Source organism: Geitlerinema sp. CS-897, assembly GCF_028368005.1.
GTDB lineage: Bacteria > Cyanobacteriota > Cyanobacteriia > Cyanobacteriales > Geitlerinemataceae > Baaleninema > Baaleninema simplex.
On record NZ_JAQNCQ010000324.1, the window covers coordinates 1 to 47,374 of the forward strand.

Here is a 47,374-nt window from a genome sequence, read left to right on the forward strand (position 1 = left end):
GAGTCCGACATCCAACCCCACGGTATTTCCTGACGGTTCGAGTGTTTCTCGAACCTCGACACTAACGCAGAACTGAGCGTAATAGCCATCGGCTCTGCGAACCAGCCGAACCCGCTTGATTTGTTCTGTGCCGTAAAACGCCAAATCCCAGGTTCCAACCAGTTTTAGTCGTCCTATATTTTTCTTATCCGTAAAGAGAATATGTTTGGGGTCGAGTAACTTCCAACCTGAAGTTTTATACTCAACGGAACGACTGTTTTTCTTAAACTTGGGATATCCTTCTCTTGGTGCGCGTTCCCTAGCGCCGTGCGACGGCGCGGGATCGCACCGCTTTTTGCCAGGAACAGACTTGCGACAGTTCTCGAAAAAACGAGAAATTGCCGACCAAGCGCGTTCGGCTGAGGCTTGACGAGCCGTGCTGTTGAGTTCTCGGGCAAAGCCATACTCTCGAGCCAGGACTCGACAGTATTTGTTGAGGTCGTATTTGTTAACACCTCGGTTATCTATCCAATAGCGCAGTGCCTTGTTGCGAACGAACTGTGCGGTTCGGATTGCTTCGTCAATCGCTGCGTATTGGTGGGGTTTACCTTTGACTTTGAACTCGAGAACAAGCATCGTCGTTTGACTTGATTGTTCTGAATATTTTAGAACAAAAAACAGGATTTTCAAAAGCCTAGAAGGGCGGCTTTTGACCCAATTTTTTTGATAACGCTCGCGTGGCGTTGGCGATCGCGATTAAGGCGACCCCGACATCGGCAAAGACGGCTTCCCAGAGGGTTGCAAACCCCAACGCGCCGAAGAGAATCACGATACCTTTGACCCCCAGAGCGATCGCGATGTTCTGCCAGACGATGCGGCGGGTGCGACGGCCGAAACGCACGGCATCGACCAGTTTTGAGGGCGCGTCGGACATCAACACGACATCGGCGGTTTCGATGGCAGCGTCCGACCCCAATCCGCCCATGGCCACGCCCACGTCCGCTCGGGCAATTGCTGGGGCGTCGTTGATACCGTCGCCGACAAAGGCCACGGTTCCTGTTTCCGTCGAGGCTAAGTCGCGAAACACCTCGTCGAGCGCGTTGGCTTTATCTTCAGGTAGCAGTTCGGCTCGCACGTCGTCGATGCCGATCGCTTTGGCGATCGATTCTGCGACCGATCGCCTGTCCCCCGTCAGCATCACCATCCGATCGACCCCCAACTGTTTTAACTGCGATACGGTGGCTGCTGCGTCTTCCCGCAGGCGATCGGACACGACGATGTCGCCGATATAGCGACCGTCGATCGCCACGCGCACGCCCGTTCCGGCCGACCCGAAGGGGGGAAAGTTCGCCGACTCGAACAGGCGATCGCTTCCAACGGCGATCGCTCTTTCGATCCCTTCACTGTCTGCGGCCGTCACGCGTACCCCACAACCGGGAATTTCCTGATAGTCGCTCAACGTCATCTCAGAAGTGCGATCGGAGATGGCGCGACAGATGGATCGGGCGATCGGATGGGTCGAGTGAGATTCTGCCAGCGCCGCCCATTGCAATACCTCCTCGGCGTTCCAACCGTCGGCAGGCCGCACCTGCGTTACCTCGAAGGAGCCTTCGGTGAGGGTTCCGGTTTTGTCGAAAACGACGGTGTGTAACTCGGCGAGGCGATCGAGAAATACCGATCCTTTGACCAACACCCCCTGTTTCGCCGCACCGCCGACGCCGCCGAAGTATCCCAAGGGAATGCTAATCACCAACCCGCAAGGACAAGATATGACGAGCAGAATTAACGCCCGATAGCCCCATTCGATAAAGGTGGCGTCGGGTAAAAATAACGGTGGAAGCGTCGCGATCGCCAGGGCTAATCCCACGACGAAGGGAGTGTAACGACGGGCGAACCGTCTCATAAAGGTTTCGGTGGGGGCTTTCTGGTGGCGGGCGTTTTCGACGAGTTCTAAAATTCGCACGATGGAGGATTCGCCGAAGGGTTGGGTGACGCGCACGGTTAACGCCCCGCTTTGGTTGATGGTTCCGGCGAGGACGCGATCGCCTGCTTCGACGGATCGCGGTACGGACTCCCCAGTTAAGGCAGACGTGTCGAGATAGCTGTTTCCAGACAACACTTCGCCGTCGAGGGGAATTCGTTCGCCGGGTTTGATGAAGATTTCGGTGCCGACTTCGACGACTTCTGGTGAGACTGATTGAAATCCTTCTGGTGTTTTGACACGGGCGACGTCTGGACGCACTTCTAAGAGCGATCGAATCGAGTTTCGAGAGCGATCGACGGCGAACTCTTGGACGGCTTCGCCAATTCGGTAAAACAGCATTACGCCTACGGCTTCTGGGGCGGCGTCGATAGCGATCGCTCCGAGGGTCGCCACGCTCATCAAGAAGGTTTCGTCGAACGCTCGACCGCGCACGATCTGGCGTCCGGCAGTTTTCAAAACGTCCCAGCCGACGATGAAATACGCTGGGAGAAACCACGCAGGCGTCCAGATTCCCGTTAAGACCTCGTTTCCGGTGAGTGCTAGTCCCACGGCAAACCACAGGCTAACCCCCGCGAGAAGCCAGATTTCTCGCCGTTTTTTGCGCTGATGCGATGCGGGGTTGGTGTCGGTTGTGCCGTGACAGCTACAGCAGTCTGTGGTGGGTTTCGCGGACGTCTTCATCAAAATTTGCCTCAAAAACAACAATTGAACAGTTATTCAGATTTTAAGAGAAAGAGTCCGAAACGTTAAGCGTCGCTCTGCGAGGTTCTGGCATCTTCTCAACGGGAGACGGGGAGAATCACTGTAAACTGCGTACCTTCGCCGATCGCGCTTTGAGCGAAAATTTCTCCGCCGTGGCGTTCGACGGCTTGTTTGACGACGTACAAGCCCACACCCACCCCTTTCACGTTACCGACGTTGGAGGCACGCTCGAAAGGTTGAAAGAGTTTGTCGAGGAAGTCTGACGGCATTCCGATGCCGCGATCGCTCACTGTCACCACGAGGCGATCGCTGTGGCTGTTCAGGTTAATTTCGATGGGATTGTTAGGTGGAGAATATTTAATGGCGTTGGAAATTAAATTAGACAAAATATGTTCGATCAGTGTTGTATCGACAGCAACTGACGAGCAATCACCTTCGGATGTCAAGTAAATGGGATTTCGCCCGTCCGTACTCTGTTGAAAGTTATCGATCGCCTCGTTCGATAACGCGAATACGTCGGTCGGTTGAGGATTGAAGGGAAGCCGCCCGGACTCGGCACGATTGACGGTTAGTAGTTCTTCGAGTTGGTTTCGCATCGAATCGATCGCGTTTTTGATACGACCGAAATGTTTGGCTTTTTTCGCTTCATCGAGTTTGCGATCGTAATATTGAATAATTTCGAGCGATCCTAAAATTTGTGTAAGGGGAATGCGGAGATCGTGTGCGACAGTCGATAGGAATATTGATTTAAGTTGGTTGACTTGAGTTTGCTCTTGTAGTAAACCTTCTATTTCTTGAGCCTCTATTTGTTTTTTTATTGCTATAGCAATCGTCGTTTTAATATCTTCTATTTTGGCAGGTTTTGTCAGATATCCATACGCTCCTGTCTCGAGAACGCGATCGAGAGTGTTATTATCGCTAAACGCTGTTAAGAAAATAATGGGAATTCCTGTTTTTTGGAGGAGTTCGGCTGCCTCGATTCCCGTGAGATCTCCTTTCAGTTTGATATCCATTAAGACTAAATCTGGCGGATCGCAACGAACGCGATCGATTGCTTCCTCCGCAGTTTTAAAAATACCGACCACTCTATAGCCGAGAGATTCGACATCTTCTGCGAGATTATGGGCGGCAATCAGTTCGTCTTCAACAATTAATATCTTTTGATATTTCGTCATTTTTTCGATCCCTCAAAATGTTGACTTGCAGTTGTTGTTGAGTTCTATGTTCGATTTTTCGAGTTTATATTTTAGGTATTTTCGCTCGAGAGCTTTGTTTTTTCGATCGCGATCGACAGAAAACAAAGTCTTATTTTTTAAGCAATGAGTCTTGGAGTCTCAACAAGATGAAGAGAGTCTAGATCTCTACAAAAAACGAGTTTTAAACAGTCCGTCAGTTGCGCGAATCTAGATTACTTTTGAGAAAAGAACGTTTTCTGAGAAATGTACTGAAATCGAGTATACATAGCGATCGAATTGCAATCCCAGTAAATTCATCTCCGATCACGTTCGATATTAAAGTGAAACTGTCAAGTAAGTTTTATGGATTCAAAATTTTGGTGGGTCACTCAATCTTACCATACCTCAAAAAGCGACAACTTTCGACAAAAAACAGGAAATAGACCGTCAATCAATTATATGGTCGTGTTTTAGAGGCGATCGCCGATCGATTTTCGTTTTTTCTCGAGATCTCTGTAGCATATTTGCAGATCTTGTTTGTGGAAAGTAGCGAACATGAGATAAAAATAGGAAAGTTAGCGAGACAAAAAACGGTAGATTTGGGAAAAACTGCCGAAACCGAACAGTTGAAAGCGGCGATCGCACTGGGTGAGACGCTACGGCGAGGGAACTCGAAACTGCAACTGAAAGCGAGTTCCAGTGTTGGAATCGATCTCGAGCGCAGCATCAATTTGATCGGCGAGAATGGTAACTAAACGCATTCCGAGCGATCGCGTCGTCCGAGACAGGGCGTCGTCCGGTAAGCCGATTCCATCGTCTTCAACCGTCAATCTCAAAAGCCGTTCCTCCTCCCGACGAAGTTCGACTCGAACCCTGCCCGATCGCGCCTCGGGAAACGCGTGTTTGAAGGCGTTGGCGAGCAGTTCGTTGACAATTAAGCCGCAGGGAACAGCCGTATCGATGTCGAGTTCGATGGGTTCGGTTTCCATCTCCACCGAAATCCTCTGTGGGTCTAGCGTCGAAGCTTGCGATAGCGTGGTGACGAGATGTTGCAGGTACTCAGCAAAATCGACCTGTGCCAAACTTTCCGACCGATAGAGTTTCTCGTGAATCAAGGCCATCGCTTGCAGGCGACGTTGACTGTCGAACAACGCCTCGCGAACCGTGGGATCTTCGACACGCCGCGCCTGCATATTGAGCAAGCTGTGGACGACGTTGAGATTGTTTTTGACCCGGTGGTGAATTTCTCGTAACAAGACCTCCTTCTCCGCCAGCGAGTTTTGCAGGCGCGATTCGGCGAGCTTGCGTTCGGTAATGTCCTGGGCGGTTCCGATAATCTGTCGGACGCGAGAGTCCGAACCTCGCAGAAACGGCGTTTCTCGGGCGAGAAACCAACGCCACAGGCCGTTTTTATGCTGTAACCGATACTCGAAATCAAATACGGTCGAGTCCGGCGTGGCCGCGATCTGTTGGAGGCGATCGAAATACGCCCCGAGGTCGTCGGGATGGATGAGGGCTTCGAGGAGGCGATCGCCCAAAGCTTGCACTTCGTTGGGAGTATAGCCGAGATAGCGTTCGATCGCGTGGTTGACGTAAACGTTGCGCCGCTGTTCGAGATCGAAAATATAGAGAACGTTCGGGGAGGTATCGGCGATGCGTTCGATAAAGTGGCGACTGTCTTCGAGCGCTTGTTGGGCGAGTTTGCGATCGCTAATGTCGAAGGAAATCCCGTCCCAGACCACATCGCCGTTATCCTGCAATTGAGGACTCGAAATCGAATGAATCCAGCGCAGGTGACCGGTGGGCGTGATGATGCGATACTCGAACTGCCAGGGGGTCAGGTTTTCGAGCGACTCCCAGACCGAGGCGGTGAAGCCTTCGAGATCGTCGGGGTGGATGAGAGACCAAAACAAGCTAGAATCGCGCAACACCGCCTCGGGATCGATCTCGAACAGCGTGCGATAGTCGTCACATAAATAGGTCAGTTCGTCGTTCAACCGACCGTCAGCGTTCAAGAAAGGTTGACGGACGACGTACTGGTAAATCGCTCCCGGAACGTTGGCCACCAGCGACTGAAAGCGGTGTTCGCTCTGACGGAGGGCAATTTCAGCGGTTTTCCGCGCGGTGATATCCATCGTAATTCCCAACAGGCGATCGCCGCGATCGTCGTCGCGAACGAATCGCCCGAGACTGTGAATCCAGCGCAACGCACCATCGGCGTGAAATATTCGCATTTGCTCGTCGAATTCCACGTGTTCCCGCATGGTACGCTCGACCGCTCGACCCACGCGATCGCAGTCGTCCGGGTGAACCCACTGATAGAATTGCGCCTCTGTGGTCGGGGCGCAGTCCTGGGTCGTCCCGAAAATATCGCAAGTTCGCTGAGACCAGGCGAGGCTTCCCGTGCGAAAATCCACTTCCCACAAGCCGAGGTGGGCGATATCGAGAGCTAAGCGCAAGCTGTGTTCGCGCTCCCGTAGCGCCTGTTCGGTTTCGTTTTTTTCAGTGATATCACACGACAGTTCCAAAATCGTACTCAGCGTTCCCGTCTCGTCGAATTCGGGAACCAATCGCGTTTCGTAGGCTCGCAAGCCGTTCCTCGTCGGCCAGTCACACTCGAACTCCACGCTTTCACCAGTTTCGAGAACTTGGTGGAGGTGTTCGGCGAAGGAAGACATCTTTTCGGGAGCAAAGCCGAGTTCTTCGATCGTTTTTCCGAGGAACCGTTCGAGCGGCCACCCAGAAATCTCTAACAGAGTGGCGTTGACGAACACGTGGCGTAACTGGCGATCGAAACGACAGATGACGTCGGGGGAGTTGTCTACCAGCGATTGAGTATCTCGCTGTTGTTGGCGCAACTGTTCTTGAAACCGTTCGAGTTCTAAGGTTCGCAGGCGTACTCGGGTTTCGAGTTCGGCGTTGTTGCGGGCGAGACTGGCTTCGATCCGTTTGCGATCGGTGATATCTTCGGCGAATCCCGCAACTCGATATAACTTCCCGTCTGCATCGGGAATGGGAAACGTCCAGGTATAAATCCAGCGCAGTTGGCCGTCCGATCGTCGGATGCGATATTCTCCGTTCGAGGGGGAATCTGGGGTAAAGTGGGCGTTCATCACTTGCAGGACTTTCGCGCGATCGCTGGGAACTACCGCCTCGATCCACTGCTGGGGATCGTCGTATAAGTCTTGGCGAGACTGTCCCCAAAGGGTTTCGTAAGCGGCGTTGACGTAGTCGATCTGCGGGGAGTCCGCTGATTTGACAAACAGGACGATGCGGTTGTTTTCGGCAATTTGGCGAAATTTTTCTTCGCTGTTTTGCAAGGCCAGTTCGGCGACTTTGCGATCGGTGATGTCGATGAAACTCCCAACGATTTGAGTGGGGTTTCCGTCCTCGTCGCGAATTAAGCGCATTCGGTCGTAGAGCCAGCGATAGGTTCCGTCTTTGTGACGAAAGCGATATTCGCAGACATGAAAATCGAGTTGAAACAGATTGGGGAGACAGGCGAAGACCTCGGCGCGATCGTCGGGATGAAGGTGACGATCGTGAAAGTGGCGATCGCCGAGGATTTCCTCGGGGTCGTACCCGAGATAAAAGCGCACGTTCTCGCTGATGTATCGTGTTTCGTAGGGGTCTTGGGGAGTGCAGCAGTATAGGATCGCCGGACTGACGCCGAGGAGGAATTGCAGTCGCGCTTCGCTGTCGAGCAAGGCGGTTTCGGCTCGTTTGCGAGCGCTGATATCCGTTATCGATCCCACCATGCGAATGGGAATCCCGTTCTCGTCGCGAACGACTTGAGCGCGACTTTGTACCCAAACCCACCGACCCGAGGTATGTTGGATGCGATATTCGACGTGATAGGGAAGTTCGCGATCGCAACAGTCGCGAACCGCTCGAGCGAAGCGATCGCGATCGTCGGGATGGACGCGCTCGAAGGCCCAAGCATAGGCGTTTTCGAGGAACGCCTGTCGGGGTTCGCCGTAAATCTCCCAATATCGCGGCGACACGTGGGCGATATCTTGGAGAATATCCCAATCCCAGAGTCCGTCTCCGGTTCCTTCGACGGCCAGTTGGTAGCGTTCGCGAACGGCCTCGAGGTCAGCACAGATCTGACGGCGTTCGGTCACGTCTTCAGCAATTCCGACGACGCGCTCGATCTCGCCGTTGTCGTGACGCACGGGGAAGCCGCGAGCGCAAATCCAGCGAACTTCGCCGTCCGGTCGCAGGATGCGATATTCGATCTTTTTGAGTTCTGAGAGGCGATCGGGAGTCAATGCGGATTCGACCTGTTGGCGATCGTCGGGATGGATCGTTTGGAAGAATTGCGTCGCGTCGTCGTAGAGACCGGCGATCGAGCGTCCCCAAATGCGTTGGTAGTTGGTGGAATTGACGTAGAGGTTACGATGGTGTTTGAGGTCGAACACCCACATCACGGCGTCGATCCCGTCGGCGAGTTCTTGAAACATCGCCCGCTCTCGTTGCAGGTTTCGTTCGCTACGACAGCGCAGCAGCAGGCTCGAGAGGATTTCTCCGACGAATTGCAGGCGATCGCTCCGATCCTGTAAGCGGTCTTCGGATGCGTCGATGCTGGCGAACGCCAACCAGCCGAAAATTTTACTGTTGCGTAGCGGAATCGAGATCGGTCGTGCGATCGGGCGGTCTGGGGGACAGTGTTCGGGGCTTTGGAGCGTTCCGGTGACAAAGGCTTCTGCGTCGAGGGTGGGAGGAAAGACGCGATCGCGTTGGGCTTCGAGTCCCTCGGCGACCCAGGAATGGGTTCGCTGTAGGTGTTGGCGTTGGCGAACGTCGGACGGGGTTCTGTCGTCCTCGAGCTGAAACAACCCGGCCATCTGGAGGCCGAAAAACTGAGCGATGCGTTCGAGGGCGGTGGCGATCGCCCCATCGACAGCGTCGGGAGACAGGTTGAGAAACGAGTTTGAAATTCGAGCGACGAGGGTGTTGAATCGAACCTGTTCTTCGAGGGCGAGTTCGGTTTGTTTGCGATCGTGAAGGTCTCGGGTACAGACGACGATACGCCCGATGTGAGGTTCGTTTCGTAAATCGCGAGCGATGGATTCGACGTGTCGCCAGGAACCGTCGCGGTGTCGCAAGCGGTACTCGAGAGATCGTTCGTTTGGGGACGATCGGGCGCACGCTTCAAAATAGCGGGTGACGCGATCGCGATCGTCGGGGTGAATCGAGTCTGGACTCAAACAGTCTCGACCGGCTTCGGGGGGGTAGCCCAACAACGTTTCGAGGTTGGGGTTGATGTAGAGCAAGCGATCGTCGAGATCTTTCAAACAGATGAGTTCGTTACAGCCCTCGACGAGCTGTTGCCAAAACGGCGATCGGTCGAGATCGATGCGGTGTTCCCAAGCTTGTAATACGAGTTGATAAAACTGTCCGGCTCGACTGACGATATCTAAGCTCTCTTGAGGAGAGGAACAGTCGCGAAGTTGAGTTTCTAAGATGTTTTGATGGATTTTCGCCAAATTCGATGCACTTTTAACCCGATCGACGAGACAGTCTACTGTCGTTTCAATGGAGGTACGATCGGACTCTCGCATCCAATTTAATAGATAAAAGAGGTAAAAGTCGGCGAAGGCTCGTGACACACGTTTTGGGAGATTTACAGAGTTGCTATTTTGATTTTATACGGTTTTTTATTTTTTTGACAATCTATTTTTAAGCCTTTATTTAAATAAAAAATCTACCTGAAAATATGCAATAAATTCTTTTTAAATACCGCATTTTTATCTAAGTAATTTCAAGGATTGTTTCTAAAAAATCGTGTGAAGAATAGAGCGAATCGATCGAACTCGTCGAAAATTGGGAGAAGCGATCGCTCGACATCGTATCGAGCTGAAGTACGTTCGAGGGCGTGCGCTCGGGTTAGGACAGTCCGATCTGGCGGTGTGAGTTTCAATCTTGAAAATGTCGCGATCGAGCGGGCGGGTGCGATACGTTCGATCGCGTGCGCTCCGAGTATGGTGCGGTTCGACACGCACGCGAACGAGATCCGCCCGTACAAACGCGGATCGAACCCGTCGGCTGTTTTTTTATCCATGCGATCGCGCCAGAGGGCAGTTAACGGGGACTCGGCATTTCGATCGCGTATAAATCTCGTTCGCGTCCTAGGGCAAACCGTACCGAATGAGGGAAATCCTTACTGTTGCGGGTTACGAACACGACCAACGCAAACACCGCTAACCCCGACGAGATCGCGAACAACGCCCCGTAGCTGAGATACTGAGCGATCGATCCCAACAGCGGCCCGGCGATGGCGATACCCAAATCAAAGCCTCCCACACACAGCGAAAACACCCGTCCCCGTTCTTGGGGCGCAGAGCGATCGGTCATCAGGGCGATGGTCGTCGGAATCAACACCCCAGCAGCCATCCCTTCGACGAACCCCGCTAGCAAAAATAACTCGCTGCGGTCTGCCACGGATAGGGTCAACATCGACAGGGCGTAACACACCAAAGCACTACTGATAAACAGTCCCCGTCCGAAGCGATCGGAGGCTTGACCGGCTACCAGGCGCATACTGAAACTCGCGATCGCCGTCGCCGTGTAGAACCAACCGGGATTGAGAGCGATCGCGCTGGCTTCGATATGCAACGGAACGAACGTCGTCAGCGTCCCGAAAATCAAGCCCACAACCGACATCACCATCGTCGGAACCAGCACCCGAGGACTCGCTAACAACTGCCAAAAGGTCGCTTCTGGCTTGGGTTCGGGCGTCGCCTCCGAGGGCGATCGCGAGGTCTCGAAAGGCGGTTGCGCCGCCATATCTTCCTCGAACGACGTGGGTTCGGCCAGTTGCCAGCCACAGAGTCCGCTGACGACGCCGAGAGCCGAAGTCGTTAAAAACAACGCCGGATAGCCCAAATCCGCCTGGACGAAGCCGCCCAACGCCGGGCCGAGTCCCACCCCCAAGGGCGTAACCAAGGTCATGTAACCGATGAGTTCTCCCCGTTGTTGCGGTGGCGACAGATCGGCCACCAAAGCACTGTACGCTGTCGTAAAGGCGGCGATACTGATACCGTGGAACGTCCGCAGCGCCATCAACCCCGGAATCGACGATACGAGGAGATAGCCCAACGGCGCGATCGCCACGACCACCGTTCCCACCCGCAACACGAACGTTCGGCTGTGGGAGTCGGCCCACCGGCCCAGGGTCGGCCGCGACAGCACCAAACCGAGGGCGAACGATCCCATAACAAATCCGATCTGTTGTTCCGTTCCGCCCACGTGTTTGACGTAGAGGGGCAATGTCGGCAGCAGCGAGGCCATGCTCGACCAAAAAAACAGCCCAGCCGCAAAGAGCAGGGACAAACTTCGTCGTTGCGATCGGGTTAATGCGTTAAAAACTTTCAAACCGCGCGATCTCCGATGAGCTAACCTTCGATGCGATCGCCGATACCGTCAGCATCTCAAACACGATTTGTTTCGAGACCCGCGCACACCAGCACCGTTTACGAATTTATGTTAACAAAACTCTATCGATCGAGGCATCGGACGTTTCCCGGTCTCAACTTTGCCAACTGGAGCGATCGAGCAGACGACAAATCCAAATCGCGACCGCTACACTAAAAAAGCCTAGATTTTCCGAATTACGAGTTTTTATTAGTTTCTCAATCGTGGAACCGACTTCTTTTCACTTTCACAACGGGAATACTGCCACGGGCATCTATCTAGAGTCTCAGAGCGACTTTCAAACGAGTCTCGATCGCCTCGGACTGTCCCGGTCTCGTCCCGTTCTGGTTCTCGTCGGCGGTGCCAGCAAAATGGAACCCGACGCCTTCGCTCGCCTCAAAACCTTGTTCGACGACGTTCTCGCTCCCACCCTAGAAAAAGTCAGCGCGATCGCCCTCGACGGCGGTACCGATTGCGGCGTCATGCAGCTAATGGGACAAGCTCGCACCCATATCGACGGCACTTTTCCCCTCATCGGCGTCTGTGCGATCGGAACCGTTCTCCTCCCCGACGGAACGCCCCCCATTTCTGACGACGCTGCCCCCCTCGAACCCAACCACAGCCACTTCGTCCTCGTTCCCGGTACGGACTGGGGTGCCGAAAGTCCCTGGCTGGCAGAACTGGCAGACTACATCGCCAACGGTTTCCCCGCGTGTACCCTCGTCAGCAACGGCGGCGAAATCACCTGGCAAGACGTTTCGTACAGCGTCAAAGCGCGTCGCACCACCGTTGTTTTAGCCGGAAGCGGACGCACCGCCGACAAACTGGCCGCCGGACTGCGGGGCGAACCCACCGACGATCGCGCCGAACCCCTCATCCGCACTGGCTGCTTGCAAGTTTTGGATTTGGACAACGACATCGACTTCCTGCAAACCGTCGTCAGCGACCTGTTAACTGCGCCGTCAAAGTAACGCAACACCCCCGATCGCCCCACTGTTCGCCCTCGACAAATTCCCATATACTGCTGTTGAGCGTGCCGGCCGCGCCGTTCTGGGTAAAACCTATGTGGGTTGCGACCCCTCGGCGCCGTTTGCCAGCCATTTGACACCGAAACGCCATCCCTCGAGATCGTTCCGCTCGAGCTTAAAATTGGGAACGTCGCGAGCTTCCATCGTTCGAGAAGACAACAATGGCCAAAAAAAACTCCTATACCGCATATCTTAAAGAACAGTTCGGCGAGTTAATCGACGGACTCGACCTCAGCGACCAGCAAAAACAATTTCTCAAGTCTCGCTGGCTCGACCAACTCCTTTGGCTCGAAAAGAAAGCCGGACAATGTCAGAAACAATACTATCGCCTGCGGTTGGTGACGATTATCGGGGGCGTCATCATTCCGGCACTGGTCAGTTTGAATTTCCAACAAGGTCGAGTGAGAACGGCCGTGTTCGGGGGAACCTTCGTTTTAGCTCAAGTGGTGGCCATCTCCGCCGCCGTCGAAGAATTTTTCCACTACGGCGACAAGTGGACGCAGTATCGCAAAACCGCCGAAACTCTCAAAACTGAAGGATGGCAGTTTTTCCAACTCAGCGGCGTGTATAAGGACGCGAACAGTCACGAGAGCGCCTATCGTAGTTTTGCCGGTCGTATCGAACAGGCGATTCAAGAAGACGTCTCTGTGATTACTGAGGTGGTGCAGGACAAACAAACGGAGGAAGAGAAAGAAAAAATTTACGAAACGGCTAGTACGATCGGCTCTCAATACCAGCCGACTCCGAGACCGATACCGGGTGCGCCGATGCCACCGCCGCCTCGTCCTCGGGAGTTCGATCGATCGCTGTCAACGACACCTCCCGAACCGACCGTTCCCCGCTATGGTGACGACTTCGCCTCCGAGACGGATACGGATTTGCCCCCGGCACCTCCGATTACGTCCAGTCCGCCCCGTCGCGCTCCGCGCCAGCTAGAGGAGCCGGACACCAGCGATCTCGACAATCTCGAAATCGACGAGTCGAAACCCCCCGGCGCTCCGATTACGTCTCGTTGGGAATAGTCCCTCGTACTCTCTCCCTCGATAGGCTGCAAAGACAAGGGTAGCGAATCCAGATAAAATAACTAATCTTACTTAAATTGGTTATTTTATCTAACCTCATTAATTTTATCTAACTGTGTGGAGGTGCGATCGCTCCCGAATCGATGCCGTCGAAACCTTGGCAACAGAAGGCGATCGCGACGCCATCGCGCGGCCGTTCTCGATCGCCGGCTCTCCCGTCAAAACTTCCTGTGTATCTACCCCGGAGGAGAAGCGATCGTGGGTGAAGAACCAATAACCCCAACCCGTGCGACCCACCGAACCCGATGGCTGGTGCGAACGGTGGGAATTCTCGGAACGGTCAGCGTTTTGGGTGCGATCGGGACTGCCGTGTCCTACTGGAGCGAACGCGATCGCAAAATCGAGACCGCCACCGAAAGCGCCGTTACAGAAACCCAACGGGCAGTCGAACAAATCGATCGCCAACTGAAAGCCCTCGAAACCGTCGTCGAAGAGTTAGCAGAAGACCTAAACACCGGTCGGCTGAGCCAAGAAGACCTCGACGATCGCCTCGAGACGCAGTTAGAAAAGAACGAAAACCTCTCCAGCGTGGGCGTCGCTTACGCCCCCTACGGTTACAACGCCGAAACGCGACTGTACGCTCCCGTCTACAAGCGCGTCTCCGACCCCGATCGCCCCAACCGAGAGCGCTTCCAACGCTTCAACGTCGAAGACACTTACGATTACACCCAACCCCATATCGCCTGGTTCAACGATCCCCTAAACGGGGGGGCGCAGTGGGCAGATCCCTATCTCGGACGCGTTCTCCAGCAACTCCTGGCCGAATATAGCGTTCCGTTTGCGACCCCCGAAACAAGCTCTCCAACGCCCGACCCCAACGGTATCGTTTACGCCAACTACGACTTCAAACAACTCAAAACCTTAATGGAGTCTTTGGCGTTGGGGAAAACGGGATACGGGTTCGTCGTCTCCCAATCGGGAAAGTTCGTTTACCATCCCGTCGATGCGGTCGTGAAAGAACGACGGTCGATCTTCGACCTGTCCGAACACTGGAACGCACCTCAGTTTGAGGAACTGGCCGAGGCCATGCTGGCTGGCGAACGGGGTGCGATACAACTGACCCCGAAAGGTCGTGCGTCGGCGTGGGTCGTTTACGAACCGATTCCCTCGACGGAGTGGTCGTTAGCCGTCGTCTTGTTTCGAGACGAAGTGTTTCAGAATACGAGGAGTTTAGACCGGAAACTCATTTGGCTGACGCTGTTTGTGGTGGCGAGTTTGGTGTTCGGTTCGGTGGTGGCGATTCGTCCCGACGGCGATCGTATTCATCGTCTGTGGGGTTTAGTCGTCGTGGTGTCCGTCTTTTTGTCCGGTGGAATCGGTGCGATTTGGGGCTTGGAAATGAGTCAGACCAGCCTCGACAACGATACGGGCATCAAAATCGCCAATCCCGCTCGCTTACAAAAATTTCTCGCCGAGCAAACGCGACGCGCTCAAGCCGCCGGAGATACACCCCCCGTATTCGTCCCGACCGGGGTATTTTTGCAGTCGTTGGAATTTAGCGACGCTAACGATGTTTTCGTGACGGGTTATGTTTGGCAGCGTTATCTCGACGGCGTTCACGACGAGATTTCGCGTGGGTTCGTGTTACCCGAAGCCGTCTCGCCGAGCGTCCGAGAAAGTTACCGCCAGGAGTTCGACGGCGGAGTACTCATCGGTTGGTATGTCGAGGCGCAATTGCGACAGCCGTTCGATTACTCGAAGTATCCGTTCGATCGCAAAGACGTATGGATGCGGCTATGGCACGAAGATTTTACCAGTAACGTCGTGCTGACGCCGGATTTGGCCGCTTACGATATTTTGTCCCCCACCACCTTACCGGGTCTCGAAATGGGGGAAAATTTCGTGATGCCGGGGTGGATTTTAGAGCAGAGCTTTTTTCAATACAAGCTCAACAGTTACAATACGGGGTTTGGGTTCCGGGGCGAAACGCAACTGAAAAACTTCCCCGAACTGTATTTCGATGTCGTGATGCGTCGAGATTTCCTGACCGTGTTTATCACGAAAATGATGCGAACGATCGTGGTGGCGGTGTTGTTGTTCGGCGTGCAAACCATTATTCGCTTTAAGGTCGAAGACGACGAACTCGGATTTAGCGCGTCGGGTGTGATTTCCGCCGCTGGCGCGTTTACGTTCATTTTGATTCTCGACCAAATTAATTTGAGAAGTTCGTTGGCGACTGGCGGAATTCTCTACATTGAGTATTTTTACTTTGTTTTGTACGTGATGATTTTGTTCGTGGCCATCGATGGTTTGTTGGTGGCCAAGCGATCGAATGCCTTTCTCCTGCGCTATCGCAACAACTTAATCCCCAAACTGTTGTACTGGCCGGTGTTGTTGACGTTGCAACTGCTCGTTACCGCTTTGGTGTTTTGTTAAGAACTGGCCACGACGCCGACGCATCGCGAGGTGTTTTTTCGTCAGTTTTGGGGAAACGTCCTCATAATGCAGACCCCCCGCTCGGACAAACATTTGGGTCGCAGGCGATCGCGACTCATCCAATCGCACTCTAAAAACAAATCCCCCCATTTAACGCCTCCTTGAAGCGCTCGGCTAGATCGATCGCGTCGGGAGCGGGAATCGCGAAGTTTCTGCCAATGTTAAACGTTACGTAAAGCTGACCGTTCGAGCCGTTACAACCGCCGTTGAAATCGAGTACGCTAGAACGTATCGATCGAATCCAGTTTCGCCAGGGGTAAGCTTATGAGCATTTCCCTCGTCAACGTCGCCAAATATTACAAAGATCTGCCCCATCAAATTAAAGCCCTCAAACGATTACAAGAACAAATCGCGGCCGTCCGTCCCGATTTGCTCGCCGATAACTCAGAATTTCTAAACATCTGGCGCAAGTCCTCGAAATCTAAAAAAACAACCGTTGCGGCTGCCAACAGTGCCTCCCCAGCACAACTCGGCCAGCAAATGACAAACCTCAGCCAAGGGATCGCCGCCAGCGTCAGCCACGCCAAACCCACCGCAGCGACGGCGGCCGTCCCGACTTCCGAACCGCCGAGTTACGTGAGACCCGACGGTTCGGTCAAACTCGACGTACCGTTTCTCAGCCAACTCGACAACACCAACAACCCGTACGGCTCCTGTAACGTGACCTGCGTGTCCATGTGCATGGCGTACTTCGGACATCCCACGAAAAACAGCAGCGGACAGCAACTCGAAGACGAACTCTATCAGTTCATGCTCGATCGCGGACTGTCCCGCCACTCTCCCCACGACCTAGCCCGACTGCTACAACTGTACGGCTACCGCGACGATTTCCAAGAAGCCGCTAAATGGGACGACGTAAAAGCCTGGTTGCGTCAAGGTAAACCCTGCATCACCCACGGTTGGTTTACCAGTTCCGGCCACATCGTCACGATTATCGGTTACGACGATCGCGGTTGGATCGTCAACGATCCTTACGGTCAGTGGAGTCGCAACGGTTACGATACCTATGTCAGCGGTGCGGGCGTCGTCTACAGCTACGCCGACCTGAGAGACGTGTGCGGCCCCGACGGCGACCTGTGGATTCACTACGTCGATGGCAAACCGGGACAGGCGACCCCCTTACCCAAAGGAACCGTCACCCGCAGTCGGGACAGTTCGATCGCCACCGCAACCCCTTCGGACACGACGCAACTCAAGCTGCAAGATATTCTCCGAGACCATAAAACCTTATCTTGGACGAAAGCGGCGAAATCTCAAGCTCTTATCAAACAACTTCAAGTACGACTGCGGGCGCTCAAAGTGTTGCACGACAAAGCCGATGGCTCGTACGGTCCGAAAACCAAGTCGGCGATCGAACGTTTTGCCCGAGCCTTTGACTTACCCACCGACCAAATCACGCCCCAATTCGCCAAGAAACTCATCGAAGCCAAAGAAGTACCGGGACTCGACGATGTCAGTCAGTGGATCGCCTTCGAGGTGGCGGCTCGTCTGATGGGGGCGAAACTCGAAGACGTGCAAACGTATCTGCCGCCGCTGATCCGAGGGTTAGAAGAACGAGGAATCCTCAACAAACCCACCTTGATCGCAGCTCTGGCTACGATCTCAGTCGAAACGAACGGATTCCAACCCATTAACGAATGGGGCGGTAACGATTACTTTACTCAGATGTACGAAGGTCGCGAAGACCTCGGCAACATCTATCCTGGCGATGGTGTTCGGTATCACGGACGGGGTTTTATTCAAATTACCGGTCGTGCTAACTATCACCACTACGGCGAAAAACTCGGCGTCGATCTCGAAAACAATCCCGAACTGGCTCTCGATCCCGACGTGGCCTCGAGGATTCTCGTGGAGTATTTTTGGGAGCGATCGGTGGACCAACGGGCCCTCGAAGGGGACTGGCAAGGGGTGCGACGTGCCGTCAACGGCGGTTTGAACGGATGGGATCACTTCTGGCCGGTCGTCCAAGATCTCCAACAGGCGATCGGTTAGCGATCGCCGACGCGCACGAACCGAAACGCGTACGACCCAATCTGTGCTGTCTATATTGATGACGATGGGGCGATGACTATCTCACTCGTAAACGTTGCCAAATATTACGAAGGTTTGTCTCACCAAGACGAGGCACTGGCTTATCTCGAACGGGAATTGTTGCAAACCAATCCCGAGCTGCTCGATGCTGACTCCGATTTCGTCACCATTTGGCGCACGCCGCCCCAACCGGTGGAAGTGCAAGCCGCCAAGCCGGGTCTGGCCGAACAGGTCGATTTACCCGTTCCCTATTTGTCCCAACTCGATAACGTCAACAATCCCCACGGGTCTTGCAACGTGACTTGCGTTGCCATGTGTTTGACCTATTTAGGACATCCGGCGATCGGCGATGGGGGACAACAACTTGAAGACGAGCTATATCAGTATTGTTTGGATTATGGCTTGTCCCGTCACTCCCCCATCGATTTGGCGAAATTGGTGCGAGCTTACGGGTACAAAGACGACTTTCAACCCGATGCGAAATGGGGAGAAGTCAAAGAATGGTTGGCCTCTGGCAATCCGATTATTACCCACGGTTGGTTTACGCGATCGGGTCACATTATCGTGATTCGCGGTTATAACGAACGAGGGTGGATCGTCAACGATCCGTACGGGGAATGGTACGAATGGGGATACGATACCCATCGAACTGGGGAAGGGTTGACCTATTCCTACGGCATGATGAGCCATGTCTGCGGCAGCGATGGCGATCTCTGGATTCATTACGTGTCGAAGTAGTCGGTAAAACCGGTTGGCGATCGCCGGGGAGGGTGACGTGCGGGCCGGTTTCCCGCGATCGCCCAGTTTCCCCCGCAGACAGACCCTCGACGGCCGCAGAACGCTCTCGCCAGTTCTCACTTGCCTGCCGTCGCGCGTCGAACTTCTGAACTTATCTAACCTATCTCATTCAGTCGTGCATCGAGCGAAGCCATGACAGACGTTTTTATTTCTTACTGTCGCCGAAACAAAGCGTTCGTTCAGCGCCTGCACCAAGCGTTCTGCGAACACAAACGGGAGATTTGGGTCGATTGGGAAGACATTCCCCTCAACGCCGACTGGCGACAAGAAATCTATCGGGGTATCGAAGCGGCCGATAATTTCGTCTTCGTCTTAAGTCCCGACTCCGTCGCCTCCCAAGTCTGTCGCGAGGAAGTCGAACACGCGATCGCCCACCACAAACGCCTGATTCCGATCGTCTGTCAAGAAGTCTCCTACGACGAGGTTCACCCGGCACTGGCCAAACTCAACTGGATTTTCTTCCGCGATACCGACGATTTCGACGCCACGTTTCCCAAACTCCTCTCGACGATCGACACCGATCTCGAGTACGTCCGCGCTCACACGCGACTGCTCAAGCGAGCGATCGAATGGGACAGCAAAGACCGCGATGCTAGCTTCACCCTCCGGGGTAACGACCTCAAAAATGCTGCGGCGTGGCTGAGTCAAAGTGGGAACAAACAACCCGAACCGACCCCCTTGCACACTCAATACGTCATCGCCAGCGAACAGCAACAAAGCAAACGTCAGAAAACGATCCTCGGAGGGGTTGCCGTAGGATTGGTCGCCACCAGCCTCCTGGCGATCGTCGCCGTCAAAGAACGCGCCGTGGCGGTAGGAGAACGAAATCGCGCTCAAGAACAGAGCGTTCGCGCCCTCGCTGCCCTCTCAGAAGCCCGGCGGCTCACCGACGACGGCCTCGAAGCCCTACAACACGCCGTTCACGCCGCCCGACACCTCCAACTCAACAATAACTTTCCGCCCGACCTCGTCGCGACCACCACGGAGGTTCTCCGCAAAGCTGTTTACGACGTGCAAGAACGCAACCGTCTCGACGGTCACGAAGACCAAATCAACCGCGTCGTTTTTTCGCCTAACGGCGAACTCCTCGCCTCGGCCAGCGACGACGACACCGTGCGGGTTTGGCAACGCAACGGGGAAGTGTTACACGTGTTCCAACACGACGACCACGTTCGCCGCGTGGCCTTTTCCCCGGACAGTAAAATCGTCGCCTCCGCCTCGAAAGACGAAACGGCAAAACTGTGGAACGTCGAAGACGGTTCGCTATTGCAAAGCCTCGACCACGGGGCGCGGGTACGGGCGATTCGCGTGACTCCCGACGGCGAACTCGTCATCACGGGTGACGACGACGGACGCGTGCGGTTGTGGACGCCAGAGGGAGAGTTGTTAACGACGTTTACCGCCCACAACAGCGAAGTCAACGATCTCGATGTCAGCCCCGACAGTAAAACTTTTGCGACCACCAGTCACGACCTCGACGTGAAATTGTGGGCGATCGCGACGGTTCTCAATCCCGAAACTGAGGAGGAAGCGGCGGCCGGTGCGGACGCCAGCGCAACCGAAGCGGCGATCGAAGTGGCAATGGATGCCGACGATGCAGAGGTGACGGAAAACGCCCCTCAACCCGAACGGGTGTTTAAAGGACATCGAGATAAAGTGTGGGATGTCGATTTTTCTCCCGACGGCAATACTATCGCGACAGCGAGTTCCGACAATACAGCGATCGTCTGGAATTTAGAAGGGAAAGCCCTGCGTCAACTGCGGGCCCATACAAACTGGGTACGGAGCGTGTCCTTTTCTCCCAACGGGAAAGCCTTAGTCACCGGGAGCGACGACAACACGGTCAAACTCTGGAGCATCAGCGGCATTTTGTTGAAAACTTTTGTCGGTCACGATGCCAGCGTACGGAGCGTGTCCTTTGCCCCCGACGGCAATACCATCGCCTCGGGCAGCGACGATACGACCGTTCGCTTGCGAAGCGTTGAAGGGGCGGTGGTTGAAATTCTCCAGGGACACCGTTCTGGCATCAAGGGCGTGCGCTTCAGTCCCGATAATCTGATCGCGTCGGTAGGAACCGATAACACCTTAAAGATTTGGAAGCGAGACGGGGCGCAATTGTTGCGTAGCATCGAGTACGAGGCGGGGTTGCGAAACGTCAACTTTACCCCCAACGGTCAGTTTATGATTACGGCCAGTTACGATAATTCCCTGCAACTGTGGAATTTGGACGAGGTTCTCAACTTCGATAACGCAGTCCCCGTTCGTCGCTTTGTCGGTCACACTTCGACGGTCAAAAACCTCAGTATTTCCCCCGACGGTCGCTTGATGGCGTCGGCGAGTTCTGACGGTTCGGTTCGGCTTTGGCAGATTGGCGATGGCACGTTGCTGCAAACGCTCGAGGGGATTCACGAACCGGAAGTGACCGATGTGAGCTTTTCTCCAGATGGGTCTTATTTCGTTTCGGTCGGTGGCGAGGGCAAACTCAAGGTTTGGACGATCGAGGGCGAACTCGTTCGGGAATTCCAGGCTCACGAGGCTTGGATTAACGCGTTGTATTTCAGTCCGAACGGTCGGTTTTTGGTGACGGCGGGGGGCGATAATACGGCGCGCGTGTGGAATTGGAACGGCGGTCGGATCGAGACGACGCCTCACGCGATTTTAGAAGACCATACGGATTGGGTTTGGGACGTCACCTTCAGTCAAGACAGTCAAATTATTGCTTCGGCGGGAAAAGACAATACGGTTCGCCTGTGGGATACGGACGGGACGTTACTGAAGACTCTCGCCGCTCACAATAACTGGGTCCGTGCGGTCAGTTTCAGCCCCGACGGGCAAAAGCTGGCGTCTGGTAGTGCCGATAAGACGATTATTTTGTGGGACGTGGAATCCCTCGAGCAAATGGAGAACGAGTCGGCTGGCGTCTCGATCGATCGCTTGTTAGAGGAGGGGTGCGATTGGCTTTCGGATTATCTGACTACGAATCCGACGTTGAGCGAAACTCAAAAAGCGATTTGCATGGGGATTTAAGAGGCTCGCCGTCAGCTCGTTTGCGATAATAGTCGGAGGCATCCGGGTTTCTCCTGTGAGAACCCGTTTTTTTGTCTCTGGAGTGACGGAGATGGGGGGAGTTCGCATCATCTCCTCGTCCGGTCGTTTTTCCCTTACATCATCGTCGAGGTTGAAAGTTGTTCGGAGTTCGCTATCCCGATTGGCTCGATCGCTTGAAACAGCAACGCGCGATCGCTGTGGTTCGATCGCCGAGGTTGGCGATGGGATACGGTATGGCTCGAGCCGTTGTCGAGGCGGGGATGGAATTCGTGGAGGTAGGCTGGAACGGCGATCGCCCGGCGGAGTTGGTGCGGCGGTTGCGGGACGAGTTTCCACACTGTCAGATCGGGGCGGGAACGTTGGTGAATGCCAGGCAGGTGCGCGAGGCCATCGCCGCGCGATCGCAGTTTCTGTTTTGTCCCCATACGGATGTCGAGGCGGTTCGGATTGCGATCGAGGCTGGCGTGCCGATGGTGCCGGGGGCGTTGTCGCCGACGGAAATTCTTACGGCTTGGACGGCGGGAGCGGCGGCGGTTAAAGTGTTTCCCGTGCAGGCAGTGGGGGGAGCCAGTTATATTCGCAGTCTGAAGAGTCCCCTCGATTTCGTGCCGTTCGTCCCGACGGGAGGGGTGACACTGGATAACGCGCGATCGCTGGTAGATGCGGGAGCGATCGCGGTGGGAATTTCCAGCAGTCTCTTCCCCCGTTCTCTCGTCGAGTCTGAAGACTGGCAGGGGATCGCGGGTTTGGCGTCTCGACTGCGATCGAATCTCGGGGCGAACGGTTAGATCGGCGACGCGAGATCGACGGGTTGGGTTAGATCGGTTGGGTTAATCGCCGTTTCCTTCGTTGGTCAGCGGAACTCGCAAGTTAAACTGACTGCTTTGATCTTGAGGTAAGTTTTCGGGGTTGTTGAGTTCGATGGTGACGGGTTCGAAGATAACGCCCCGATAGCCTACATCTTCTCTCAGTTCGGGGTAGGTCGACTGACCGCGATCGGGGGTCGTGGAAATTTCGTCGAGATAGAGGTCTTCGACGCGGGTACTGATGGTGTCGTCAAGTTCGATCGCTTGCGGTTGTTGGGCTGCAACACGGCCGACTAGCGTTAGCGATCCGATCGCAGTCAGGGCGAAAACGAAAATTGGCTGAGACATCGGTTCCTCCTGGGGGGACTCGTCAACGGGTCGTTCTGTTTCTATCCTATCGACTCTGACCAAAGGCGGTCGGAGAAATGTTGTGATTTCCAAAAAACGTCACGAACTGATACGAATTTGAGGGAAGATCGTGAAGAATTTATAAAAATGTCGTCTCTGTTTTTGTGTTGTTTATATACTTATATTTTATCTCTTTTTCGATGGTTTGTATGAGGTCGTCGAGCTGGCTCGGTCGGCATCCCGACCCGATCGATCGACGGGTTTCACGAATCTCGATCGCGTTTTGACATCGCATCGAAAAGAATCCGAGACAGAGACTGACCGTTACCGCCCTTGACGGTCAAACTGCCTATCACAGCCGAACTAACGTTGTGAGTCTTCTCGCAACCAGTGCGACAGGTCGCGATCGATGAGGTCTTGAAGTTTTAAAATATCGTCTCGGTAAGTTTGCCTTAGCTGAGATTTGACCTCGTCAGTGAGAAACTTTTGCTGGTGGTTGGGAGAAAGTTGGCGTTTATCAACGAGGTTGGCTCGACGTAATTTCGAGGCTACGCGAATCCGCAACCCTTCACCCGCAACAGATTTAACTAACTTACGAAGCGGACTGGGAACCTCGAGAGCGGCGAGTTGGTTGGCGAGTTGGTGAACGGTTTTATTTTTGGGAACTCGACCGACGAGCGCTCGTTTGGACGTATCGACCGAGACGCGATCGTCGACTTCGAGGAAGCGGAAAACATCGGCAAAAAATCGATCGGGATTCCCGGCCATATCTTCATTTAAATAAACTTTAACGCGATCGCGATCGAACAACTTAAAATATCGCTCGATCTGCGCGTAATAAAACCCCAACGCTTGGTAATGATAGATCCAGTTCCAGCGGTCTCGAATACGAGAGGGTTCGGCCTCGAGTGCTGCTTTAAAATCAGTAATCGGTTCGCGACCTCGACTGAACGTATGCATATACGCCGAAAATGCCCGTTCGACGGGATCGCGCAAAATGGCGATAATTTTTACGTCGGGGATGTAGTGTTTGATGCGTTTGGGAGCTTCGGGACTGTAAAGATACAACGGAGACGATTCTCCTCGGGCGAGATGGTTTTTTCCCCCCTCAAAAAGCGATCGATACGCGTCTAGGGTCGTGACGCCGTTTTTATTAATTAAAACATCAGCACCGGGAGGCCCTTTAAAATCGAGAGATTGTCCTTCTAGGGCAAAAAATGACGGTTCGTTATAAACGATGTAAATTTCGGGATGTTCGGCGAGTCGCGCCATCAAATTACTCGTTCCGGCTTTTCCCGCGCCGACAATTAAAAAGTTTGGAAGAACCATTTTAGACTGTTGGTAATTGACAATTGCGACCCGAACGTCGCTCGACTTTCGATCTCGCAAACGGTCTGAGATCGATTCCAAAGTTCCGCTACAAAATTTCAACGAGGCCGACTTCTCCATCTAAGCGGACGTGCTGACCGTCTCGGAGTTCCCGCGTCGCTTCGGCCACGTCCATCACGGCCGGAATGCCGTACTCGCGAGCAACGATCGCCCCGTGAGACAGACGCCCCCCCACTTCGGCAATCAATCCCCCCGCTTGCGCCAACAACGGCATCCATCCCGCGTCGGTGTAAGGCACCACCAAAATCGTTTGGCGATCGATCTTCGAGGCGGCGGCTAAATTGCGAACGACTTTGACGTAACCTTCCACTTGACCCGCACTGGCACCGATCCCACGCAAGCGCGATCGCGCCGGACGGTCTTCCGTGGCTAACAGGGTCATGGCAGGTGTTCCGTAGGTAACCCTCGGCACGCGGGGTAACTGGCGATCGCGCTCGAACTTCGCCCGTCGCTGCGCCACCAATGCCGGGACTAACTCGGCCAGATCGGGATTTTCCCCCGTGACGAGGGTGCGAACTTCGCGAAAGACCAAAAAGAAGATATCTCCCGGTTCGGCTAACAATCCCGCGTCTAACCAAAGGCGTTCCAAGGCGACAAAACTCCACCGCAACTGTGCCAACAGGCAACTGTAGACCTCGGCGACTCGTCCTTTTAACTCTAGAGACTGTTGAACCCACTGTTGCCCCCGTTGAAACGACGTCGGTTTCGAGGGCGGCGATGTCGGGTCGGCGATGGATTTGGCGAACAGTTCTCGTACCGGGTGGGGGTCTTCGCGCCAGGTGGGAACTGAGATATCGGTTCCCACTTCGCTGAGATAGCCGAAGCGATCGAGAAAGCGATCGAACGCCTCGAGAATGCTGTTCCCGTCGGTGGTTTCCGCCAAACGCGCGAACAGCGAGGAAGTGTCTACACGCGTCGGCGTCGGGCGATCGGCACGAAATTCTGGCAACAGCAATCGGGCGGAAGCGGCCAGTTCCCGCAACGCCCGCAATGCGGCAACTTCAGGAACTCGCGTCGTGTCTAAGGCGTCGTCGTCCACTTTAAGCACCGCCTTTTGTGCGGCAAATCCGAGGGGCGCGAGAATGTTGTAATACGTCGCCCGTTCTAATCCCTCTAAAATGCGTTCGATCCGATCCAACAGTTGTGACGGTGACGGGGCAGAGGCGATCTCGCAGTCTCCCCAGGGCAAAACTGGCGAGGTGTCCAACTGCGCCAGTAGTGGCGCGAAGGTCTCGCGATCGTCGCGATCGAAATCCTTCCCCAACCGACGTTGACGGCCTAACAACCGTAACAATCCCGGCAGGTTACGCAGCGTCGAAAACAGGGGCGGTTTGCTCGTAGAGGTTCCCAGCGTCAAAAATTCTAAACTTTCGGGAGGAAGCCCCATGCGGTGGAAAATTTCCCCCAACAGAGAGGCATTGAAATAGGCGTGGGAGTCGTGCAGCGTAGCCGTTTCGTGAAAGGCTAACCCTTCGGCGCGAGATCCCAACACGATGGAAAAAATGTCGCCCCACACGCCGCAGGTCAGCGGACGGTTGATCGACCACGTCAGGGGACGAATGCAGCCAGGAATCACTTCGGCGGCAATTTTGCGCGTCCAAATTGGTAGCAGCGTCGGAATCGGACGGGACTGCAACAGCCACAGATGCTGTCCGTCAAAACTCCATTCGACGTCTTGGGGAACCTGTTGAAAGCGACGTTCTAACTGACGAACTAACACCGCGACGCGACGTAACATCCCTTGGGGAACGTCTCCCGGTTCGCCATCGACGACCAACTCTGGGCATTTTCCGGTTTCTTCGTCGTTCCAGTCGAGAGACGCGTACTCGTCGGGAACGAACACTCGATAGCGTTCTGGCGTCACTTGTCCCGAGACGACTTGGGAGGCGGCACCCGGTAGCGCTTCGATAGCGACGGCATCGCCACACCGTAAAATCGGATCGCGACTGAAGGCGACCCCGGAAAAGACCCCTCGGATTTGTTGCTGGACGAGAACGGCCATGTCGCTGTCTTCGATCCCCCGTTCTTGGCGATATCGAACGGCGGAGGGGACGGACGCCGAGGCCAAGCAGCGCTCGATCGCCTCGAAGAGTCTTTGACGGTCGGTCACGTTGGCGACGCTCTCGTATTGTCCGGCGGCGGAGGCGCGTTCTGTATCTTCCCCCAACGCCGACGATCGCACCACCAGCGGATTTTCTTGAGACGGGTGAAGCGATTCGAGCAAGATTTCGGGGTCGTCTCCCGGTTTTAACACCCACCCCATCGGGACGGGATAGCCCCACCGTCGCAGTTGGGAAAGCGTGGCAGCTTTCGCCCCGACGTTTCGGGCGTCTAGGAGGCGATCGAGCGTGACTAGGGCGCGATCGGCACGGAAAAAGCGGAATAGCTTGCGGGTTTCCGGTCGTCCGCCAGAGGGGGATAAATCTAAATCGTCAGGCATCGAGCGATACGTCCAATAGAGAGCTGCACTGAGCGCGCCAGCCGCCACCACTCGAGCGGCTGCGTGGGGGTACAGCATCCACATTACGGCGGGAAGCAGCACTAAAACCAGGTTACGACCGGCTCGGCGTTCTCGCACGACGGTAAAACTCAAACCGCTGATGAGGGCAACCAATACGGCTACACGCCAGTCGTGAGCGAATACCCCCCAGACGACGTTGGTGGTTCCCGCCCCTTGTCCTAGGGTATAGCGTCCGAGGACTAAGACGAGCAACGCCACTAACTCCCAGATAGGGGCGTCGGGAACGAGCGATCGGGCCAGCAGTACCGCTGCAATGCCTTTTCCGGCTTCGGAGAGAACGGCTAAAATTCCCAGCCAACGTCCGCCGTGGTAGAACGCCGCCGACACGCTAACGTTTCCGGTTCCCAACTCTCGCAAGTCTTTGCGGCCCAGAGCGAGAACGATCCAACGAATTAGGGGCAATCCGCCGATGAGGAAACTCGCTAGTAATAGGATGGGAACGCTCGCCCAAACGGAAATCATCGTTTTCTCCTTGGGAGACTTCCGCTACAGCCTTCCGGCTTAGCGGTGAGAGGAACAAGAGTCGATCGAGTGGGGTCGCCGTGAGTGGCTCCGCTCAGTCTTGATATGTAGGGTAGATGCTTGTAGCTTTGATAGGGAAAGGAATGCAAGCGATTTGATTTTTTATACAGTTTAGCGAAAACTCTTACTCTGTAAAGAGGGTGCATCTCAAAAATGTAAATTTATGGGTTTTAATAAGTTTTCACCACAGAGGCACAGAGGACACAGAGAGGGGGGTGTAGGGTTAAAAAAAACGCTGTTTGAGATTCGGATTCCGTATGAGATGCACCCCTGTAAAAATTTTAGCGATTTCTTGCAGGGGAATTTTGGAATAGCTCGAAAACTCTATTTCTGGCAACTCGATCGATCGCATTTTTCGACTATCTCAAAAACGGCAGAAAAATCGAAATTTCCATCGTCAGTTAAGGGAACTTCGCTCACTGCCACAAAGCCTTCATCGGGAGTTGGCGGAAACCGATCGATCGCCTCAGCCATCTCGTCGATAATCTCGTTGGGAACGACACGGCGTCGGTTGGCGTTGCGTTGTTTGCAGGTGGCGGGAGAAACCGCGAACACCCAAGCCATCCAGTTCCAAGGCGGTGGCGGATCGAGCGAGTGTAGGTTTTGCAGAAATCCCAACCGCCATTGGGGTTTGACATTGGTGGCGTCGTAGATAACGGGGCGATCGTCTCGGGAGGCTTGGCGGAGTTGGCGGAGAACTTCCACTTCGATGTCGTTCCAATCTCCTTGAATGGCGGCGTCGTCATAGAGTCGCTGGCGAATGGCATCGGTGGAGATAAGGCGATAGCGAGGATCGCGTTCGATCCACTGGCGGGCAAAGGTGGTTTTTCCGCTACCGGGAATGCCGACGAGGAGATGGCATAGTTGAGGTGGGATCATAGAAAATTGGGGGAGCGATCGACTACAAGAAAGAGAGCGAGAGAGATATCAATTACCTGTTGTCGTTACTGGTGCGATCGAAGGATATCTTCAACGGTGCGATCGAAAACAGGAAACGTCGGAGAGACAATTGGCTCTCTGCCTCGAAATTGACTGACTCGATATTCTCCCTCGACGAGTTCATAAACCGATAACGTCGGTTCTTTGGACGTGCCAATAACATTTCGTCCGCCCAACGCCGCATAATCGACAATCCAATATTCACGAATTCCCAATTCCTCGTAATCTGCCCGTTTTTTAAAATAATCGTCTCGCCAGTTCGTACTGACGACTTCCACAACGAGCTTGACGGACTGAGCGTTTTCGATAATCGATTCGTTCTTCCAGCGAGATTCGCGATCGAGCGCCTCGCGATCGAGGACAATAATATCGGGTTCGTAACCCGACTGTCCGCGACTCGATCGCACGATCGATTCTCTCGGAATCGTCCAAATCCCTCGTTTTCCCATCTCGACGATCGCCAGAATCAATTCCTCCATCAGAAATCCGGTGACGTTGGAATGGGTTCCCGTCGGCTTGGGCATTTCAATCACAATTCCGTCGTGAAGTTCGTAGCGATCGCCCGCGTTCGGATACCACGCGATAAACTCATCGAACGTGACGGATTGAGTAAGAGCGCGAACCATGAACTTGTCTCTCGCGGCGACAATCTCATTTTAGCTGAGACTCAAAAACCCAGTATCTCCGAGATACCGGGTTTCTCAAACCATCGCGTACCGCTTGACGTTTTAATTTTCCACCGAGTCCACTGACCTACTTACGCCTTTGAGGAATAGGCTACAGACAACAATGCCAACGATCGCCAAAAACGCCATTAGATAAAACACGTAGTTGTAGGTGCCAAACAAATCGCGGATGCGACCCGTCGCTAACGTACCAATCAAAGCGCCCACACCATAAGCGGTAAAGATAATGCCGTAGTTTTGGGCATAATCGTCAGGATTAAAGAAGTGTAGTGTCATGGTCGGAGCCATAGCGAGCCATCCCCCAAGGCAGAACCAAAACAGGCTAAACGCGAAGAGATAGTTAGCGAGCTGCCCCGTTTTAGCATCGCTCGCCACAATACAAGCAATCAAGATCAGCACATAGGAAAAGATGGCGACCTGTTGAGGTTTGAAGCGATCGGTCAACCATCCAAACAACGGGCGACTGACTCCATTAAATACGGCAAATAACGAGACACTACGGGCAGCCGTAGTTGGATTGATTTCGATAATTTCCTGCCCGACTGGACTCGAAATTCCAATCGCGCTCAAACCGACAAACGTGGCGATCGCATAACAAAGCCATAACCCATAAAACGATCGACTTTTAAATAGATTAGTGGGATAAGTGATGGGCAAAATCTGTTGAGATTTTTCAAAATTTCGCTGAGGCTGCCAATCTTTTGGCGGTAACTTCATTGTCAGGGCAATGACGAAAATAATTGCTATAAAAGCAATCCCGAGAATTCGCAAAGTGGGGCGAACGGTGTAGGAGCTGATGAGTCGATTGGCAAGGGGCGCAGTAATAAAAGGCGAAAGGCCAAAGCCCAGAACCGTCAACCCTACCGCTAATCCTTTTTTCTCAGGAAACCAGCGCGAGGCGACCATCAGAGGAACACCATACACAATACCGATCCCGACACCAGAAACCACGCCATAGGTTAGAATTAAGCCTCCAACCTGATTGGTAAGGCTTGAAAGGATATAGCCTAAGCCAACGACAATCCCACCAATTGCTGTTGTCACGCGGGTTCCAACTCGAGGAATGTAAAAGCCTGCAATTGGCATGGTTGCTGCATAGAAAACTAGAGCAACGGTAAATGGCAAAATGCTTTGAGTCGCAGTAATGCCCAGCTCGTTTTCTAACGGGATTCTAAAAATGCTCCAGGAATAGACCGTTCCCAAGCACAGTAAGATAGTCATTCCCAAAGGAATCAACAACCATCGACCTTGTTCTGCAGGTCGTCCCAAAACTTTTATCGTAGATACATTAGGAGGTGTTCTGCCCATAACTTTTTGAAAAAATTGAGACTGTACGAGTGTGGAGAGAGCTGCACAACGCTCTAGCACACTTATAAGCTACTCGGTTTTCACGCTTCAGACTGTATAGAGAGAGCTATGGTAAAATATTCAGAGTAGTTACGTCAAGCAAAGGAACGCGAGAAGTTGAGGCAGGCTCTTAATGAAGTTCTCTCAAAGCAGTTCAAATAGACGACTCCTGAGAAGATTTGCTTTATGTCTGTCCGAACGCGCTGCGTACGTGGAAAGCTAACGATAATCCACCAATTCAAAAATGAAACCCCTCAGCGTTGCATTTCATTGTGAATTGGTGGTTGTCATGAAAAGAAATATGTCTTTTCTGGCATTGCAAACTGTACGATGCTCGATCTCCAACGGTCGAATTTATTGGCAAATCTGGAGAATCGCTCCAGTGCAACGCTTCGTTATCTCTAAGTTTATGACTTAATTGCAAAAACAATAGAGCGATCGCCGCACTCTGGATCTCGAAAAACAAAATGAATGGATACAAATCCTTGCGCTTCCAGTATTTGCCGATATTCCTTCTCACTCAAGCTTGAATGATAAACTATTTCCCCATCCACAGCCCCAAGAACCTCACCTTCCCTATCGCCTATAGTGAGTAGCAAAACGCCGCCCGGTTGAATGTACTTTGCAATATCGACAAGGACTTTACGCTGCTCGTCCTGGGACAAGTGAAAGAAGGCATCCCAGCTAAGAACTGCATTAAACTTCTTATTCAGCTCGAGATTGCGCATATCCATTTGTAGCCATCTGGAATCAGGGAATCTTTCCTGGCATATATCAATCATCGATCGAGCGGCATCTACACCTACCAATGAAAATCCTTTTGAGATTATGTATTCCGATATTGGAATTCCTGCACCACATCCAAGGTCGAGGACATCTGAGCCTGGCTTCAAATGCATTATGACTCTATCGATCCAAAATTTCTCAAAGAAGATCTTGGATCGCTGACAATCCCATGCCTTAGCTCTTGATTCGTAAACTTGAATATTCGTGCTGTGGTATTTTTTTAGATCTTTCATAGGTGGCAATGAATTGTAATGTTATCTTGAGTCTTAATCTTTTACACTGAAAAAAATTCGATCGACATCATTACAGTACAGCACTACTCCCCTCGTCCTGAGACACTTCGCGGTAGTGTTAGCCTCCTGCAAGACCTTGCACCGTACCCATTCCTCAACTGAAGTTCCCGTGCGATCGCATCCCCCTAAAGTGTATCCGGGTCAATGCCCAACTCCCGAAGCTTTGCTAACGCTTGTTCGAGCTGAGCCTGAGTTCGATCGCGATCGCGCCGTGCCTCATCGCGTTCCAATAAACTCGCTTCCGGTTCCGCAAACTGCTCACCATTGGGATGGAAGATCCTCAATCCATCCTCAAACCGTTCAAATCGAATCTGCAACAATGGCGATGTCCAAGGTAAATATAAAGCCGTAATCAGCGTAAAAATATCGTCCGATCGTTCCCGCACAAACCCCCAAAAATCAGAGCGTTGCGGATCGTAATAGTATGCCTCCAAAACCCCGTAGTCTTCATAGAACTTCTGCTTTTCGGCCATCTCCCGGCGAGTATTACTCGGTGAGAGAATTTCAAAGACAACTTGCGGGGCAATATTATCTTCCTGCCATTGCTTATAGCTGCCTCGATATCCCGCTGGACGACCCAAGGCAACCATGACATTCGGGGCTTGGCGAGGTGCTGGGAGTTCTTCAACTTCCACGGGATACCAGAGTAAATCTCCAGCGACAAATGCAACTTTGTCTTTTAATAAATACTTGAGATTTGTAACCAAGCGGACAATCCATTCATACTGTTCTGTATTGTCAGCCATCGGTTTCCCATCAAAATCAGGGTAGAGCGTTTCCAGGTCGCGGGAGACTTCAACCATGAGTCACTCAGTTTTAGGTCAGTGCTAATCTAAATTGTAATCAGATTGCGATCGAGCCGGTCACCATGGTACAAATTCCAACACAACTCGAATCCTCAACCCTATCGCTTGAGTTCCCCAGAAATCTAAAGCTGTACGTCACTCCCGAGCAGTTTGCCGCTCTCGCCGCCAGTAACCGAGACCTACAACTCGAACGAACTGCACAAGGAGAACTTATCGTGAATCCGCCGACGGGTTGGGAAACTGGAAAACGTAACTTTAGCATTATCGGACAGTTATATCGCTGGTATGACGACAATGGCGCTATTGGGGAAGCCTTTGAGTGTTCGACGGGATTCACGTTACCCAATGGTGCCATTCGCTCTCCCGATGCGGGTTGGATTAGTCAAGAACGTTGGGATGCCCTGACGGACGAGCAGAAAGGAACGTTTGCCAATATTTGCCCGGATTTCGTCGTGGAACTCCGTTCGCACTCGGATACACTGAAGTCACTGCAAGCAAAAATGCAAGAGTATGTGGAGAATGGGGCTAAGCTGGGTTGGTTAATCGATCCTCAAACCCGAACGGTGGAAGTTTATCGAGTGGGTTTAGAGGTAGAAGTCTTGTCAAATCCGGCTGAGTTATCCGGTGAGGATGTTTTACCGGGTTTTGTCTTGAATTTGTCTCGGGTGTGGGGACAATAGAGAGAACAAATAATCTGTCAACTGACATCTGAATCGATACTAAAAAAAGCCCGTGACGAGACTTGAACTCGTGACCTCACCCTTACCAAGGGTGTGCTCTACCGCTGAGCTACACGGGCGCTGAAGATGGGCCGGGCTGGATTCGAACCAGCGTAGGCGTAGCCAGCGGATTTACAGTCCGCCCCCATTAACCACTCGGGCACCGACCCTCAGCTCTTCAGTTTTTGTGACGACCGCTTGCGTGTCACAGATTTATATCTTAGCACAGTCATTTGAAATGGCAACCCCCTTTTCGGAAAAAAAGCTAAATTTCTTCAGAAACGGCGATCGCCCCCCAACCAAAGCCTCCGATCTTCGTAATTAGGGTGTAAACGTCTCGTCTGGTTCCTGAGTGGACTGAGGGCGACGAGTCCCCTTCTTCGGTCGTTTGGAGCCTTTCAAACCGATCCACGCCACGTTAAAGTAACAGGCAGCTAACAGCAGACTTGTAAAGCCCAACCGGGCGATAGACTTCCAAACTCCCAGTTTCGAGGCTTCCTTGGCCTCCTTGCTCCGCCGTTGAACCCGTTCGACTAGGCTCGTGCGGATGGCCTGAATTTGTCGGTCTAAAGCCTCCGGGTTCTCGCGAAACTCCTCTAACTGGGCTAATTCCTCTTCCGATAGCGGTTCGTCCCCCACTAACTCCCGAACCATCGTTTCCGCATCGGGCGACTCCTCTAACAGTCTCAAATACAGTTGCTTTTGCTGCTGAAGCTGTACGTCGATTTGTTCGAGACTGGCGGTGGCTTTCTCGTCGATGGTTTCCATCGCTTGACGACTCGCCGCGACTGTCGCTAAAGCGTGAACCGGAATGGCGATCGCGAAAATTGCTGCCAGAACGGCCGACAAACGAAACGCTAAGGTTTTCGTCGATTTGACCCATTTATCAGTTTCCTTAACTCGTCCCACCAGCGTCTCGAAGCCGATCCCAGCAAAAATCAAACCGATTCCGATTAACGGAACGATACCCTGTTCGACGATTTGCGATGTGAAGTTCAGCCACCAGGTCACTTCGCCCAGATTTAAGGGAAACAGTAACAACAGGTAGTTAAGTAGCGATATAACGATCGCTGTCGTACCGGCCAGTTTTAACGCCCGAGCTGCTTGAGCTAGTGTTTTTTTACGCTCTTGTACCTTCATCAGAGACATCCATGTATTGACTTATGGCAACTTGAGTTAAATTATCGATCGCGTCGTTCCTCTCTCCTCAAACTCCCAAAAGATGGGAAATAACTGACTAGAGAAGAACCTCAATCGAGTCCGCCCCGACTTTAGGATAGTTCCATCGTCGCCCGAACTATCCGCCAACGTCAATTTATCGTCTTTACAAAACCTGCATAAATTCACTTTCCGGCTTCACGATCTCTTTACACAAAATTGAATTGACGCTTTAGTTTGCCTCGGATACCATTAAATTAGCTATTGTATTTTTTGCTTTATTCATAGCAAGAACTCTTCAGGTTGTCAGCACTCCGAACTTCCGAAAAAACACGCAAAAATGTGCTATCAGCCCAACAAAACATAAGTACAAACACACAAACTCGAACCATGTCGATCGCGAAAAAGCAACTCGCTGCCCTAACCTCAACCGCGCTGTTATTCCTCGGTGGCGTTGCCGCTACCCCCGCGAAGGCGCTACCCATTTTCGGAACTGAGAGCGACCACGACCTCCAAATGATTGTCGATGGGGAAGTTAGCCTCGACACCATGCAAACGAACTTCCTGACGAACCTGTCGTATCGATTAGCCCCCGAGGTTAGCGATTTCAATCAGAAAAAGACCACGCTCCTACAAGATCCGAGCCGGATGGATAATCTATACGCCGGAACGTCTGTCGATCCGAACAGTCCGCCAACGGGTGGTATGGTCTTTTCCAAAGACGGCTGTAGTGTCGAAGCCAACTGTGGCTTAAAAGCGATCGGATTGGGAAACACGCTCAAATGTGCGTCCTCGGGAACCGATCCCGAAGCCTGGGCAAAATGCTTGCGCGATAAAGATTACGACGCTTATATGGCGGCGACGGCTTGCACTTGGGGGAACTGCCCCGGATTTACTGCCCTTCCCGGTGAAGGGGTTTACGCGTGTTCGGAAACTGAAGGGTTAGGTGTTTTCGCAACGCCGGGAAATCTCAGCGACAGCATCGCCGTAAATTAGGATCTCTCAATCCAAAGACCGACCGAGTGTTAAAGCTCTTACTCTCCGAATCGCCCTCCTGCAAAGGAGGGTATTTTTTTGGCGAATCGCCATCGCCGGTTCGAGAACTGGCTGCAAATGCCACACTAGAAACGTCGCGCAACCGAAGATCGAACTATGACTTCGACCCTCAACCGTCAAATTCAAACCTTCTACGACAGCTCGACCGAACTCTGGGAACAGGTTTGGGGCGAACACCTACACCACGGCTACTACGGCGATCGCGCCGATCGCGATCGCCAACAAGCCCAAATCGACCTTCTCGAACGACTCCTACAGTGGGTCGAAGCTTGTGGGAACGCAACCCCCCTCTCCCCCAACACCCAAGTTCTCGATGTCGGATGCGGCGTCGGCGGCAGTAGCCTGTACCTATCGCGCAAATACGGCACGAAAGCCACGGGAATCACCCTCAGCCCCGTCCAAGTCCAACGGGCTACCGAACGCGCCGCAGAAGCCGGACGAAGCAGCTCTTTGGGCTTTCTCGTCGCCGACGCCCTCAACGTTCCCTTCACCGACAACAGCTTCGATTGGGTGTGGTCTCTCGAAAGCGGCGAACATATGCCCGACAAAACCCAATTTATCGAAGAGTGTTACCGCCTCCTCAAACCGGGCGGTACTTTCGTCCTCGCGACTTGGTGTCATCGCCCGATCTCGGAACCCGACGGACGACTCACCGCCTCAGAAATCCAGCATTTATCTGAAATTTACCAAATTTACCACTTGCCTTACGTGATTTCTCTGCCTGAATATGCCGAAATCGCCGATCGCGTGGGATTTCAAAACCTGCAAACCGAGGATTGGTCTCGAGCTGTCGCCCCGTTTTGGAACGACGTTCTCAATTCTGCATTCGATCCGGCGGTCGTTTTAGGTATCCTGCGATCGGGATGGGAAACCTTGCGCGGGGCGTTAGCGATCGGCTTGATGCGCGACGGCTACCAACGGGGGCTAATTCGCTACGGCGTCCTCTGTGCGACAAAACCCGTCGCTTAGAGAGAGATGAGGAGAAAACTGTCAACTGCTAACTGCTAACTGTTCGCTGTTCGCTGTTCGCTGTTCACTGTTCACTGTTAAAGATATGTTTGCCCTATACAAACTCATCGTTCGCGGAAGTGTCGTAACTGCCCTACTCCTACTGACAGTCGGATGTGGGTCGAACGGTGAAAACGCCCCAGACGAGGGAGTTTCACCTCCGAGAGACGCGGTAGAATCCCCTGACGACACTGCGGGAGATACGGTCGAAGAAGTCGCTGAAGAAGCTGCGGTCACGACGGGAGAAACCGCCTCAGAAGCGATCGCCGATTCCGCTCCTCCCGACATCGATTCGGGAACGGTTTACGCCCTCAACACCCCCATCGAATACCGCGATACTCTAGGGATCGACGGTGTCGTGTCCATTACCGGAATGCGAGAGTTTACCGGAGAGGGAATGTTCGAGCAACCCGCCGATGGGACGACGTGGTTAGCGGTAATGGTCGAAATTGAAAACAACGGCGATCGCGACTACATCGTCACCTTTCAGGAAATGCAGTTAGTCGATGCAGAGGGAAATTACTACAGACAGGATTTACAGGCGGCGTCCGTCTTGGATACCGATTTAGAACCCGTGGCTGTCGGCGATCGCAAAGCTGGAGAAATCGCCTTTGAAGTGCCAGAAACCGCCGAAATCGAGAAGTTAGTTTACGATCCCAGTAACGGAGCCTGCGACGAAGAGGGTTCGATTCTGGCAGAGTCCTATCCTTGCGAGAGTTTACCCATTGTCGTGGAACTGAAATAGCTCCGGTTGCAAACGACGGGTTGAGACTCGTTGGAAACCCCCACCTTCGCGACAGTTGCATGGATTCTACACCGATCGCCCAATGGCAAAAAACTCGATCGCTCCTTTATGCGTTTTGGAAGTTTAGTCGTCCCCATACCATCGTCGGTACGACGTTGAGCGTTTGGGGACTGTTCGCTCTTGCAGTTGGCGTCGGCGAATTCACGACAGCCAGTTTACTTCCTCCGCTGGTGGCGTGGTTGGCGTGTTTGTGCGGAAACGTCTACATCGTCGGTTTGAACCAACTCGAAGACATCGAGATCGATCGCGTCAACAAACCCCATCTTCCCCTGGCGTCGGGGGAATTTTCCCCGCTTCAAGGAAGATGGATTGTCGGCGTCACGGGAATCGCCGCGATCGCGATCGCTGCAACTCAGGGGATTTGGCTGTTCGCCACCGTCGCCGTCAGTCTCGCCTTGGGAACGGCGTACTCGCTTCCGCCGCTGCGGTTGAAACGGTTTCCGTTTTGGGCGTCGTTTTGTATTTTTACCGTGCGCGGTGTCGTGGTGAATTTGGGGCTTTTTCTCCACTTCAACGATGGATTTCCCGTTTCCCCGGAAGTTTGGGCGTTGACGCTGTTCGTATTGGGTTTTACCTTTGCGATCGCCATTTTTAAAGATATTCCCGATTTTGAAGGCGACAAACGCTACAACATTTCGACGCTGACGATTCGCCTGGGGGCGTCTGCGGTATCTCGCCTCGCTCTCGTCGTAATTTCGTTGTGCGATGTGGCGATGGCGGTGGGTGGGTTGTTGTGGCTTCCCAACGCTAACGGAACGCTCGTCGTGACGATGCATTTGGCGGTGTTAGTGTTGTTGTGGTGGCGTCGTCGGGATTTGGATTTAGAGGATCGAGGTGCGATCGCTCAGTTTTACCAATTTATCTGGAAACTCTTTTTCCTCGAATACATTATGTTTCCCATTGCTTGTCTTTGGCAGAGTTAATCTTGTTTCAGTTATCTCCACAGGTGTTTGATTTCAATTGCGGTGAAATTAGTTTGACTTGGGACTCCAGCGGCCCATTTTTGGGCTTTGCACGACCGTCAAACCACGTCGCACCACTTTCGAGCCAGTCATGGCGATACTGAAGAATAGAGTCTCGGGTGACATCCTCGTACCCAAATTCAACACCACAACACGGACAAATTTCAAAAGATGGCGTGCGATCGTCCTCTCCCCACGGTGGACGATTTTGGAGAAGCCCACAAACTCGACATCGATAAATTGAATTCTCCACTCAATCCACCCCACAAACTCAGCGAACTCTCGCCACTCAAACCTCATTGGATTAGCAGAATTTCGAGAAAAGGCGAATTCTCCATTCCTTTGAGCTAAAAATTCAGCGAACGACAAATCGAGTCTTGACGTGAGTACTCATCGAAGTCTCCTCGAAGTCTCCCCCTCGGGTTAGACTTCTCCCGCACCGCCTCACGGTAGAATCAACCTCGCCTGACCCCATAATATAAGTAATGCACTCATACCGTACTCAAAGGAGTTGTCATGGACATTAAAACTGCACTGCTGGCGATAACCCCGGTTTTCGTGGTTTTGTGCTTGTTTTTCGGAACGCGGAACGGATTTTACGATACCGATAACTACCACGGAAACGGATCGGCTCACTAAATCTCTTAGTTTTAACGGATTTAGCTTGAAATAACGGCGATCGCACTCAGTTCGGACAACAACAGACAAACGACGCTGTTTCCGAACTCGCGATCGCACCCCGTTTTCAAGACCGATCGTTCGCACCCGCTCGCGCGGGTGTCTTGTTATGTATCCCTGACATCAAATTGACAGCTCAAGTGGTTAACTGTAATAATAAACACAGACAGAAAACCAATCGTTCATCCTCTTCGCACCAAACGGCTCGAGTTGTAAAGAGCCAACGGACAAGAGGACGGAAGTAGGGAGAGATCCTGAAGGAACGCGCCTCTATCGAACCCGATACACAGCAACGACACGTAATGGAGGCGAAAACCATGAAACTCTGCTATCGCGGTATCCCCTACGATTACACTCCCCCCGAAGTGGAAACTGCATCGAGCGATCTCGTTGGAACCTACCGGGGAATTGACGTGCGATTCCGCAATCCCAAGAAACCCTTGGTCTTGCAACCGACCCTCGACCTCAAATATCGCGGCGTCGCCTATCGCACCAACGGCGAAACTGCTGAAACCGAACAACAACCGGCGGTACGACCGGAAACCGTTCCGGCTCCCGTAGCGGCCGACGTTGCACCAGAACCCGAAGTGACGGTATCTCTGCAACAACGGATGCGCGAACTCATGCTCAAAGGCGAAGTGGCCACGCGCCAACGCCAGCAAACCATGTTGAACCGCCTGGCCTCTGAAGTCGGCGTAACCGTCGACGTGGATGAATACTGGCGTCAGTTCCATCGCTTCGTCGATGCGGGCGATCGCGCCACCTACGGCCCCAGTGCAGTCGCCGTCAGCTAAGCCAACGGATTTCGTCACGACAACTCCTAGTCAGATCTAGGTCTAGCACCATAAAGCTCGAACGGTAAACTCACCGCTCGGGCTTTTTTCGCTTAAGCTGGGTTCAAAACGTCTCACCACAGAGACACAGAGAACACAGAGAGGTTTTTGCAGGGGTCGGAGAAACCCCTGTTTTCGACCCGGATTCCGTATGAAATCTCTGAATTCCTAACGGAAATTTTCTGGATTGAGGCGGGGATTTTTCGGAGAAGACGATGCGGGAGAACTGCTGGCATTAGACTCCGTTAACTGCGCCCCAGTTCCGCCATCGGCGGGATCGAGGAACGGTCGTAAGTTTACCCAAGCCGAACTTTGAGGCGCTCGATCGCCTGAAAGTCCGCCCGGTAAATCGATACCCAACAACTCTTCAATTTCGCTAATTTCCCGACCATCTCCCGTCAGCGCCATCACCGCATCGGTAGAGGTTCCCGCATCGGCCAAAACGATATTTTCAAACACCAAATCCCGAGTTTGTCGGGGATTTTGACCGGGAGGAACTGTCAACACGATACGACAGGCGGGATTGGCTTGCGTGGTCACGCACACGATATCGTAACCGTTTTCGACCGCCGTTCCCAACTCCAACAACCCATCGGGACGGTACGACTCCAAGCGGCGGCTAATTTCCTCACAGCGACGCTGCGGCGTCCACCCGCCCCCGAGTTGCGTCGGCGACGCCCAGGCGTACCCCTGACCCGGTTGACTTTCGGGATAGTACATCACCGTGTACCGATCGTTAATACCTTCGCAGGTAAAACGAGGCGAACTGGATTCAGAAGAGTCCGGTGTGGGTTCGGACTCCGACGGTTCCGAGGAAGGAGGAAGTTCGGGAATTTGCGCGATCGCCGTTCCCATCGTTCCTAAAAGAACCGCCACTGCGAGCGTAAGAGACGTTTTTGGACCGATCGATCGAAAAATAGATTTAAACATAGCCCATCGAGTCGTAACAGCACGGCGGACGACCCCGACGTAACGAGAGGGTTCGCGAGACCGCTCGTTACGTCCAGACGCATTTCTCCGCAAAAAGTTGCCAAAACCCCCGCGCGATCGCCTCAAACTGTACCGTGCTTGACAAAACTTCATCTTTCCCTGCTACCATCGGAAAGTTAATAATCCGCCATCATCTATAAATACAGAGCATATGACTGCGATCGCTTCAGAGCCGAAGCCTGTCACGACGGTTCCCAAGGAATTTCTAGGACCCCCCGAAGCGTTAATCAATCCCACAGTCCTGTTAATGCTGGGCGCTACGGGGTTAGTCGTGTTGTCAGTCCTCGGCTACTGGATTTGGAACTTTCCGGGCTTTATCTGTTTTCTGATGAACGTTACCGCCTTACACATGGCGGGAACTGTGATTCACGACGCCTCCCACAACGTCGCCCACAAGAATAAAGTGGCCAACGCCGTTCTCGGTCACAGCAGCGCCCTCATGCTCGGCTTCGCGTTTCCAGTCTTTACGCGAGTCCACATGCAACACCACGCCAACGTCAACGATCCGGAAAACGATCCGGATCATTTTGTATCGACGGGCGGGCCGTTATGGATGATTGCGGCGCGGTTTTTCTATCACGAAATCTTTTTCTTCAAACGTCGGCTCTGGCGGAAATACGAACTCCTCGAATGGTTTCTCAGTCGGACTTTTCTGTTTACCGTAGTTGGATTGGGGATTTACTACGGTTTTGTCGGCTACATTTTAAATTATTGGTTTTCGGCGGCGCTGGTGGTGGGATTGGCGCTGGGTTTGTTTTTCGACTATCTCCCCCACCGTCCCTTCAAAGAACGCGATCGCTGGAAAAACGCCCGAGTCTATCCCAGTCGCATCCTCAACGTGCTGATTTTGGGGCAGAACTACCACCTCATTCACCATCTCTGGCCGTCAATTCCCTGGTACGGCTATCAAGGGGCTTACTACGCCACGAAATCGCTCCTCGATGAAAAAGGTGCCGATCAGTCTCTGGGAATTTTTCAGGGCGGTAAAAACTTCTTCAGCTTCGTCTACGACGTATTTTTGGGGATTCGCTTCCACCATCACAAGGCGAAAGTCAAATAGGGGAAACGGGCGATCGCACTTTCGACGTGATGGTGAGAATTGTTACAATGTATTAAGCGATCTCACATCGGTAGCAGATTTTTTATGGATGCTAGAACCGTAACACCGCCCAAACGCGCGATCGAAGGCGATCGCTCCCCAAACGATAGGGTCGAGCCACCTCTCGAAGAAGAATTTCTCGTACCGCTCGAAGGAAACGACGATTTCGACGACGATAACAAAGCCCTACGCTACGACCCCGAGATGGTTTCGGCTCGCTATCGCAAGCGGCCGTTCCGCGTCTGGGGTCGGTTCTTAGAAATCGTCTGGCCGTTTCTGCTGTTCTTCCTAAGTCTGTGGTGGGATCGCCGAACGGGTAACGTTGCCAAACACGAAGCCCGCCGAGCTATCCGATTGCGGGAAATTCTCACCGATTTGGGGCCGGCGTACATCAAAATCGGACAAGCTCTGTCCACGCGCCCCGACTTAGTCCCGCCGCTCTATCTCGACGAGCTAGGTAAGTTACAAGACCAACTCCCACCGTTTCCCAACAAAGTCGCCTATCGCTTCATCGAAGAAGAACTCGGCGCACCCCCTGACAAAATTTACGCCGAACTCTCCGAACGTCCCGTAGCAGCGGCGTCGCTGGGACAGGTGTACAAAGGGAAACTCAAAAGCGGCGAAACCGTGGCGGTGAAAGTTCAGCGTCCCGACTTGCTCGAACGCGTCGCCCTCGACATCTATCTACTGCGAACCCTGGCGCAAATCGCGCAGAAGAGCATCAAGCGTCTTCGCAGCGACCTCGTCGCCATCATGGACGAGTTCGCCAGTCGCATTTTCGAGGAAATGGACTATAGCCACGAAGCTCGCAACGCCGAACGCTTCGCGTCGCTGTACGGTCACATTAAAGGCATTTACGTTCCCTGCATTTACGAAGAATATACTCGCCGTCGCGTGTTGACGATGGAGTGGATTACGGGAACGAAACTCACCAACCTCGAAGCGATTCGCGAACAAAATATCGACGCTCGACACATAATCGAAGTGGGCGTACAATGCTCGCTGCGACAGCTTCTCGAACACGGCTTTTTCCACGCCGACCCCCACCCCGGAAACCTGCTGGCTATGCCGGACGGACGCTTGGCCTATCTCGATTTCGGGATGATGAGCGAAGTGAAAAGGTACCAGCGTTACGGCCTCATCGAAGCGGTGGTTCACTTGGTCAACCGAGATTTTGAAGGGTTGGCGCAGGATTACGTCAAACTGGAGTTTTTAACGCCAGATACGGATTTGAGACCCATCGTTCCGGCGTTGTCGGAGGTGTTTAACGATGCCTTGGGTGCCAGCGTGGCGGAGCTGAACTTTAAGAGCATTACCGACCAGTTGTCGGCGTTGATGTACGAGTATCCGTTTCGGGTTCCGGCCTATTACGCGCTGATTATTCGATCGCTCGTCACCCTCGAAGGGATTGCGATTAACGTCGATCCGAATTTTAAGGTGTTGAGTAAGGCGTATCCTTACGTGGCGAAACGGTTGCTGACCGATTCGTCGCCGGAGTTGCGATCGTCGTTGCGCGAGTTGCTGTTTAAGGAAGGACAGTTCCGCTGGAACCGTTTGGAAAACCTGCTGAGAAACGCCAAAGACAGCGACGATTACGACTTAGCGAATGCGTTAAACCAAGCGTTAGACTTTCTGTTTTCCGAACGGGGCGAGTTCATTCGCGATCGCCTCGTGGACGAAGTGGTGAAAAACGTCGATTTGCTGTCCCAAGATGCGGTACAGAACACGAACGCGGCGTTACGGGAATGGTTGAATTTGTCTCGCAACGGTAGCCGTCCCACGCGATCGGTGAAGATGAGCCAGAGCGAGAGCGAAGACCTCGAACGGGTCAAACGGATTTGGGAAATCCTGCAAGATACCCCCGGTTTCGATCCTATGCAATTGGTGCGCTTGGTTCCCGGCTTGTTAGCTAAACCGGAGACGCAACAGATGGGACAGGAAATCGTAGGAAATTTGGCTCAACGGGCGGCTGCACGCTTGATTCGAAGCGTCTTCCTGGCAGACGAGCCGAAACGCAACGCTCCCGTTCGTTATTCCAACAAACGAGCGTTACCTCCGGCGCGATCGGCTTAATGGGTTTAAAGCCGTCCTGATTTTCCCGATCTGAGTCGGTGTTACCTCGAACTTAACAACATTAAGCATTGAGAATCCTGGTATTTTAAAAATGCCAGGGTTCTTTTTTTTATGATTCAATTAGCAATTCTTTATTTTTTAATTTAAATATTTAACAATACTCTTCGTCAGCGTGTAGCTCGACTTGTGTGTAAAATTTTATCGTTTTCTAAAAAGTTTGAAAATCACGTGGCCGCGATTTGCGACTTCGGACATTACTATAGCAGTCCCAAATGAGTCGTCAACAATTAAAACACTAGAAAAAAATCCGATTCACCGTTCCCGGTTCCCGATTCCCTGTTCCCAATTTTGTTACACAACTGATTTAAGGTTGCTATATATTGCTTCAATCCGCGCTCGTCATCATTACTGTGCATAACTACCTCGAACGGGAGTAGGTTAGGTACGCTGTTGTCGCCCCCACCTACCCCGTGTCAGAATTTTCTTAATACAAGGCCATCGTCAACTGTCGGCGATATTCTTGGGTTAAGGGGTGGTCGTTTCCGAGTAGGTTGAAAATGGCGATCGCCGCTTTGCGAGCGCCGTCGTTTTGGTAGCCGCGATCGCGTCCGACGAGGTCGATAAAGGTTTCGAGGGCTTCTTTGTAGTTACCAGAGACCGTCAGACAGCAAGCACGGGAGAATTCGCGATCGAGTTCGCCCTCTCCAACGGGGCGATCGCACTGACGTTTAAAAGTAACTAACGCACGAACCGCTTCGACTTGGGGGGCGTATTGGCGATCGCTGGCGGGAACCTCAGCCAGTCGCGCCTCGGCTTTCTCGAATTCACCGATCGCGACGTAAAACTTCGCCGCATCGAGAAACAGTTGCGGGCGATCGGGGTAAGCCTCGCACAACGCCAGAAGTTGAGATTCCGCCGCCTCGGAATCGCCCGAATCCATCGCCTGCTTGACTGCATCCATGCGATCGTCGAGAGCGGAGCGAATCTGACATTTCGCTAACAGATTTCGCAGTTCGGGTTCGGGAAGAACGCCGACAAAGCCATCGATAACTTCACCATCTCGGAAAATTTTGACGTCGGGAATTCCTTGTACGCCGTAAGCTTGGGGAATGTAGGGGTTTTCGTCCGTGTTGACTTTCGCAACAACACAATCATACTCCTGAGCCACCTGTTTTAAAATGGGCGCGAGCATTTGACACGGACCGCACCAAGTCGCGTAAAAATCCACGATAACTGGCGTTTGGCGCGATTTTTCGAGAACTTCTTCTTCAAAGTTGTGGTCGTAGACTTCTAGGGAATATCCCATATCGATTCAATACCTCACAAAAACGCGAGATCGGTCTGTCGGTTCGGTTTGTCGGTTGGTTGGCTCGGTAAAAGCAACCCGCAACCAACGACTAGGTCTTCTCTTCAGTATTATGCCGTTTTACGGGCGTTGCAGAAGTCTCGATGCCGTCTCCCCCCATCAAACATAAAAAAGAGGCAGGCGATCGCCTACCTCTTCTTTTTAGACTCCCCAGGCCGGATTCGAACCAGCGACCAATCGGTTAACAGCCGACCGCTCTACCGCTGAGCTACTGAGGAATGCCTTTGCTTGACGCAGGATCTATATTAACCAAACTCGTTTGGATTTGGCAAGGGGGTTTGGGAAAATTTTTTGAGAAATTTTGAAATTTAGGGAACGACTTGTTCGACAAAAACAGCTAAACCCCCGTATCGGTGGGGGTTTCAGAATCCTCGTCTCAGTTGTGACAGTCGTTGTTGCGCCACGGGATCGAGGCGACTCGAGAGAAACCGGCGGCTCGATCGCGTTGTCGAAGTCCGCTGTCGTTGTCTGACACGCTGGGTTGTCGCTCTCACCTCGCGATCGAGCTGTTCGGCAGACATCCACTCAGCACCGTAGCCCACCACCGTTAACTGTTGAGCGCGATCGGAAGTGGCGACGATGGTTCGATGTCCGAGGGGGTGAACTTGGCGCTGGCGTACCGCGCAGTTTTTTTCGATGAAGGTATCAGCGGTTTGGTCGAAATCCGTATAGTGAATGCAGAGATTACCAGAGACGGTTTCGCGATGTCCTCGAGAGTTGCGATATTGAGAATCGAAGACAATGCAAGTTTCAAAGCCTTTATAGGCGCTGTAGTTGACTAATGCCTCGACTAAGGTGCGACGAGCGGGTTCTAACCCGTCTCGATTTCGGATTTGGCGTAACTGTGCCCAGATACCGATGATGTTATAGCCGTCTACAAATAAGGTGACGAAAGGGGAGGTGGGTGACATGGATTCAAACTCTACAATTGCTCGATTGCAACAGTGGGATACTTTGTTATCGAAAATTTTGGGTCTAAAGCCTCGTCCTTCTAGGACGGCTTTAACTTAGCATGGTAAACTAGATAGGGTGGGTAAATTAACTAACGAAAACCAAGTTAGTGAGTTAGACTCACATTCCAATCGAATTGAACTTTTGGCGGTGGGACACACCGTTTCAGCCTGTGGAGCGAACATAAGACTCGAAAGGCATCGTGACCTGGAAAGCAGTTGCGAAAAACCCCTGAGCGCAGTCGAAGGGGACAGAAGCAGGAACCCAGATCGTGAGGTTTGGGAATCACCGTCCTTCCTTCGGCGGTGAGGATGTCAAAGTCGTCCCGCCTGACTATTGTAAAGTTTTATCGCACCGCCCCCGTGCCATCGAAAATCGTCATCCTGGCGGTCAAGCGTTGACAAAACGGTGTTTGAGCCGTTGGGGATCGCCGCGATCGACGACTTTTCCCCCTTCGAGTAAAATTGCACCGTCACAGTAATCGAGTTCGTCGAGGCGGTGCGTGACCCACAACGCCGTCATCTGACGCTGTTCGACCAGTTGTTTGACTCGCTCGACCAAATCGAGTTGACTGTCGGGATCGAGAAGTGCCGTCGGCTCGTCGAGCAGGAGAATATCGCAATGACGGGCGATCGCACCGGCGATCGCCACCCGCTGTTTTTGCCCGCCGCTGAGGGCGTAAATCGGCCGTTGCTGCAACCCATCTAAATTCACCACCGACAACGCCTCGGCGACCCGCTGGCGCACTCGATCGACCCGAAGCCGCTCTTCAACGAGTCCGAACGCGACGTCTGCCCCCACCGTCGGCATGACCAGTTGGTGATCGGGATTTTGAAACACGAATCCGACCCGTCCGCGTACGCGAACCTCTCCCGACTGCACCGGGAGCAAACCCGCCAAAATTCGCAACAGGGTCGATTTGCCGCTTCCGTTGGTTCCCAGGAGCATCCAAAACTCCCCAGACGGCACCTCTAAGGAACAGTCCTTCAAGACAGAGGTGCCGTCAGCCCATTGAAACGACAAATCCCGCACGACAACGGCGGGATCGGTCTGGGATCGATCGCGGGCCATTACGCTTCGCTGGCGATGAAGAATCCCGGTTGGCGTCCGTCAGAGGCCGCACCTTTTTGAGACATCTGTACGGCAATTAACTCGCTGGTGGCGATACAGATGGTTTTGGCTTTGTCCGATTTGTCTTCGCTGATGAACTCCATCACCTTGGGTTCGCCGGAGTTCATCGCCTCCCGAAACTGCTGGTACAGTTCGCGAGCGTCCTCTTCGCTTTTGCGCTGGACGGACAGGGGAACGGGCGTGTATTTCAGAATCAGATCGATCGTGTACATGAAATGAGGAAATGTAGCCTAGTAGCTCGACCTTCTCAGTTTGACATACTCCCCAGCCTGAAGGCGTGGGTATTCTCCAGACCTCACGGTTCTAGATTTCTGGTTCGGCGACAACCCTTACTACCCATTGTTGCCAATAAGTACCAGAGGGGTTTATCTCCCCAGACGTTTTCCCCATTACAGAGGAGGTTTCGGTATGCCCTACCGTACC

The 47,374-nt window shown here is 53.1% G+C and carries 36 protein-coding genes, 3 tRNA genes, 1 pseudogene and 1 riboswitch; of the genes and pseudogenes, 18 read left to right on the forward strand and 22 right to left on the reverse strand.

The features are described 5' to 3' along the window. The 5 genes from POG22_RS20690 to POG22_RS20710 all read right to left on the reverse strand — a co-directional run. Nucleotides 1–615, reverse strand: a 615-nt coding sequence (locus POG22_RS20690; protein WP_498906987.1) for an RNA-guided endonuclease InsQ/TnpB family protein, incomplete at its 3' end; no start/stop codon positions are given. 58 nt (nucleotides 616–673) lie between these two features. Then, nucleotides 674–2,644, reverse strand: a complete 1,971-nt coding sequence (locus POG22_RS20695) for a heavy metal translocating P-type ATPase (protein ID WP_498906988.1) — start codon at nucleotides 2,642–2,644, stop codon at nucleotides 674–676. Between the two features lie 98 nt (nucleotides 2,645–2,742). Next, on the reverse strand, nucleotides 2,743–3,840 hold the full coding sequence (locus tag POG22_RS20700) for a hybrid sensor histidine kinase/response regulator (RefSeq protein WP_498906989.1): 1,098 nt from the start codon (nucleotides 3,838–3,840) through the stop codon (nucleotides 2,743–2,745). A 656-nt stretch (nucleotides 3,841–4,496) separates the two neighbouring features. Then, nucleotides 4,497–9,452 (reverse strand): PAS domain-containing protein, encoded by a 4,956-nt coding sequence (locus POG22_RS20705; protein ID WP_498906990.1) that lies wholly within the window; start codon nucleotides 9,450–9,452, stop codon nucleotides 4,497–4,499. Nucleotides 9,453–9,924: 472 nt separating this feature from the next. Then, nucleotides 9,925–11,217 carry an MFS transporter gene (locus POG22_RS20710; RefSeq protein ID WP_190288602.1) on the reverse strand — a complete coding sequence of 431 codons (1,293 nt, stop codon included), beginning with the start codon at nucleotides 11,215–11,217 and terminating at the stop codon, nucleotides 9,925–9,927. 263 nt (nucleotides 11,218–11,480) lie between these two features. Here POG22_RS20710 and POG22_RS20715 point away from each other — a divergent pair, with 263 nt between their 5' ends. From POG22_RS20715 to POG22_RS20750, 8 genes are all read left to right on the forward strand, one after another. Further along, nucleotides 11,481–12,227: a hypothetical protein gene (locus POG22_RS20715; protein ID WP_498906991.1), complete on the forward strand. Its 747-nt coding sequence runs from the start codon at nucleotides 11,481–11,483 to the stop codon at nucleotides 12,225–12,227. Between the two features lie 218 nt (nucleotides 12,228–12,445). Beyond that, nucleotides 12,446–13,306, forward strand: coding sequence for a DUF4231 domain-containing protein (locus POG22_RS20720; protein ID WP_063717025.1), 861 nt, complete (start codon nucleotides 12,446–12,448; stop codon nucleotides 13,304–13,306). 115 nt (nucleotides 13,307–13,421) lie between these two features. Continuing rightward, a complete protein-coding gene (locus POG22_RS20725; RefSeq protein WP_498906992.1) occupies nucleotides 13,422–13,583 on the forward strand; it encodes a hypothetical protein in 162 nt (53 codons plus the stop codon). After that, a complete protein-coding gene (locus POG22_RS20730) occupies nucleotides 13,565–15,742 on the forward strand; it encodes a PDC sensor domain-containing protein (protein WP_498906993.1) in 2,178 nt (725 codons plus the stop codon). The genes POG22_RS20725 and POG22_RS20730 overlap by 19 nt, the downstream gene beginning before the upstream one ends. 324 nt (nucleotides 15,743–16,066) lie before the next feature. Then, on the forward strand, nucleotides 16,067–17,794 hold the full coding sequence (locus POG22_RS20735; protein ID WP_498906994.1) for a C39 family peptidase: 1,728 nt from the start codon (nucleotides 16,067–16,069) through the stop codon (nucleotides 17,792–17,794). Nucleotides 17,795–17,866: 72 nt separating this feature from the next. Continuing rightward, nucleotides 17,867–18,571 carry a C39 family peptidase gene (locus POG22_RS20740; protein WP_063717029.1) on the forward strand — a complete coding sequence of 235 codons (705 nt, stop codon included), beginning with the start codon at nucleotides 17,867–17,869 and terminating at the stop codon, nucleotides 18,569–18,571. Nucleotides 18,572–18,763: 192 nt separating this feature from the next. Then, entirely contained in the window at nucleotides 18,764–21,658 is a 2,895-nt protein-coding gene (locus POG22_RS20745; RefSeq protein ID WP_498906995.1) for a toll/interleukin-1 receptor domain-containing protein, read from the forward strand. Nucleotides 21,659–21,816: 158 nt separating this feature from the next. Continuing rightward, nucleotides 21,817–22,467: a bifunctional 4-hydroxy-2-oxoglutarate aldolase/2-dehydro-3-deoxy-phosphogluconate aldolase gene (locus POG22_RS20750; protein WP_063717031.1), complete on the forward strand. Its 651-nt coding sequence runs from the start codon at nucleotides 21,817–21,819 to the stop codon at nucleotides 22,465–22,467. 42 nt (nucleotides 22,468–22,509) lie between these two features. On the opposite strand, the gene POG22_RS20755 is transcribed toward POG22_RS20750, so the two are convergent. From POG22_RS20755 to POG22_RS20790, 8 genes are all read right to left on the reverse strand, one after another. After that, a complete protein-coding gene (locus tag POG22_RS20755; RefSeq protein ID WP_063717032.1) occupies nucleotides 22,510–22,833 on the reverse strand; it encodes a hypothetical protein in 324 nt (107 codons plus the stop codon). Nucleotides 22,834–23,196: 363 nt separating this feature from the next. Further along, nucleotides 23,197–24,162, reverse strand: a complete 966-nt coding sequence (locus tag POG22_RS20760; protein WP_498906996.1) for a sulfotransferase family protein — start codon at nucleotides 24,160–24,162, stop codon at nucleotides 23,197–23,199. Between the two features lie 88 nt (nucleotides 24,163–24,250). Continuing rightward, nucleotides 24,251–27,205, reverse strand: coding sequence for a glycerol-3-phosphate acyltransferase (locus tag POG22_RS20765; RefSeq protein ID WP_498906997.1), 2,955 nt, complete (start codon nucleotides 27,203–27,205; stop codon nucleotides 24,251–24,253). Between the two features lie 384 nt (nucleotides 27,206–27,589). Continuing rightward, a complete protein-coding gene (locus tag POG22_RS20770; protein ID WP_063715957.1) occupies nucleotides 27,590–28,144 on the reverse strand; it encodes an ATP-binding protein in 555 nt (184 codons plus the stop codon). Nucleotides 28,145–28,209: 65 nt separating this feature from the next. Continuing rightward, nucleotides 28,210–28,830: a Uma2 family endonuclease gene (locus POG22_RS20775; protein ID WP_063715956.1), complete on the reverse strand. Its 621-nt coding sequence runs from the start codon at nucleotides 28,828–28,830 to the stop codon at nucleotides 28,210–28,212. Nucleotides 28,831–28,932: 102 nt separating this feature from the next. After that, nucleotides 28,933–30,198 carry an L-lactate MFS transporter gene (locus POG22_RS20780; RefSeq protein WP_498906998.1) on the reverse strand — a complete coding sequence of 422 codons (1,266 nt, stop codon included), beginning with the start codon at nucleotides 30,196–30,198 and terminating at the stop codon, nucleotides 28,933–28,935. Between the two features lie 446 nt (nucleotides 30,199–30,644). Next, nucleotides 30,645–31,256, reverse strand: a complete 612-nt coding sequence (locus POG22_RS20785) for a class I SAM-dependent methyltransferase (protein WP_063715954.1) — start codon at nucleotides 31,254–31,256, stop codon at nucleotides 30,645–30,647. A 185-nt stretch (nucleotides 31,257–31,441) separates the two neighbouring features. Further along, nucleotides 31,442–32,119: a Uma2 family endonuclease gene (locus POG22_RS20790; RefSeq protein WP_498906999.1), complete on the reverse strand. Its 678-nt coding sequence runs from the start codon at nucleotides 32,117–32,119 to the stop codon at nucleotides 31,442–31,444. A 65-nt stretch (nucleotides 32,120–32,184) separates the two neighbouring features. Between POG22_RS20790 and POG22_RS20795 the strand changes: the two genes are divergently transcribed. Further along, on the forward strand, nucleotides 32,185–32,802 hold the full coding sequence (locus POG22_RS20795; protein WP_063715952.1) for a Uma2 family endonuclease: 618 nt from the start codon (nucleotides 32,185–32,187) through the stop codon (nucleotides 32,800–32,802). A 47-nt stretch (nucleotides 32,803–32,849) separates the two neighbouring features. On the opposite strand, the gene POG22_RS20800 is transcribed toward POG22_RS20795, so the two are convergent. The 3 genes from POG22_RS20800 to POG22_RS20810 all read right to left on the reverse strand — a co-directional run bounded on the left by POG22_RS20800 (nucleotide 32,850) and on the right by POG22_RS20810 (nucleotide 33,981). Then, nucleotides 32,850–32,921, reverse strand: a tRNA-Thr gene (locus POG22_RS20800). 8 nt (nucleotides 32,922–32,929) lie between these two features. Continuing rightward, nucleotides 32,930–33,011, reverse strand: a tRNA-Tyr gene (locus POG22_RS20805). Nucleotides 33,012–33,162: 151 nt separating this feature from the next. Beyond that, nucleotides 33,163–33,981 carry an HpsJ family protein gene (locus tag POG22_RS20810; RefSeq protein WP_498907000.1) on the reverse strand — a complete coding sequence of 273 codons (819 nt, stop codon included), beginning with the start codon at nucleotides 33,979–33,981 and terminating at the stop codon, nucleotides 33,163–33,165. Between the two features lie 408 nt (nucleotides 33,982–34,389). Here POG22_RS20810 and POG22_RS20815 point away from each other — a divergent pair, with 408 nt between their 5' ends. From POG22_RS20815 to POG22_RS20840, 6 genes are all read left to right on the forward strand, one after another. Further along, nucleotides 34,390–34,995 (forward strand): hypothetical protein, encoded by a 606-nt coding sequence (locus tag POG22_RS20815; RefSeq protein ID WP_063715950.1) that lies wholly within the window; start codon nucleotides 34,390–34,392, stop codon nucleotides 34,993–34,995. Between the two features lie 156 nt (nucleotides 34,996–35,151). Next, nucleotides 35,152–36,024: a methyltransferase domain-containing protein gene (locus POG22_RS20820; protein ID WP_017659556.1), complete on the forward strand. Its 873-nt coding sequence runs from the start codon at nucleotides 35,152–35,154 to the stop codon at nucleotides 36,022–36,024. Between the two features lie 85 nt (nucleotides 36,025–36,109). Then, on the forward strand, nucleotides 36,110–36,808 hold the full coding sequence (locus tag POG22_RS20825; RefSeq protein WP_498907001.1) for a DUF4352 domain-containing protein: 699 nt from the start codon (nucleotides 36,110–36,112) through the stop codon (nucleotides 36,806–36,808). A gap of 59 nt (nucleotides 36,809–36,867) precedes the next feature. Next, nucleotides 36,868–37,791, forward strand: coding sequence for a homogentisate phytyltransferase (locus POG22_RS20830; RefSeq protein ID WP_498907002.1), 924 nt, complete (start codon nucleotides 36,868–36,870; stop codon nucleotides 37,789–37,791). A gap of 555 nt (nucleotides 37,792–38,346) precedes the next feature. Continuing rightward, nucleotides 38,347–38,469: a DUF8629 family protein gene (locus tag POG22_RS20835; RefSeq protein ID WP_498907003.1), complete on the forward strand. Its 123-nt coding sequence runs from the start codon at nucleotides 38,347–38,349 to the stop codon at nucleotides 38,467–38,469. Between the two features lie 216 nt (nucleotides 38,470–38,685). Continuing rightward, a riboswitch (Glutamine riboswitch) is annotated at nucleotides 38,686–38,777 on the forward strand. A 48-nt stretch (nucleotides 38,778–38,825) separates the two neighbouring features. Next, complete coding sequence (locus tag POG22_RS20840; protein WP_498907004.1) at nucleotides 38,826–39,302, forward strand: DUF4278 domain-containing protein; 477 nt, start codon at nucleotides 38,826–38,828, stop codon at nucleotides 39,300–39,302. Nucleotides 39,303–39,509: 207 nt separating this feature from the next. On the opposite strand, the gene POG22_RS20845 is transcribed toward POG22_RS20840, so the two are convergent. Continuing rightward, nucleotides 39,510–40,217 (reverse strand): COP23 domain-containing protein, encoded by a 708-nt coding sequence (locus POG22_RS20845; protein WP_498907005.1) that lies wholly within the window; start codon nucleotides 40,215–40,217, stop codon nucleotides 39,510–39,512. Between the two features lie 265 nt (nucleotides 40,218–40,482). On the opposite strand from POG22_RS20845, the gene crtR reads away from it, so the two are divergent. From crtR to POG22_RS20860, 3 genes and pseudogenes are all read left to right on the forward strand, one after another. Beyond that, nucleotides 40,483–41,391, forward strand: a complete 909-nt coding sequence (gene crtR, locus POG22_RS20850) for a beta-carotene hydroxylase (RefSeq protein ID WP_017659549.1) — start codon at nucleotides 40,483–40,485, stop codon at nucleotides 41,389–41,391. Nucleotides 41,392–41,475: 84 nt separating this feature from the next. Further along, nucleotides 41,476–43,503: an ABC1 kinase family protein gene (locus POG22_RS20855; RefSeq protein WP_498907006.1), complete on the forward strand. Its 2,028-nt coding sequence runs from the start codon at nucleotides 41,476–41,478 to the stop codon at nucleotides 43,501–43,503. A 153-nt stretch (nucleotides 43,504–43,656) separates the two neighbouring features. Beyond that, nucleotides 43,657–43,779 (forward strand): annotated as a pseudogene (locus POG22_RS20860) (IS1 family transposase); the annotation flags it as partial. Between the two features lie 208 nt (nucleotides 43,780–43,987). Here the strand turns inward: POG22_RS20860 and trxA are convergent. From trxA to POG22_RS20885, 5 genes are all read right to left on the reverse strand, one after another. After that, nucleotides 43,988–44,809, reverse strand: coding sequence for a thioredoxin (gene trxA, locus POG22_RS20865; protein WP_063715943.1), 822 nt, complete (start codon nucleotides 44,807–44,809; stop codon nucleotides 43,988–43,990). A 206-nt stretch (nucleotides 44,810–45,015) separates the two neighbouring features. Next, nucleotides 45,016–45,087 (reverse strand) — tRNA-Asn (locus POG22_RS20870). 144 nt (nucleotides 45,088–45,231) lie between these two features. After that, nucleotides 45,232–45,780, reverse strand: coding sequence for a YacP-like NYN domain-containing protein (locus POG22_RS20875; RefSeq protein ID WP_063715942.1), 549 nt, complete (start codon nucleotides 45,778–45,780; stop codon nucleotides 45,232–45,234). 430 nt (nucleotides 45,781–46,210) lie between these two features. After that, the gene (locus POG22_RS20880; RefSeq protein ID WP_017659545.1) at nucleotides 46,211–46,891 is read right to left on the reverse strand and encodes an energy-coupling factor ABC transporter ATP-binding protein; all 681 of its coding nucleotides are present in this window, start codon (nucleotides 46,889–46,891) and stop codon (nucleotides 46,211–46,213) included. Continuing rightward, entirely contained in the window at nucleotides 46,891–47,163 is a 273-nt protein-coding gene (locus tag POG22_RS20885; protein WP_063715941.1) for a UPF0367 protein family, read from the reverse strand. The genes POG22_RS20880 and POG22_RS20885 overlap by 1 nt, the downstream gene beginning before the upstream one ends. Between the last annotated feature and the right edge of the window lie 211 nt (nucleotides 47,164–47,374).

Excerpts from the sequence above, each read along its gene's own strand:
- POG22_RS20695 (WP_498906988.1), bottom strand. The coding sequence starts at position 2,644 with ATGAAGACGTCCGCGAAACCCACCACAGACTGCTGTAGCTGTCACGGC.
- POG22_RS20700 (WP_498906989.1), bottom strand. The coding sequence starts at position 3,840 with ATGACGAAATATCAAAAGATATTAATTGTTGAAGACGAACTGATTGCC.
- POG22_RS20720 (WP_063717025.1), top strand. The coding sequence starts at position 12,446 with ATGGCCAAAAAAAACTCCTATACCGCATATCTTAAAGAACAGTTCGGC.
- POG22_RS20735 (WP_498906994.1), top strand. The coding sequence starts at position 16,067 with ATGAGCATTTCCCTCGTCAACGTCGCCAAATATTACAAAGATCTGCCC.
- POG22_RS20740 (WP_063717029.1), top strand. The coding sequence starts at position 17,867 with ATGACTATCTCACTCGTAAACGTTGCCAAATATTACGAAGGTTTGTCT.
- POG22_RS20745 (WP_498906995.1), top strand. The coding sequence starts at position 18,764 with ATGACAGACGTTTTTATTTCTTACTGTCGCCGAAACAAAGCGTTCGTT.
- POG22_RS20755 (WP_063717032.1), bottom strand. The coding sequence starts at position 22,833 with ATGTCTCAGCCAATTTTCGTTTTCGCCCTGACTGCGATCGGATCGCTA.
- POG22_RS20760 (WP_498906996.1), bottom strand. The coding sequence starts at position 24,162 with ATGGTTCTTCCAAACTTTTTAATTGTCGGCGCGGGAAAAGCCGGAACG.
- POG22_RS20765 (WP_498906997.1), bottom strand. The coding sequence starts at position 27,205 with ATGATTTCCGTTTGGGCGAGCGTTCCCATCCTATTACTAGCGAGTTTC.
- POG22_RS20770 (WP_063715957.1), bottom strand. The coding sequence starts at position 28,144 with ATGATCCCACCTCAACTATGCCATCTCCTCGTCGGCATTCCCGGTAGC.
- POG22_RS20775 (WP_063715956.1), bottom strand. The coding sequence starts at position 28,830 with ATGGTTCGCGCTCTTACTCAATCCGTCACGTTCGATGAGTTTATCGCG.
- POG22_RS20780 (WP_498906998.1), bottom strand. The coding sequence starts at position 30,198 with ATGGGCAGAACACCTCCTAATGTATCTACGATAAAAGTTTTGGGACGA.
- POG22_RS20785 (WP_063715954.1), bottom strand. The coding sequence starts at position 31,256 with ATGAAAGATCTAAAAAAATACCACAGCACGAATATTCAAGTTTACGAA.
- POG22_RS20790 (WP_498906999.1), bottom strand. The coding sequence starts at position 32,119 with ATGGTTGAAGTCTCCCGCGACCTGGAAACGCTCTACCCTGATTTTGAT.
- POG22_RS20795 (WP_063715952.1), top strand. The coding sequence starts at position 32,185 with ATGGTACAAATTCCAACACAACTCGAATCCTCAACCCTATCGCTTGAG.
- POG22_RS20810 (WP_498907000.1), bottom strand. The coding sequence starts at position 33,981 with ATGAAGGTACAAGAGCGTAAAAAAACACTAGCTCAAGCAGCTCGGGCG.
- POG22_RS20815 (WP_063715950.1), top strand. The coding sequence starts at position 34,390 with ATGTCGATCGCGAAAAAGCAACTCGCTGCCCTAACCTCAACCGCGCTG.
- POG22_RS20820 (WP_017659556.1), top strand. The coding sequence starts at position 35,152 with ATGACTTCGACCCTCAACCGTCAAATTCAAACCTTCTACGACAGCTCG.
- POG22_RS20825 (WP_498907001.1), top strand. The coding sequence starts at position 36,110 with ATGTTTGCCCTATACAAACTCATCGTTCGCGGAAGTGTCGTAACTGCC.
- POG22_RS20830 (WP_498907002.1), top strand. The coding sequence starts at position 36,868 with ATGGATTCTACACCGATCGCCCAATGGCAAAAAACTCGATCGCTCCTT.
- POG22_RS20835 (WP_498907003.1), top strand. The coding sequence starts at position 38,347 with ATGGACATTAAAACTGCACTGCTGGCGATAACCCCGGTTTTCGTGGTT.
- POG22_RS20840 (WP_498907004.1), top strand. The coding sequence starts at position 38,826 with ATGAAACTCTGCTATCGCGGTATCCCCTACGATTACACTCCCCCCGAA.
- crtR (WP_017659549.1), top strand. The coding sequence starts at position 40,483 with ATGACTGCGATCGCTTCAGAGCCGAAGCCTGTCACGACGGTTCCCAAG.
- POG22_RS20855 (WP_498907006.1), top strand. The coding sequence starts at position 41,476 with ATGGATGCTAGAACCGTAACACCGCCCAAACGCGCGATCGAAGGCGAT.
- trxA (WP_063715943.1), bottom strand. The coding sequence starts at position 44,809 with ATGGGATATTCCCTAGAAGTCTACGACCACAACTTTGAAGAAGAAGTT.
- POG22_RS20875 (WP_063715942.1), bottom strand. The coding sequence starts at position 45,780 with ATGTCACCCACCTCCCCTTTCGTCACCTTATTTGTAGACGGCTATAAC.
- POG22_RS20880 (WP_017659545.1), bottom strand. The coding sequence starts at position 46,891 with ATGGCCCGCGATCGATCCCAGACCGATCCCGCCGTTGTCGTGCGGGAT.
- POG22_RS20885 (WP_063715941.1), bottom strand. The coding sequence starts at position 47,163 with ATGTACACGATCGATCTGATTCTGAAATACACGCCCGTTCCCCTGTCC.